Source organism: Streptomyces sp. NPDC006463 (assembly GCF_042870715.1).
GTDB lineage: Bacteria > Actinomycetota > Actinomycetes > Streptomycetales > Streptomycetaceae > Streptomyces.
Window position 1 is genome coordinate 175,435 of the sequence record NZ_JBIAHP010000013.1, and the last position, 43,350, is coordinate 218,784.

The 43,350-nt window shown below is 72.4% G+C and carries 45 protein-coding genes; 21 read left to right on the forward strand and 24 right to left on the reverse strand.

The annotated features are described in order from the left end of the window. Positions 1 to 395: 395 nt before the first annotated feature. Both ACFYOB_RS24580 and ACFYOB_RS24585 read right to left on the reverse strand, forming a co-directional pair. The gene (locus ACFYOB_RS24580) at positions 396 to 644 is read right to left on the reverse strand and encodes a hypothetical protein (RefSeq protein ID WP_388562782.1); all 249 of its coding nucleotides are present in this window, start codon (positions 642 to 644) and stop codon (positions 396 to 398) included. Positions 645 to 692: 48 nt separating this feature from the next. Next, on the reverse strand, positions 693 to 1,181 hold the full coding sequence (locus tag ACFYOB_RS24585) for a hypothetical protein (protein ID WP_388562784.1): 489 nt from the start codon (positions 1,179 to 1,181) through the stop codon (positions 693 to 695). 263 nt (positions 1,182 to 1,444) lie between these two features. Here ACFYOB_RS24585 and ACFYOB_RS24590 point away from each other — a divergent pair, with 263 nt between their 5' ends. Both ACFYOB_RS24590 and ACFYOB_RS24595 read left to right on the forward strand, forming a co-directional pair. Further along, positions 1,445 to 2,260, forward strand: a complete 816-nt coding sequence (locus ACFYOB_RS24590) for a serine protease (RefSeq protein WP_388562786.1) — start codon at positions 1,445 to 1,447, stop codon at positions 2,258 to 2,260. Between the two features lie 176 nt (positions 2,261 to 2,436). Further along, the gene (locus ACFYOB_RS24595) at positions 2,437 to 2,811 is read left to right on the forward strand and encodes a toxin Doc (protein WP_388562788.1); all 375 of its coding nucleotides are present in this window, start codon (positions 2,437 to 2,439) and stop codon (positions 2,809 to 2,811) included. Positions 2,812 to 2,836: 25 nt separating this feature from the next. Here the strand turns inward: ACFYOB_RS24595 and ACFYOB_RS24600 are convergent, their stop codons facing one another. From ACFYOB_RS24600 to ACFYOB_RS24645, 10 genes are all read right to left on the reverse strand, one after another. Then, positions 2,837 to 3,223, reverse strand: a complete 387-nt coding sequence (locus ACFYOB_RS24600) for a hypothetical protein (RefSeq protein ID WP_328930157.1) — start codon at positions 3,221 to 3,223, stop codon at positions 2,837 to 2,839. A 321-nt stretch (positions 3,224 to 3,544) separates the two neighbouring features. Next, positions 3,545 to 4,462: a MurR/RpiR family transcriptional regulator gene (locus ACFYOB_RS24605; protein WP_388562790.1), complete on the reverse strand. Its 918-nt coding sequence runs from the start codon at positions 4,460 to 4,462 to the stop codon at positions 3,545 to 3,547. Between the two features lie 64 nt (positions 4,463 to 4,526). Then, positions 4,527 to 5,159: an NADPH-dependent FMN reductase gene (locus tag ACFYOB_RS24610; RefSeq protein ID WP_388562881.1), complete on the reverse strand. Its 633-nt coding sequence runs from the start codon at positions 5,157 to 5,159 to the stop codon at positions 4,527 to 4,529. 189 nt (positions 5,160 to 5,348) lie between these two features. Further along, on the reverse strand, positions 5,349 to 5,681 hold the full coding sequence (locus ACFYOB_RS24615) for a TcmI family type II polyketide cyclase (protein WP_388562792.1): 333 nt from the start codon (positions 5,679 to 5,681) through the stop codon (positions 5,349 to 5,351). 32 nt (positions 5,682 to 5,713) lie between these two features. Continuing rightward, entirely contained in the window at positions 5,714 to 6,193 is a 480-nt protein-coding gene (locus ACFYOB_RS24620) for an SRPBCC family protein (RefSeq protein WP_388562794.1), read from the reverse strand. 1 nt (position 6,194) lies between these two features. After that, complete coding sequence (locus ACFYOB_RS24625) at positions 6,195 to 6,449, reverse strand: acyl carrier protein (RefSeq protein ID WP_388562796.1); 255 nt, start codon at positions 6,447 to 6,449, stop codon at positions 6,195 to 6,197. 42 nt (positions 6,450 to 6,491) lie between these two features. Then, a complete protein-coding gene (locus ACFYOB_RS24630) occupies positions 6,492 to 7,733 on the reverse strand; it encodes a beta-ketoacyl synthase N-terminal-like domain-containing protein (protein WP_388562798.1) in 1,242 nt (413 codons plus the stop codon). Further along, positions 7,730 to 9,001 (reverse strand): beta-ketoacyl-[acyl-carrier-protein] synthase family protein, encoded by a 1,272-nt coding sequence (locus ACFYOB_RS24635; protein WP_388562800.1) that lies wholly within the window; start codon positions 8,999 to 9,001, stop codon positions 7,730 to 7,732. Before ACFYOB_RS24635 ends, ACFYOB_RS24630 begins: the two co-directional genes overlap by 4 nt. Next, the gene (locus tag ACFYOB_RS24640) at positions 8,998 to 9,441 is read right to left on the reverse strand and encodes a cupin domain-containing protein (protein ID WP_388562802.1); all 444 of its coding nucleotides are present in this window, start codon (positions 9,439 to 9,441) and stop codon (positions 8,998 to 9,000) included. The genes ACFYOB_RS24635 and ACFYOB_RS24640 overlap by 4 nt, the downstream gene beginning before the upstream one ends. A 60-nt stretch (positions 9,442 to 9,501) precedes the next feature. Further along, positions 9,502 to 10,599: a SchA/CurD-like domain-containing protein gene (locus ACFYOB_RS24645; protein WP_388562804.1), complete on the reverse strand. Its 1,098-nt coding sequence runs from the start codon at positions 10,597 to 10,599 to the stop codon at positions 9,502 to 9,504. Between the two features lie 275 nt (positions 10,600 to 10,874). Here ACFYOB_RS24645 and ACFYOB_RS24650 point away from each other — a divergent pair, with 275 nt between their 5' ends. Beyond that, positions 10,875 to 12,506, forward strand: coding sequence for an FAD-dependent oxidoreductase (locus ACFYOB_RS24650; RefSeq protein ID WP_388562806.1), 1,632 nt, complete (start codon positions 10,875 to 10,877; stop codon positions 12,504 to 12,506). Positions 12,507 to 12,556: 50 nt separating this feature from the next. Here ACFYOB_RS24650 and ACFYOB_RS24655 read toward each other — a convergent pair whose 3' ends face one another. Then, positions 12,557 to 12,772, reverse strand: a complete 216-nt coding sequence (locus ACFYOB_RS24655; protein ID WP_388562808.1) for an acyl-CoA carboxylase epsilon subunit — start codon at positions 12,770 to 12,772, stop codon at positions 12,557 to 12,559. A 272-nt stretch (positions 12,773 to 13,044) separates the two neighbouring features. On the opposite strand from ACFYOB_RS24655, the gene ACFYOB_RS24660 reads away from it, so the two are divergent. From ACFYOB_RS24660 to ACFYOB_RS24675, 4 genes are all read left to right on the forward strand, one after another. Beyond that, positions 13,045 to 13,293, forward strand: coding sequence for a hypothetical protein (locus ACFYOB_RS24660; protein WP_388562810.1), 249 nt, complete (start codon positions 13,045 to 13,047; stop codon positions 13,291 to 13,293). A gap of 329 nt (positions 13,294 to 13,622) precedes the next feature. After that, a complete protein-coding gene (locus tag ACFYOB_RS24665) occupies positions 13,623 to 15,065 on the forward strand; it encodes a glycoside hydrolase family 16 protein (protein WP_388562812.1) in 1,443 nt (480 codons plus the stop codon). A gap of 23 nt (positions 15,066 to 15,088) precedes the next feature. Further along, a complete protein-coding gene (locus ACFYOB_RS24670; RefSeq protein ID WP_388562814.1) occupies positions 15,089 to 16,612 on the forward strand; it encodes a glycoside hydrolase family 64 protein in 1,524 nt (507 codons plus the stop codon). Between the two features lie 100 nt (positions 16,613 to 16,712). Then, the gene (locus ACFYOB_RS24675; protein ID WP_388562816.1) at positions 16,713 to 17,759 is read left to right on the forward strand and encodes a LacI family DNA-binding transcriptional regulator; all 1,047 of its coding nucleotides are present in this window, start codon (positions 16,713 to 16,715) and stop codon (positions 17,757 to 17,759) included. An 86-nt stretch (positions 17,760 to 17,845) separates the two neighbouring features. Here the strand turns inward: ACFYOB_RS24675 and ACFYOB_RS24680 are convergent, their stop codons facing one another. Next, positions 17,846 to 18,511: a DUF4360 domain-containing protein gene (locus ACFYOB_RS24680; RefSeq protein WP_388562818.1), complete on the reverse strand. Its 666-nt coding sequence runs from the start codon at positions 18,509 to 18,511 to the stop codon at positions 17,846 to 17,848. A gap of 176 nt (positions 18,512 to 18,687) precedes the next feature. On the opposite strand from ACFYOB_RS24680, the gene ACFYOB_RS24685 reads away from it, so the two are divergent. Next, a complete protein-coding gene (locus ACFYOB_RS24685) occupies positions 18,688 to 20,505 on the forward strand; it encodes a galactose oxidase-like domain-containing protein (protein ID WP_388562820.1) in 1,818 nt (605 codons plus the stop codon). Between the two features lie 21 nt (positions 20,506 to 20,526). On the opposite strand, the gene ACFYOB_RS24690 is transcribed toward ACFYOB_RS24685, so the two are convergent. Genes ACFYOB_RS24690 through ACFYOB_RS24700 form a run of 3 tightly spaced genes read right to left on the reverse strand, consistent with a single transcriptional unit; the run spans position 20,527 to position 21,998 of the window. Continuing rightward, positions 20,527 to 21,126 (reverse strand): HutD family protein, encoded by a 600-nt coding sequence (locus ACFYOB_RS24690; RefSeq protein WP_388562822.1) that lies wholly within the window; start codon positions 21,124 to 21,126, stop codon positions 20,527 to 20,529. Beyond that, positions 21,123 to 21,494 (reverse strand): DUF4180 domain-containing protein, encoded by a 372-nt coding sequence (locus tag ACFYOB_RS24695; RefSeq protein WP_388562824.1) that lies wholly within the window; start codon positions 21,492 to 21,494, stop codon positions 21,123 to 21,125. The genes ACFYOB_RS24690 and ACFYOB_RS24695 overlap by 4 nt, the downstream gene beginning before the upstream one ends. 60 nt (positions 21,495 to 21,554) lie before the next feature. Continuing rightward, complete coding sequence (locus ACFYOB_RS24700; protein ID WP_388562826.1) at positions 21,555 to 21,998, reverse strand: MarR family winged helix-turn-helix transcriptional regulator; 444 nt, start codon at positions 21,996 to 21,998, stop codon at positions 21,555 to 21,557. Positions 21,999 to 22,143: 145 nt separating this feature from the next. On the opposite strand from ACFYOB_RS24700, the gene ACFYOB_RS24705 reads away from it, so the two are divergent. Beyond that, the gene (locus tag ACFYOB_RS24705) at positions 22,144 to 23,664 is read left to right on the forward strand and encodes an MFS transporter (protein ID WP_388562828.1); all 1,521 of its coding nucleotides are present in this window, start codon (positions 22,144 to 22,146) and stop codon (positions 23,662 to 23,664) included. A 51-nt stretch (positions 23,665 to 23,715) separates the two neighbouring features. Further along, positions 23,716 to 24,240 carry a DUF664 domain-containing protein gene (locus tag ACFYOB_RS24710; RefSeq protein WP_388562830.1) on the forward strand — a complete coding sequence of 175 codons (525 nt, stop codon included), beginning with the start codon at positions 23,716 to 23,718 and terminating at the stop codon, positions 24,238 to 24,240. Between the two features lie 7 nt (positions 24,241 to 24,247). On the opposite strand, the gene ACFYOB_RS24715 is transcribed toward ACFYOB_RS24710, so the two are convergent. From ACFYOB_RS24715 to ACFYOB_RS24725, 3 genes are all read right to left on the reverse strand, one after another. Further along, entirely contained in the window at positions 24,248 to 24,721 is a 474-nt protein-coding gene (locus tag ACFYOB_RS24715) for a hypothetical protein (RefSeq protein ID WP_388562832.1), read from the reverse strand. 164 nt (positions 24,722 to 24,885) lie between these two features. Beyond that, the gene (locus tag ACFYOB_RS24720; protein ID WP_388562834.1) at positions 24,886 to 25,548 is read right to left on the reverse strand and encodes an NADPH-dependent F420 reductase; all 663 of its coding nucleotides are present in this window, start codon (positions 25,546 to 25,548) and stop codon (positions 24,886 to 24,888) included. Positions 25,549 to 25,853: 305 nt separating this feature from the next. Then, positions 25,854 to 27,215, reverse strand: coding sequence for an FAD-dependent oxidoreductase (locus ACFYOB_RS24725; protein WP_388562836.1), 1,362 nt, complete (start codon positions 27,213 to 27,215; stop codon positions 25,854 to 25,856). 750 nt (positions 27,216 to 27,965) lie between these two features. On the opposite strand from ACFYOB_RS24725, the gene ACFYOB_RS24730 reads away from it, so the two are divergent. From ACFYOB_RS24730 to ACFYOB_RS24740, 3 genes are all read left to right on the forward strand, one after another. Continuing rightward, positions 27,966 to 28,277 (forward strand): hypothetical protein, encoded by a 312-nt coding sequence (locus tag ACFYOB_RS24730; protein ID WP_388562838.1) that lies wholly within the window; start codon positions 27,966 to 27,968, stop codon positions 28,275 to 28,277. Between the two features lie 35 nt (positions 28,278 to 28,312). Then, positions 28,313 to 28,504 (forward strand): DUF5302 domain-containing protein, encoded by a 192-nt coding sequence (locus ACFYOB_RS24735; protein ID WP_266600505.1) that lies wholly within the window; start codon positions 28,313 to 28,315, stop codon positions 28,502 to 28,504. A gap of 172 nt (positions 28,505 to 28,676) precedes the next feature. Continuing rightward, the gene (locus ACFYOB_RS24740) at positions 28,677 to 29,090 is read left to right on the forward strand and encodes a rodlin (protein ID WP_388562841.1); all 414 of its coding nucleotides are present in this window, start codon (positions 28,677 to 28,679) and stop codon (positions 29,088 to 29,090) included. A gap of 49 nt (positions 29,091 to 29,139) precedes the next feature. Here the strand turns inward: ACFYOB_RS24740 and ACFYOB_RS24745 are convergent, their stop codons facing one another. From ACFYOB_RS24745 to ACFYOB_RS24755, 3 genes are all read right to left on the reverse strand, one after another. After that, positions 29,140 to 31,923: an AAA family ATPase gene (locus ACFYOB_RS24745; protein WP_388562843.1), complete on the reverse strand. Its 2,784-nt coding sequence runs from the start codon at positions 31,921 to 31,923 to the stop codon at positions 29,140 to 29,142. A 211-nt stretch (positions 31,924 to 32,134) separates the two neighbouring features. Next, on the reverse strand, positions 32,135 to 33,850 hold the full coding sequence (locus ACFYOB_RS24750; RefSeq protein WP_388562883.1) for a S8 family serine peptidase: 1,716 nt from the start codon (positions 33,848 to 33,850) through the stop codon (positions 32,135 to 32,137). Between the two features lie 443 nt (positions 33,851 to 34,293). Next, complete coding sequence (locus ACFYOB_RS24755; RefSeq protein WP_388562885.1) at positions 34,294 to 35,049, reverse strand: DUF1838 family protein; 756 nt, start codon at positions 35,047 to 35,049, stop codon at positions 34,294 to 34,296. Between the two features lie 242 nt (positions 35,050 to 35,291). On the opposite strand from ACFYOB_RS24755, the gene ACFYOB_RS24760 reads away from it, so the two are divergent. The 3 genes from ACFYOB_RS24760 (at position 35,292) to ACFYOB_RS24770 (ending at position 37,725) form a co-directional block, all read left to right on the forward strand. After that, positions 35,292 to 36,290 (forward strand): DUF1996 domain-containing protein, encoded by a 999-nt coding sequence (locus ACFYOB_RS24760; RefSeq protein ID WP_388562845.1) that lies wholly within the window; start codon positions 35,292 to 35,294, stop codon positions 36,288 to 36,290. 110 nt (positions 36,291 to 36,400) lie between these two features. Continuing rightward, entirely contained in the window at positions 36,401 to 37,006 is a 606-nt protein-coding gene (locus tag ACFYOB_RS24765) for a sigma-70 family RNA polymerase sigma factor (RefSeq protein ID WP_388562847.1), read from the forward strand. After that, positions 37,003 to 37,725: an anti-sigma factor family protein gene (locus ACFYOB_RS24770; RefSeq protein WP_388562849.1), complete on the forward strand. Its 723-nt coding sequence runs from the start codon at positions 37,003 to 37,005 to the stop codon at positions 37,723 to 37,725. The genes ACFYOB_RS24765 and ACFYOB_RS24770 overlap by 4 nt, the downstream gene beginning before the upstream one ends. A gap of 434 nt (positions 37,726 to 38,159) precedes the next feature. On the opposite strand, the gene ACFYOB_RS24775 is transcribed toward ACFYOB_RS24770, so the two are convergent. After that, positions 38,160 to 38,891: a hypothetical protein gene (locus tag ACFYOB_RS24775; protein WP_388562851.1), complete on the reverse strand. Its 732-nt coding sequence runs from the start codon at positions 38,889 to 38,891 to the stop codon at positions 38,160 to 38,162. Between the two features lie 181 nt (positions 38,892 to 39,072). Here ACFYOB_RS24775 and ACFYOB_RS24780 point away from each other — a divergent pair, with 181 nt between their 5' ends. From ACFYOB_RS24780 to ACFYOB_RS24800, 5 genes are all read left to right on the forward strand, one after another. Beyond that, complete coding sequence (locus ACFYOB_RS24780; protein ID WP_388562853.1) at positions 39,073 to 39,978, forward strand: RimK family alpha-L-glutamate ligase; 906 nt, start codon at positions 39,073 to 39,075, stop codon at positions 39,976 to 39,978. Continuing rightward, positions 39,975 to 40,787 (forward strand): RimK family alpha-L-glutamate ligase, encoded by an 813-nt coding sequence (locus ACFYOB_RS24785; RefSeq protein WP_388562855.1) that lies wholly within the window; start codon positions 39,975 to 39,977, stop codon positions 40,785 to 40,787. Before ACFYOB_RS24780 ends, ACFYOB_RS24785 begins: the two co-directional genes overlap by 4 nt. 54 nt (positions 40,788 to 40,841) lie before the next feature. After that, a complete protein-coding gene (locus tag ACFYOB_RS24790) occupies positions 40,842 to 41,696 on the forward strand; it encodes a DMT family transporter (protein WP_388562857.1) in 855 nt (284 codons plus the stop codon). Positions 41,697 to 41,727: 31 nt separating this feature from the next. Continuing rightward, positions 41,728 to 42,783, forward strand: a complete 1,056-nt coding sequence (locus tag ACFYOB_RS24795; RefSeq protein WP_388562859.1) for a zinc-dependent alcohol dehydrogenase family protein — start codon at positions 41,728 to 41,730, stop codon at positions 42,781 to 42,783. 84 nt (positions 42,784 to 42,867) lie between these two features. Continuing rightward, complete coding sequence (locus tag ACFYOB_RS24800) at positions 42,868 to 43,257, forward strand: hypothetical protein (protein ID WP_388562861.1); 390 nt, start codon at positions 42,868 to 42,870, stop codon at positions 43,255 to 43,257. Positions 43,258 to 43,350 lie beyond the last annotated feature (93 nt).

Consider the following 43,350-nt stretch of genomic DNA (forward strand, 5'->3'; position numbering starts at 1 on the left):
CCGGAACCGTGTCCGTAGCCGCCGGGCCGGGCGTACTCGCCGGGGTCACGGCCGCGTCGCCCGCGTCTCGCCGCCGAGGCCGCCGGGGGCCTGCCACCCTGCGCCCCGAAGGGGTCGACGCCGCAGCCAGGGCAGCAGTGGACCCCGTCCCTGCGCCGCCGCGGCAGCCCTGACCGTCGCGGCACCAGCCGGCGGGTGGGTCATGTCCCTCGGACGCCTCCGGGCCATGGCTGCGGGCCCCCGGCAGGGCAGCCCCGACCCCGCCGCCCCCGCGTCTGCGCGATCCGCGGGCATGCGCAAGCACCGGCCGGGCCGGCTCCGGCGGCCGGCGGATGGGCAGCCTCACGCGCATACGGGCACCGCACCGCGGCGGGCCGGCCGAGCCCGTGGCAGCGTCACGGCAGGTCGTCGGTCGGCGGGTCCGCCATGTATACGTGGGGCGTGTCGGAGTCCCACTCCAGCAGCTCCGCGCCGCCGAGGACCACCTCGTCGGGGTCGGGCATGCCGGCCCGCCGCAGGAACTCGATGACGTCCTCGTCCGAGCGGGCCACGCCGAGGGACTCCTCGCGGCTCGCGGTCCGCAACGTCACCTGCCGGCCTCCCGACGGGAAGATCCGGTGCACGACGACCGGTGCATGATGCATACCACCAGCCTCGCCCCGGCAGCGGATCCCGGCACCCCGGGAGACCCGCTAGGCGGTACCGCTCGTGGCCGGGCCCGGGATGCGGAACGTCGACGGGTCCGGGTAGGTCGCGGCCTCGGCGCGTACGACCCCCTCGATCTCCTCCTTGAAGGCGGGCTCGAAGAGTTCGACGGCCAGCAGCAGCTCAAGCCCGCGCAGGGTCGGGTCGAGCAGCGGGCGGGCCATGCGGGAGCCGCCGCCGGAGAGGCCCGTGAAGCCCGTCCGGGTCGTCGCCGCCCGCCCGCCCAGCCGGTCCTCCAGGCCCGCGGTCGCGTAACCGGCGAGCAGGGCGAGTTCGGTGAGGAACCTGCGGGTCCCGAGGACCATCTCCTCGGCTCCCTGCAGCGTCTGGACGGCGCCGCCCGCGACCTTGGGGTCGTCCGTCCTCTTCACGCCGCGCGCCTCGTACACCGCGAGCGCCTCCTCGAAGAGCCGTCCCGCCTCGTCGACCGCCTTCATCGCCGCCACCAGCTGGTCGATGCCGATCTCGCGCTCCACGCTGCCTCCTGGTCCGGAATTGTGCTGCACAGACCGTAGGAGGCAAAGCCTCGGCTGCGGAACACCCGTGCCGAAGGGTGATCACGCTGTCACCGGACCGTCACAACACCCGACACCCGGGTGCGTACCGCCGAAGACCCCGCCCCTCTCCCGGCCGGATCCCAACCTCCTACGCCCTCTTGCGGGTTGACCCTCAGATACCAACAATGCGCATGACAACCGGAGGATCTTCGGTTGCATCGTCCTCTGAGGGGAACCCCCACATGAACAAGCCTCTCGCCGGCGCCTTACTCTCCCTGCTCCTCGTGGGAGCGGCGGGCGCCCCCGCCATGGCCGCACCGGCCGTCGCGGTCACCTTCGCGGGAACGGTCGCGCTCAGCAACTGCTCCGGCTCCGTCGTCCGCGCACCCGGCTCCCAGCCGAACGACCCCGCCCTCGTCCTGTCCAACGGCCACTGCCTGGAGACCGGCTTCCCCGCGGCCGGCGAGGTCATCAAGGACCAGCCGTCCACCCGCTCTTTCTCCCTGCTCAACGCGTCGGGCTCCAAGGCCGGGACGCTGCGGGCCAGCAAGATCTCGTACGCGACCATGACCGACACCGACGTGTCCGTCTACCAGCTGACCAAGACCTACGCCCAGATCCAGAGCCAGTACGGCATCACGGCGCTGACCCTCAACGACGCCCGCCCCACGCAGGGCTCGGCCATCAAGGTCGTCTCCGGCTACTGGAAGCGGACCTACAGCTGCAACGTCGACGGCTTCGCCTACCGCCTCAAGGAGGGCGCCTGGACCTGGAAGGACTCCGTCCGCTACACCTCGTCCTGCAACACCATCGGCGGGACCTCCGGTTCACCGGTGATCGACACGACGACCGGCAAGGTCGTCGCCGTCAACAACACGGGCAACGAGGACGGCGGCCGCTGCACGGACAACAACCCGTGCGAGGTCGACGAGAACGGCAACGTGACGGTCCGCCAGGGCATCAACTACGCGCAGGAGACGTACATCATCGTCCCCTGCATAGCCCCCGGCAACAAGATCGACCTGAACCGCCCCGGCTGCACGCTCCCCAAGCCGTAGCCCCCGAGCCGTAGCCGCCGCGCCGTAACCCCCGGACCGCGGCCGCCGGACCGTCACACCGGTCCGTGGATCCCGCGCCGCCCGGCTCCCCCGAGCCGGGCGGCGTCGGGGCACGCGCGACCTCGCGCTTCGCGAACAGCCCCCCGCCCGGCGCCCGGACGGGGATACTCGGACGCGTGGAACTGCACATCGATCACCGCTGGCTGCTGGAGCGGCAGGAGTCACTGTTCAAGGACGTGGCGGTGGCCGACCACTCCGCGCTGGTCGCCGCCGTCGCCCGGCACCGGGTGAACACTCCCAGCCTGGACGTGGACGACCCCGACGCCTACTGGCGCGCGGCCGCCCTCCTCGACGCGATCGTCCTGCTCCGCCCGCTTCCCGACTCCAACGAGTACTTCGGCTACGGGGTCGCCGTCGCCTACATCGAGGCGTCCGGCAAGGCGGTGGATGCCTCGTACGAGCAGTGGCGCGACCTCATCACGGACATCCGCATGCTCCGCGTCACCGTATTCGACGTGGCCGCCCGCCTGCGCTCCTGGCAGCCCGCGTAGCACCCGCGGGACGCGTTCCGGCCGGTCAGCGCCGGCGCTGGGCGGGGGTGCCCACCAGGAGGGCGTCGGAGACGAGTCGCGCGCCGCGGGAGAGGCGACCGAGCTGCTCCAGCTCCACGGCGTACATCCTGATCGTGTTCTCGATGACCGACTCGGCTATGCCCAGCATGGGCAGTTCGGCGCGGCTGGTCTGCAGGGCCGCCCGCACCGCGCGCATCTCGTGCTGGAGCTGGAGCTGGACGTGCCGGCCCAGCAGCGCGTGGTGACGGGTCAGGGTGAGGTACCCGCCGTAACGGGCCGGAAGCAGATCCCGCAGCCAGCGCGTGGCCGAGCGTTCCCAGTCATGGGTCCCGGGGGCCTTGACCTGCATGGGCCAGTCCGGACTGCGCGTGATGGTGGCCGTCTGGGGCATTCTCGTCACTTCCGAGTGGTGTCGAACTCTGATCGAGATGGTGCTTGGGGGCGGCCTCGGCCCAGGGGTTGACCGAGGCCGCCATGGGCGCTCAGCGGGATCCAAAGCCTTGACTCGACGGGCGGTCGCGACGTGAGGAGGTTCGTCGTGCCGCGCGTCCGTTCAGGAGGGGGTCCTCCTCCTTGGCATCTGGTGGATCCGGAGCGCCGCCGTCAGTAAACATATATACCGTCGAGTAAGCAAGCGCATGAAAAATTTCATGCACCTCGTTGGCTGAATATCCCCCTGGTCAGCAGCGCGAAAATCCGCCCCGATCAGCCGTTAGAGGAAGAATCCGTGCTGGTCGGCGACCTGCTCGTAATCTTCCAGGCGCGCCTGCGTGCGCTCGGGGTCTGCGTCGGCCATGGCCTGAAGCAGTGCGGCGGACAGCATTCCGGGGGCCGCGTACGAGTCGAACACCAGCCGCGACCCGGTCCCCGACGTCAGGGCCACGTCCGCCTCGTCCACGAGCGGCCCCAGGGTGGGATCGGTGATCAGGACGACCCGCAGCCCCGTGCTGCGGGCGGCCCGGATGGCGGCCAAGGTCTCCTTGGCGTGCCGCGGCATGGCGAAGGCGAGGACCCAGGTCCCGCCGGCCGCCTTGGACTGGAGCAGCGCGTCGTAGGCGACGCTGCCGCCGCGGGTCACCAGGCGTACGTCGGGGTGGATGCGCCTGGCCGCGTAGGCGAAGTACTCGGCCAGGGAGACCGAGATGCGCAGTCCGAGGACGGTCAGGGGCACCGACTTCGCCAGTTCGCGGCCGATGTCGAGCACCTGGTTGGTGTCGGCGAGCAGCCGGCGCACGTTCTCCAGGTTCTCGATCTCCGCGTCCACGGCCGCCTGCAGTTCGTTGCGACGGATCTGCTCACGGGTGTCCGGGGACCCGGCCACCGCGCTCAGGGCGATCGGCTGGAGCACGTCGCGCAGGGCGGGGTAGCCGCTGAATCCGAGGGAGGAGGCGAAGCGGGTCACGGAGGGCTGGCTGACGCCGACCCGCTCGGCGAGTTCGGTGATCGACAGGAACGCGGCCTCGGTGAGGTGGTCGATCAGGTACTGGGCGATCCGGCGCTGGCCGGGGGACAGGCGACGGCCGTCGAAGAGCGCGAGGAGCCGGTCGGCCGGGGGGCGGACCTCCTCCGGCGACTGGCCGCTCGGCTTGATCGCGGCCGCCTGCGCGCGTGCGTGCTGCCCCGATGACACCGGAGGGCCTCCTTCTCATGTCACTCGCGTTCAAACATAGCTCACGCCCTGTGGTCGTTGATGATCAGTCCTGGGCGCGGGCGGTCACCGGCGCGTCCGTGCGGTCGCCGAGGAACTCGTACCAGCGGCGCTGCAGGCACAGGTAGCGGGTGTCCGCCTCGACCAGGTCGAGGAAAGAGCCGATCGTCGCGGTCAGCCGCTCGCCCAGGCCCGGGTCGGTGAGCGCGCCGTCCTCGCCGAAGGCCTGGTGGGCCATGGCCAGGCTGAACATGTCGGGGTAGACCCGCGCGCCGAGGTGCTCCAGCGGGACGCGCAGGGCCCACAGGCCCCGGTTGCCGCCGACCATCGACGGCGAGGCCGAGACCAGCAGCGCCTGCTTGTCCTTGAAGGGCTGCGGGCGGACGCGGGAAACCCAGTCGACCGCGTTCTTCACCACGCCCGGAACGGAGGCGTTGTACTCGGGAGAGGCGATCACCAGCGCCTGCGCCGCCTCGATCCGCTCGCGCAGTGCCAGCGCGCCCTTCGGCAGTCCTTCGTCGGCCTCCGTGTCGCCGTCGTACGGCGGCATGGGGAAGTCGCCGAGCGTCGCGAGGTCCGCCACGGCCCCTGCCCCGGCCACCAGACGGGCGACGAGGGAGGCCAGGCGGGCGTTGACCGAGCCGGTACGGGAGGACCCAGACAGCACGAGCACGCGCAGGGAGGTACGGGCGGGCCCGGCGCCCTCGTGCGGGCGGGCCGGATCCACCGGGAAGTGGTCCTGGTCGGTCGGGTTCATAGCCGTCTCCTGCTCTCGGGTCCCAGGACCCCGGACGGGCCCGGGACGGGTGGGCCGCGCACGGCGGGACCCGCACACGCCGGTGTGCGGGTCCCGTCCGGGCCGCTCGGGTCACTTCGCGGCGGGGTTCTCCCAGCGGTAGAACTCGTGGGCCATCGCGTCCTTCGGACTGCGCCACGTCTCCGGATTGTGCGGGCTGACGTAGGCGGTGAGCCGCTCGCTGAGCTCCCGGAACTCCGGGTGGTCGGTGACCTGCGCGATCGCGGGGCCCGGCGGCCGGTCCGCCTCGATCAGGTGCATGTACACGTCGCCGAACTGGAACAGGCTGCGGCGCGTGACGCCGACCAGGTGCGGCAGTTCACCCGCGTCCGAGTCGGCGAAGAGCTCGGCGATGTCGGGGGCCGATCCCGGCGCCATGCGGGCGACGATGAGGGCGCGGTGCATCCGGTGGTGCTCCTTTCGTTTCGGGGACGGCTTCAGATGCGGCTGACTGCGGGGGCGCGGTTCTCCCGCTCGCGCTGCTCGATCTTGTCCCGGATGAGCGCCATCTGGATGGGCGAGTTGCGGTTGATGTTGTCGGTCATCCACGCGTCGTCGACCGGCGCGTCCGGCTTCATCGCGAAGTCCTGCGTCCACTTCATCCGGGTGCCGCCCGGCACCGCGAAGTACTCCCAGTGGATGTCCATGTGCGCGAACGGGCCGGTCTCCACGCGCCGCGCCCGGACGGAGAGGTTCTTGCGGTCCACGGTCCGCTCCGAGACCCAGCTCCACACCTTGCCGTTCTCGTCGGGGTGCATGGTCAGGCGGAAGCGGGTGGTGTCCCCCTTCTGCTCCAGGACCTCCAGCGAGGCGTACTCGCTGAACAGGTGCGGCCAGTTGGGGAGGTCGTTGGTCATCTCCCATACGACGTCCACGGGCGCGTTGACGGTGATCTCGTTCTCGGTGTGTCCCGGCATGTCAGGCTCCTGTCATGAGGCTGTTGTTGACGAGGTCGAGGAATTCCGCGGGGGTCTTGCAGCGTTCGGCGTCGGTGGGCAGCGCCCGGCCGCGCCGGTTCTCCAGCTCGCCGACGATGCCCAGCAGGCCCAGCGAGTCCAGGCCGTAGTCGTCGAAGGCGGAGTCGGGACGACGCGCCATCTCGGCGGGGTCGACGGTGATGCCGGCGGTCTTCATCAGGGCCGCCAGCTCCTCCAGGGTCAGTCGGTCGGACATGTGGCTTCTCTCTCTTCCTACGGGGGGACGCGGGGTCCTTCTTCACGACCTGGGCACGGCCGGGCCCTTGCGCAGGACGAGCGCGGAGTTCGAGCCCATCCGGCCGCGGCTCAGCACGAGCGCGGTGCGCAGGTCCGCGGAGCGGGCGGTGCCCGTCACCACGTCGAGGTCGTGGCAGACGTCGAAGACGTTCGGAGTCGGCGGCACGATGCCGTGCTCCAGCGCCAGGGCCGCCGCGGCGGTGTCCAGGGCGGCCGCCGCGCAGTACGCCCTGCCCGTACCGGTCTTGGGCGCCGTGACCGGCACCTTGCGCCCGTGTCCGCCGAGGGCGGCGGCGATGGCCGCCACCTCGGCGGCGTCGGCCTCCGGCGTACCGAGGGCGTCGGCGAAGACCACGTCGATCTCCTCGGGCGCGCAGCCGGCCTCCCGGAGCGCGCCCCGGATCGCGTGGGCCAGTCCTTCGCCTGCCGCGTCCGGCCGCCGGGTCCCGCTGAAGGTGGCGGCGTGGCCGGCCAGCTCGGCGCGTACGGAGGCGCCCCTGCGCCGGGCCGCCGTCTCGTCCTCGACGAGGAACATCGCGCCGCCCTCGGCGGGGACGTACCCGCAGGCCTTGGCGGTGAACGGCCGGTAGGCCCGCTCGGGCTCGTCCTGGGTGCTGAGCCCCTCGTACTGAAGCTGGCAGACGATGGAGTACGGGGCGAGGGGTGCCTCCGTGGCCCCGACGAGCATCGCGCGGCTGCCCTGGCGGATCGCCCTGGCGGCGTGCGCGAAGGCGTCCAGACCACCCGCCTCGTCGCTGGCGACGACCCCGCACGGGCCCTTGAGGCCGCGGCGGATGGAGATCTGGCCGGTGCTCGCGGCGTAGAACCAGGCGATGGACTGGTACGGGCCCACGTAGCGGGGACCCTGGTCCCAGAGCCGTTGCAGCTCGCGCTGGCCGAACTCGCCCCCGCCGGACCCGGCCGCCGTGACCACGCCCACCGAGAAGGGGTCCGCCTCGTAGTCGGCCCGGCCGAGCCGGGCGTCCTCCAGGGCCAGGTCGGCCGCGGCGAGGGCGTGGTGGGTGAAGCGGTCGGTCTGGACGAGGAAGCGGTCCTCGACGATCGCGCCGGGGTCGAAGCCCCGTACCTCGCCCGCGACGCGCAGCGGGAGGTGCTCGCACCCCGCCCGGGTGACGCGGTCCAGCACGCTGAGCCCGGACTGGGTCGCCTTCCAGAAGGCGTCGGCGCCGACGCCGTTGGGCGCGACGACCCCGATGCCCGTGATGACCGTACGGGTGGTCACGAGACCTCCTCCTCCGACCGGGTCATGACGACGGCGGACTGGAATCCGCCGAAGCCGCTGCCGACCGAGAGCACGTTGCGCAGCTTGCGGCCGCGTGCCGTGCGGGGCACGTAGTCCAGGTCGCACTCGGGGTCCGGCGTCTCGTAGTTCGCCGTCGGCGGTACCACCTGGTGGGTCATGGCGAGCACACAGGCCGCCAGTTCGATCGCCCCGATGGCGCCGAGGGAGTGACCGACCATCGACTTGATGGAGGTCATCGGCGTCTTGTAGGCGTGGTCGCCCAGGACCCGCTTGACGGCCGCCGTCTCGTGGCGGTCGTTCTGCTTGGTGCCGGATCCGTGCGCGTTGACGTAGTCGACGTCGGACGGGGATATCCGTGCCTGGTCCAGGGCGGTCTGGATGGCCCGGGCCATCTCCAGCCCGTCGGCGGTCAGCCCGGTCATGTGGTGGGCGTTGCCGAAGGTGGCGTAGCCGCCGATCTCGCAGTAGACGGTCGCACCGCGGGCGCGGGCGTGTTCCAGCTCTTCGAGTACGAGGACGGCTCCGCCCTCGCCGAGGACGAATCCGTCCCGGTCGGCGTCGAACGGCCGGGACGCGTGGGCCGGGTCGTCGTTGTTCGGCGAGGTCGCCTTGATGGCGTCGAAGCAGGCCACGGTGATCGGCGATATGGGCGAGTCCGAGGCCCCGGCGATGCACACGTCCATCCGGCCCTCCGCTATGGAGTGGACGGCGTACCCGACGGCGTCCAGTCCCGAGGTGCAGCCGGTGGACACGGTCTGCACAGGGCCGCGCGCGCCCGTCTCCTCCGCGACGGCGGAGGCGAGCGTGGCGGGCGTGAACGCCCGGTGCAGGTGGGGCCCGGCGAGCTTCTCGTCCACGTCCCACCAGGCACCGTTCTGGCTCACGGCGACGTAGTCGTGCTCCAGGCGGGTGGTCCCGCCGACGGCGGTGCCGAGTGAGACGCCGGTGCGCCAGGCGTCGTCCGAGGTGAGGTCGAGTCCGGCGTCGAGCAGGGCCTCGCGGGCGGCGACGAGGGCGAACTGGATGTACCGGTCCGCCCGCGCCGCCTCGCTGTCGTCGAGGCCGTGCGCGGCGGGGTCGAAGTCGACCTCCGCGGCTATCCGCGAGCGGAAGCCGTCCGGGTCGAAAAGGGTGATGCCGCGGGTCGCCGTACGCCCGTTGGACAGCAGGTCCCAGAAGGCGGAGACGCCGATCCCGCCGGGCGCGACTACGCCGACTCCGGTGACCGCCACCCGGCGGCGGGTCACGAGACCGCTCCCGTGCGGTCCGGGGGCTGCTCCCAGGCAGTGCCCTCCGGGTGCGGGGCTTCCTCGGTGTCGACGTGGCCCAGTTCGGGGCGCGGGGCGAGCGGGCCGAGATGGAAGACCATGCGGGCCTCGGTGTCGCCGACGTTGCGGAACCGGTGGCGCATGTTGAGCGGGACCAGCAGTCCCTGGTCGACGCGCAGCGGGTGGGCCTCGCCGTCGAGGTCGACCTCCAGCCGGCCGGCGACCACGTACACGAACTCCTCGGAGTACGGGTGGTAGTGCTCGGCGATGGACTCCCCGGGGGCCATGATCGCCATGCCCATGAAGCCGCTGGTGGAACCCACCGAGGTCGGGGTGAGCACGGCCCTCAGGTCGCCCCCGCGCCGGCGGTTGGGCGGCGTCTCGCTGAGGTCGACGATGCGTGGACGCTGTCTGGTCATGGCGGGTTCCTCCTGGCGTATGCGGACCCTGGACGGGCTGGGATGGGGGCGGGACGAGGGTCAGGACTGCGCGGGTGCCCGGCGGTCGGTGATCAGGTTCATGGTGTGCCGAGCGGCGCGGGTCCGCTTGCCGGCGGGGACCGTCAAGCGGTCCAGCACGGCGGCCTTGCGTGCGCCGCGCACCCCGAGGACGGCCTCGGGATCGGCGTCGATCGGGCCGCGCACGTCGATGAGGCGGACCACGATGTCGTCGCGCTGGAAGATGCTGCTGCTCCGTACGGGGCTGTCCGCCAGGTTCGCGGCGGCCTCGTCCTGGAGGGCGAGGAAGCGGGCAAGTGCTTGTCCGCAGCCGGGCTTGGCGGGGTAGAACAGCGCGTGGCGCGTGACGTCGGCGGCGTCCGGTTCCCCGGCCTCGATGTGGTGGACGGCGGGGAGCGCGGCCCGCATGAAGAACATCCTGGCGGACTCGGGGTCGTTCAGGTTCCGGTCCTGCTCCAGGTAGGGGTTGATGGCCTCTTCGACGGCGCGCACCTCGGGCTGCTCGGAGACGTGCCGCAGGGCCGCCATCAGGTCGCCCTTGACCTCGACCGTACGGACGACGCGGTTGCCGTGCATGAAGAGGGACGTGCGGCAGAGCCGGGTGTGGTCGTCGACGCGGGCGGCCGGGGACGCGTAGCTGGACAGGATGGACGCGACCTGCTTCACGCTGCCCGGTTTGACGGTGAAGGTGAGGGCGTGGCGGACGATGCCGGCGCCGAGGCGGGGCACCGGCTGCAGCCGGGCGGTCGCCGGGCGGGAGGCCTGGTCGTAGCCTCGGCCGGTCTCGCGCAGGACGGTGAACTTGAGCGGGCGCATGGCGCGGGCGCAGGCACCGAGCGGCTTGACCTGCTCGGCGTGGTGCTCGCTGTTGACCCATGCGAGGTACTGCGTCGCGCTCTCCCACTCGCTGGTGATGAGCCACTGCGAGGGGTTCTCGAAGGACTGGCACAGCTGGTCGCTGATGTGGCCCGGGACCGACGCGATGTCGCTGCGGAGCTTTTCGTACGCCTCGAAGAACCGCTGCTGGGTCCCCTCGTGGAGGTCCATCAACAGGACGACCCGGATCATGGAGCCGTCGAAGGCTGACTGCGACACCCGATCGGACTGGGTGGTTGTCATCTACTCACTCCTTCATGAGGGGGTGGAGATCCATCGCGTACGGACCCCTCGTCCGTCACCGGTGGCGTCCGCCCGGGTCGGCGGCCGTCTCGGTCGGGGACGGCAGGCCGGCGCATCTCAGGGGGAGCCGCTGTCGCTCATCGTCATCCGGGTGGGGACGTACCGCTACATGTCCGGATCAAGCGGGTGACAAGGGGCGAATCAACCGGGCCTGATCGAGGATCGGGGGCATAAAGAGTGCACTCCCCCACACAGAAAACAGGAGCCCGCAGCTGATGGAAGACAACGCCGATGTTCGCGTACCGGTTCTCGTCGTGGGCGGCTCGCTCGTGGGCCTGTCCACCTCGCTTTTCCTGAGCCGCCACGGAGTGAGGCACCTTCTGGTCGAGAAGCACTCCGACACCTCCGCGCACCCGCGCGGCCGCGGCATCAACGCCCGGACCATGGAGCTCTTCCGTACGGCGGATGCGGAGCGCGCGATCCGCCGGGCGGCGTCGGCGCTGGAGGGCGTCCAGGGCATCCTGCAGGCCCGGTCACTGATCGGCGGTGACCACACGTGGCTGGTCAAGTCCGTCGACCCGTCGGGGGCACTGCGCAAGTTCAGCCCGACCGGCTGGTGCCTGTGCAGCCAGAACAACATCGAACCGGTGCTGGTGGCGCAGAGCCGCGCGCAGGGCGCCGAGATCCGGTTCTCCTCCGAGCTGATGACCTTCGACCAGGACGCGACGGGGGTGAGCGCCGTGGTGAAGGACCACCGGACGGGCGAGCACCACATCGTGCGCGCCGACTTCCTGATCGCCGCGGACGGACCGCGCAGCCCCGTGCGGGAGATGCTGCGGATTCCGCAGACGGGCAATGGCGAGCTGTTCCACAACGTGAGCGTCACCTTCCGCTCGGAGCGGCTCGCCGAGGTGCTGGGCGATCTGCGCTTCATCGTCTGCTACCTGATGCGCGAAGGCGCGGACGGGGCGCTGCTGCCGGTCGACAACGCGACGCAGTGGGTCTTCCACGCGCCCTGGCACCCCGACCGGGGCGAGACGCTGGAGGACTTCACCGACGAGCGGTGCGTGGAGCAGATCCGCAACGCGATCGGTGTCCCCGACCTGGATGTGGAGATCGGTGGCAAGGCCCCCTGGCACGCGGCCGAACGGGTGGCGACGCGGTATTCGTCCGGCCGGGTGTTCCTGGCCGGGGACGCGGCTCACGAGATGTCCCCCACCGGGGCCTTCGGTTCGAACACCGGCATCCAGGACGCGCACAACCTGGCGTGGAAGATCGCCGCGGTGCTGGACGGGTCGGCGGGCATCGGGCTCCTCGACACCTACGAGGCGGAACGGCTGCCGGTGGCCAAGGCCACGAGCGAACGGGCCTCGGCCCGTTCGGCGGAGCACAGCCACCCGGGGTACGCGCCGCCGCCCACCATGGGCGGCGGACCGGGCAGCGGGGTCCTCACCACGGCGATGGGTTACTGCTACCCGCGCGGCGCGCTCATCGGCGGCGATCCGCAGCGCCCGGTCATCCCCGAGGCGCTGCGCCTGATGGGCGACACCGGCACCCGGGCACCGCACATGTGGCTGGCCAAGGGCGGTGAGCGGATCTCGACACTGGACCTGTACGAGCGCTCCTTCGTGCTGCTCAGCGGCGTGGGGACACCGTGGCGGGAGGCGGCGCACGAGGTGGCCGAGCAGCTGCCGGCGCACCTGGACGCCTACACCATCGGCTCGGGGCCGGACGCCGACCTGATCCAGGAGACGGGCGCCGACTGGGCCGAGGTGCACGGGATGGAGGCCGGGGGCGCGGTTCTCGTGCGCCCGGACGGATTCGTGGCCTGGCGCTCGGAGGGCCCCGTGGCCGATCCCCGGGCGACACTGCTCGAGGTCCTCTCCACGGTGCTGCGGCGGAGGTGACCACTACACCCTCCCGTCCGCCGACCGTGCGCGCGGCCGGCGGACGGGGATCAGCGGCAGGCCCAGCAGCCCGCCCAGCAGCCGACGGGCGGCCGGGCGGGGTGCCGGCGACCGGTTTCCCGCCGGGCACGCTGCGCCGCGTCGCGGGCGCGGGCGCTGCGGCTCGCGCAGCAGGCGACCACGACCGTGATCGCGGCCAGTTCCTCTGGGGCGGCCAGGCCCTTCTCGACACTGAGCAGACTCGATATCGGGGCATCGTTCGGCATCGGCACGGCCTCTCGTACGGGGGCTGCGCGTGCGCCCTGCCGCGGCGCGGGGGGCGGGGCGTCCCGGCGCCGGCGCGGGCTGCGCTCGGACGGTCCGGCGCGCCCATGAGGCGTGTTCCGCGTACTCAGCGGTCGCGCACCGGCCGGCGGAGTCCTGTCGGGTCACCAGGACTCCTGACGCGAACGACGCTACAAGCGCACGGCGTACCCGGCACGTCGATCCGGCCCGGCCGGCGCCACCCCTCCGCGGCCACGGCCCCGCCGTGCGGGTCGTGGCCGTCACCGGTGGTCCGGCCGTGACCGGCCGCGAGGCACTGCTCTGCCGGGGTTGCGCCGGCCGCCTGTACGCCGTGTGCACCACCGACGGCCGCAAGGGCCGCGGGAGCGCCGTCGGTGAATGGGAGGTCGACCACGAGATGCCCGGGCTGTGCCCGCTCTCCGGGCTGCTGCCGCTCACCGGGAGGGCTGCCTCCGTGCACGACCTGCCCGGCGCGACGGAGGTCCTCGGTCCGCCGGACTGAGGGCGGGGCGTTGGGCCTTATGGGTGACTGCGGTCATCACGGCCGGTTCTGCCGGGACTTCGCGCACGCGTCGCCCGCGCGCCCGCACGCCCGCACGTCCGAGCGCCCGAGCGCCCGAGCACCCCGAGCGCCCCGAGCGTCCGAAGGCCCAGCGTTCACTGGTTGAACTCCCCCAGCCCTGCGGCCCTTTGCCGGTTCAATGTCTTGACGCCTGAACCGGCCGGGGAGCACAGTGTCCAGCGGCGCCGCTTGAGAGCGCTCTCAAGCCGGTGAGCTCCGTCGGCTCTTCCCCCCGCACCGCGCCTCACGGCGCCTCAGAGAGGGCACCCATGCGTCAGATATCCGACAGGAAACGGCCCACGGTCCGGCGGGCCGTCCTGGCCGCGCTCAGCACGATCGCAGTCGTCGCGGCCGCCTCGGCGGCGGTCGTCCTGCCCGCCGGCGCCGCCGCTCCCGCCGCTCCCCCCACCCCCGCCGGCTGGTCGCAGGTGTTCCTGGACGACTTCGACGGGGCCGCGGGCTCCGGCGTGAACACCGCCGACTGGCAGTACACGACCGGTACGAGCTACCCAGGCGGGCCCGGGGGCTTCGGCACCGGCGAGATCGAGACGATGACCGCCGACCCTGCGAACGTCTCCCTCGACGGAGCGGGCAACCTGCGCATCACCCCGCGGCGGGACGCGGCCGGCAACTGGACCTCCGGCCGCGTCGAGAGCAGGCGCTCGGACTTCCAGCCCCCGGCGGGCGGCAAGCTGCGCACCGAAGCCCGCATCCAGATGCCGAACGTCACCGGCCCTGCGGCCAAGGGCTATTGGCCGGCCTTCTGGATGCTCGGCGCGCCCTACCGGGGCAACTGGTGGAACTGGCCCGGCGTCGGTGAGCTCGACATCCTGGAGAACGTCCAGGGCATCAACAACGTCTGGGCCACCATGCACTGCGGCACCAGCCCGGGCGGCCCCTGCAACGAGAAGTCGGGCATCGGCGGCCAGCGCGTCTGCCCCGGCACCAGCTGCCAGGGCGGCTTCCACACGTACGCCGTGGAGTGGGACCGCTCGACCGCGGTCGAGCAGATGCGCTTCTACGTCGACGGGATCAACTTCCATACGGTGAGGGCCGATCAGGTGGACGCCACCACCTGGACCGATGCCACGAACCACGGCTACTTCATCATCCTGAACGTCGCCATGGGCGGCGAGTTCCCCGCGGCCTTCGGCGGCGGACCCGACGCGGGTACCGAGCCCGGCCATCCCATGGTCGTCGACTACGTGTCCGTCCTCAGCTCGGCCGGCGGCACCACCCCGCCCACCACACCTCCCACGACCCCTCCGACCACGCCTCCCACCACTCCGCCGGCCGGCGACCGCGACGCGTACTCCGCTATCCAGGCCGAGTCGTACGACTCCCAGGCAGGGGCGGCGAAGGAGACCACCGCGGACACCGGCGGCGGCCAGGACCTCACCACCCTCGGCAACGGCGACTGGGCCCTCTACAAGGGCATCAGCTTCGGCCCGACGGCCGCGCGGCAGTTCTACGGTCGCGTCGCCTCGGGCGCGGCCGGCGGGGTCAGCGGTCTCGTGGAGGTACGGCTCGACAGCCGTACGAGTGCTCCGATCGGCAGCTTCTCCGTCGCGAACACCGGTGGCTGGCAGAGCTGGCGCACGGTCCCGGCGAACATCAGCGGCGTCACGGGCACGCACGACGTCTACCTGACCTTCACCAGCGGCCAGGGCGCCGACTTCGTGAACGTCAACTGGTTCGACTTCGGCCACTGATGACCGAACCGAGGAGAGCACTCATGAAGACCAGGCACGCACTACCCCGCCGGGGCCGGATCCCGCTGATCCCGCTGATCCTGCTGGCCGCCCTGCTCACCCTGCCGGGGTTCCTCCTGTTCGCGCCGACGGCGACCCGCGCCGCCGCCCCCGACTACACGCAGGGCGTCACCGCTCAGGGCTCCGGGGCCGTGCGGATCTGGTTCACGCCGGCCACCCCGGCCGCCCTGGTGGACGTGCACTACCTGCCCGACGGGGGCCTGGGCCAGCAGAACTTCCGGATGGCCGCCGGCGCCGGCACCTGGCAGCAGACCATCAGCGGCCTGGCTCCCGGGTCCACCCTCGAGTACTGGTTCACCTACGAGAAGGGCGGCCCGCTCCACGACACTCCCCACTTCACCCACACGGTCGGCGGAACGGGCGGCGGAGGCGGCGGAGGCGGTACCGGCAGCTTCCCGATCACCTTCGTGAACAACACCCGTGGCACGTACGCCGATTCACAGATCTTCGTCACCGTCCTCGGCCAGGTGACCCCGGGCCAGTGGTCGTACATGAAGCCCGACGGCACCATGGCCCACATCAGCCACCTCGACGCCACGGCCCCCGGCCACCTGGTCAAACGAGGCGTGAACTATCCCGACATGTCCTTCACCCTCGCCCAGGTGGGCGGCACCGTCCCCTCCCCGCCCGCGATCCGCGGGGGCCGGATCTACCTCTCCCTCGGCTCCCCGGTGTACATCCCCGTCTCCCCCGACGACCAGGGCTGGGGCGGACCGGACCTGCGCAACCCGAACGACCCCAACAGCGACGTGTACTACGACTGGTACGAGTACACCTACGTGCACGGACAGGTCGCGTTCGGCGGGAACACCACCCAGGTCGACCAGTTCGGCTTCCCGGTCACCGCCCGGCTGCACCAGAGCTCCACCGGCTACGACACCACCCAGGGCATCACCCGCACCCGCGCCGAGGTGATGCAGCAGTACGCGGCCTCCGTCGGCCCCGCCTTCAAACCGCTGCAGACGCCCTACCGGATCGTGGCGCCCCGGTCCTCGGACCTCTTCCTCCCCGGCGGCGCCCAGCAGAACCACCTCACCGCCGCCATCGACCAGGCCTGGGCCTACTACACCACCCACCCCTTCACCCTGAACCGTCTCGGTGAGACGTTTTCCGGACGGGTCACGGGTTCCACCCTCACCTTCGGCAAGAACGGCGCGGGCTCCTTCACCCTGCACAAACCCACCTCGGCCGACGTCATGGCCTGCGCCGGCGCGATGGCCTCGGGCAACGACACCGAGAAGCAGCTCGGCGCGGAGTTCTGCGCCGCGTTCAACCGGGGCGTCGCACTCGACACCACCGCCTGGTACCGCCCGGCGGCGTACTACACAGGCCCGGCGAAGAACGACTACGCCGGCTTCTTCCACACCGTCGGCCTGGACCGGCGGGCCTACGGCTTCCCCTACGACGACATCAACGACCAGTCCTCCGTGCAGATCCTCGGCAACTCCGACCCGCCGACCGGGCTGACCCTCGGCATCGGCTGGTAATGGTCCCGTGCCGCCGGGTGCCCGCCCGGGCTCCCGGCGGCACGCGTTACCCTGCTTGCCCGGCGAGGTGACAGGCCCGCAGACACCAGGAGGAGCCCCCGTGCCCGAACAACGACCCGGGGACCGCCCCACCTTGGAGGCGGTGGCGGCGCGCGCCGGGGTGTCCCGGGCCACCGCGTCCCGCGTGGTCAACGGCGGCGACGGGGTCCGCGCCCACCTGGCGGACCGGGTCCGCGGGGCCATCCAGGAGCTGGGCTACGTGCCCAACCCCGCGGCACGCACCCTGGTCACCCGGCGCACCGGCGCCGTGGCGGTGATCATCCCCGAGCCGGAGATCCGGATCTTCTCCGATCCCTTCTTCTCCCGCCAGGTGCGCGGCATCAGCAGGGAACTGACCGCGCACGACACGCAGTTGGTACTGCTGCTGGTGGAGGACCGCGGCGACTACGACCGGATCGAGCGTTATCTGGCGGGCGGCCACGTCGACGGCGCGCTCGCCTTCTCGCTGCACACCGACGATCCGCTGCCCGCGATCATCCGCCGGATCGGCGTGCCCACGGTCTACGGCGGCAGGCCGGGCTGGGTCTGCGGGCCCGGGGAGCCCGGTGGCGGCGTGACGTACGTGGACGCGGACAACCGCGGGGGCGCCCGGGAGGCCGTACGGTACCTGCTGGCGCGGGGGCACGAGCGGATCGCGCACATCTCCGGCCCGCTCGACCAGACATCGGCGGCCGACCGGCTGAGCGGCTACCACGACGTGCTGCCGGACGCCGATCCGGCGCTGGTCGCCGAGGGAGACTTCACCGTGGCGGGCGGGGCCCGCGCGATGGCCGAACTGCTGGACCGCCGGGCCGGGATCGACGCCGTGTTCGCCGCGAACGACCTGATGGCGACGGGCGCGCTGCGGGTGCTGCGGGAACGCGGCCGCAGCGTTCCGGCGGATGTGGCGCTGATCGGGTTCGACGACGCCGAGCTGATAGCGGAGAGCGCCGATCCGCCGCTGACGACCGTGCGCCAGGACATCGAGGGCATGGGACGGCTGATGGCGCGCCTGCTGCTCGAAACGCTGGACGGGGGCCGGGGCGAGAAGATCGCGGTCGGCCCGGTGATCACCGACACGGTGCTGGTGCGGCGCGACTCGGCCTGAGCGGCCGGGGCCCGCGCAGGCGGGCCCCGGCCGGTGCGGCTGAGGTGAGTGCGGCCGCGAGCCCGGCCGCGGCTGCCGCTTCGGGGTCAGCGCCCGGGGCACTGCTTCCACGAGAAGTGGTAGACGCTGTTGATGCTGCCGTCGGTCGAGTCGAGCGCCATGAAGCTGGTCTGCGACGGGTCGGAGGTTCCGACCTCGGCGCGCAGCTCGGTGTTGATGTTGAAGTTGCGCTGCTCGCCGCAGGGCGCGAAGACCAGGGCCTGGACGCCCGTGGTGTCGGTGGCCTGCCAGTTGTCCTCGAAGGCGCCGTGGAACTTGTGGGTGCGCTGGGCGGTCTGGCTCATGCCCTGGAAGTAGTAGCTGGCCTTCTGCGTTCCGATCGCGCCCTCCTGCAGGCTGCCGAAGCCCCGGTAGTCGACCTGGGCCACGGCGTAGGTGTAGCCCTGGGGGACGTGGACGACGAGGGAGAGTTGACAGTTCTTGCGGCCTTCGACGACGGGGGCGCCGCCGCCGGCCTGGGCCAGGTACTCGCTGTAGGTGACGGTGAAGGCCGTGTTGTCCGGCGAGACGGCCACGGCGGCGCTGCCTGGACGGCAGCCCGATCCGTTGACGGAGGCGACGTCCACGGTCACCTGGTCGGAGGGAGCCTTGACGGCGGGAGCCGAGGCGGAGGCCCCGGCCGAGGGGGAGAGCGTGACGAGAGATGCGGTCACGACGGCTGCGGTGAATCCGGTACGGAGCGACTTGATCACGTGGAAATGGATAGCGGTCCGCGGGGGCTCCGGGCGGACGACGGGTACGGGGGCTCACCTCTATGGCCGCAACGGTTCACCGAAGAAACGTTAAATCGCATCAAAACGGACGGCTGATCGGCTCTACGCCGAGCCGCCTAGGTGCGATTCATCCGATTTCTCCTAATATCGGGGCAATGAGGAGCCCCATGTCCCGCGTCCACCGGTCCGCCCTCGTGTCCGCTTGGGTGATCGTCGCCGCCCTGACCGTCACAGCGGTGTCGCCCACCCCGGCCCCGAAGCCGGAACCCGGGCCGAGGCCGGACGAGGCCGCCGTGATCGGCGAGGACCACGCCCGGGCGCACGCACGGCTGCGCGAGGCGGCCAAGGGCCCCCAGGGCTACCCGCAGGCGAAGCGCACGGCGAGCCTTGCCGCGCTCCAGGAGTCCCAGCGCGCGACCAACGCGGGCTTCGCGGCGGCGGAGTTCGGCCGGTTCACGGAGTTCTTCCCCTCGCCCGACTTCGGCGTCCACGTGGCCCTGCTGCCCACGGGCAAGGTGCTGCTCTTCTCGTTCGAGCGCGTGGAGGCCGATCCCACCAAGGAGACCGGCCCCACGAACACGGTCGGCCGGACGAACGCGGGCCGCGCCTATCTCTGGGACCCGGCCAGGGGCACCGGGGCGCGGGCCTTCAAGAAGGTGGCGCCGCCCGTCGTGCTGATGCCCGACGGCACCTACGCCCCGCGCCCGGCGCCCTTCTTCTGCGCCGGGCACGCCTTCCTGCCCAACGGAATGGTCGGCGTCTTCGGCGGCAACGTCGGCGGAAAGGGCGGCAGCGGCGCCAAGCTGTCCTTCGTGTTCGACCCGTGGACCGAGACCTGGTTCCGCAACCGGGACATGTCCGTGGGCCGTTGGTACCCCTCGGTCGTCACCGGGGCGGACGGCCGCCAGATCATCATGTCCGGCCAGTCCGAGCGCGGAACGGGCACGCCCACCCCGGTGGTGGAGCGCTTCCCGGCACTGCGCCATCGCGTGCCCTGGCGCCCGTACGACATCCCGGTGAACCTCGACTCGCAGCGGCTGCGGTCGGACGCCCCTTTCCGCAACGACTATCCGCACCTCTTCTCGCTGCGGGACGGGATGATCTACGGACTGGGCCGTGACGCCGACCAGCAGTGGCTGTTCGACCCGGTCAAGGAGGTCCGTACGGACCTGCCGCGGCGGCCGGCCGACTTCCGGGGGTACGGCTCCGCCGTGCCGCTGCCGGCGGGTTTCCGCGGTCCGGACTCCGTCCTGGTGCTCGGCGGCGACCCGCGCGACCCGCACACGTACCGGCTCTCCGGCGGCCGCTGGAGCACCGAGGAGCCGCGGGCCTTCGGCCGCACGCAGGACGACACCCTGATCCTGCCGGACGGCACGCTGCTCACCGTCAACGGCGCCCTCGACACCCGGGACTACGGCAACGGCCCGTTCAACCCGAAGGCGGACCTGAAGTACCGGCAGATCGAGGTGCGCGACGCACGCGGCCGCTGGCGGCTCGGCCCGGCCCAGCGGCTGCCCCGCGGCTACCACTCCAACGCCCTGGTCATGCCGGACGGCCGCATGATGGTCACCGGGGACGAGCTCCAGCAGATCGCCAACGACCCCGACATCACGGACCGGATGGACGGCAGCATCGAGCTCTACGAGCCCGCCTACCTGCACCGGGGTCCCCGGCCGGCCCTGGACCGGGCACCGGCGGGCGAGCTCGGCCACGACAAGGACTTCGAGGTGGTGAGCTCGACGCCGAAGCAGGTCACGCGCGCCGTGCTGCTGGCACCGACGACCGTGACCCATTCGGTGAACACCAGCCAGCGCCACCTGGAGCTCCGGCTCACCGGCGTCCGCGACACCACGATCGGGCTCCGGACGCCGCCGACCGCGGCCGACGCGCCGCCCGGGTACTACATGCTGTTCCTGCTCGACGCCAAGGGCGTCCCCAGCACGGCGAAGTGGGTGAAGCTGGGCGTCCGCTGAGAGCCCGGCGCGGGGAGCGGCCTACCGGAAACGCACCACGGCCGCGCGCCCGGAGGTCCGTACGACGCCCGCGAAGGGGCCCTGCGCGAGGACCGCGTCGTACGGGTCCAGCGCGACGGCCCGGCGGTCCGCGTCGAACACCGCCGTCCCCTCCAGGGCCACCACCAGCAGGGTCTCGTCCGGCGGGGCGACGAGGGTGAGCCGGCCCCGTACGACGGCTGTCTCCACCGTCGCGGCGCCCCGGCGGTACATCACGTTGAAGTTCACGACCGGGCCGTCGAGGAGGCGGCAGTCGGTCGGCTCGTCCCCGGCGAAGTCCTGCGGCGCGTACCGCTCGTCCACGAGGCGGCGTACGCCCCCGACCGTGAGGTCCATGCCCGCGCCCTCGGCGAGGGTGAGGGTGCGGTCGATCCCGGGGAAGGCCGAGAAGGGGCCGTCGGAGCCGACCTCGGCCAGGCTCGCGCGCCACACGAAGTCGTCCATGCCCGCACCCTCGGGCCGGACCGCGATCTCGCGGGTGACTCCCCCGCCGTTCTTCCACACGGCGGCGCCACGGTCGGCGGCCCGCAGGATCCGGACCTCGGCGCCGCCGCCCGTACGGTCGCTCGTACGGCCGCTCATGCCGCCGGCCCGGCCAGCCGCTCCCGCAGCTCCCCGAGGTCGGCGAGGAACCAGGTCTGGCGTCCGCGATTGCACTCGCGGACGAAGTCCCGCAGCGCCGGGCTGGCCGCCGTATGGGGGGTGATGTCACCGAGGACGACGATCCCCACCCGGTACTGGACGAACTTCTGGATGATCTCGCCGGCGACGCGGGTGCTCAGCCGGAAGAACTTCTCGTCGAACCGTTCGGAGGGGATCACGACCCACTGGGCACCCTGGTAGCCGGCATCGCCGATGCAGTCCAGGGCGTCGCGTTCGCTAGCGATGGTCGCACCCTCGGCCTCGCACACCAGGACGGGCACGTCGTTGATCGTCTGCAGGGAACTCATGAAGGTCGACCCTAGTTCCGGACGCGCACGACGTCGACGCGATATGGACCCGGGCGCCGCTCAGGCGTTCTTCTCCATCCTGGGGCGCAGGCGTTCCAGGAGGGCGTAGAGCGTCGCGCTCTCGGACCCGTCGAGGGTGTCGAGCGCGCTGTGCGTCGCCTGCATCTCCTCCCGTACCCGGCGGATGATCTCCCGGCCGGCGTCGGTGGCCACCACGTTCTTGACGCGGCGGTCGGTGGGGGCGGGCTCGCGGCGCACCAGCTCACGGGCCTCCAGGCGGTCGACGATGCCGGTCACGTTCGACGCGTCGCACACCAGCAGCGTGGCGAGGCCGCGCATCGGCACGGGGCCGTCGAGCTGGGCGAGCACCCGGGCCTGGGTGGAGGTGAGGCCGTAACGGGAGGCGGCGGCGGCGAAATCGCGCCATTGGGCGGTGCCGATGGCGGCGAGCAGTTCCAGCAGCTGGAGCTTGGTGGGGGCGGCGTGGGCGGCGGTGTCGCTCATACCTGGAGCGTACTCAGGATCGTTGACATTATCAATTGTTTACTTGACCACCTGAACTATTGAGGTCTAACGTCGACGGAGTTACTTGATGACGTCAAACATCTGCACCCTGAAGCTCTGAAGCCCGAAGAAGGTCCTGCCAGCCATGAGCACCCCCTCCCCCGCCGCCGCCCCGGCCGCCGGGCGACGGAACGAGACGGTCATCGTCTTCGCCCTGAGCCTCGCCGCCATGGTCGTGTCGATGATGCAGACCCTGCCGGTCCCGATCCTCGGCCTCATCCGCAACGACCTCGGCACCTCGACGGCCAACGTGAGCTGGGTCACCACCGCCACTCTGCTGTCGGCGGCCGTCTTCACCCCGCTCCTCGGCCGCTTCGGCGACCAGCACGGCAAGAAGCCCACCCTGGTGGCCGTCCTCGGCGTCATGGTCGCCGGCTCCGTGATCGCCGCGCTGGCCACCTCGCTCCCGCTGCTCATCCTGGGCCGGGTGCTCCAGGGCGCCGCCACCGCGATCTTCCCGCTGGCCCTCTCCGTCCTGCGCGAGGAGGTCCGGCCGCAGAAGCTCCCCGGCGCCATGGCGCTGGTCAGCGGCACGCTCGCGTTCGGCAGCGGCCTGGCGCTCGTCGCCACCGGGCTGCTCACCTCCGGGTCCGGCGCGGACTACCGCAACGCCTTCTGGATGGCGACCGGCTTCGCGGCCCTCGCCCTGCTCGCGGTCGTCTTCCTGGTCCCCGCGACCCGCCACAAGACCGGCGGGCGCACCGACTTCCTGGGCGCTCTGACCCTCGGCATCGCGCTGCTGCTGCTCCTGCTGCCGATCTCCCAGGGGCACGAGTGGGGCTGGGCCTCCGCCCGTACGCTGGGCAGCTTCGCCGGCGCCGCCGTCATGACGGCCGTCTGGGTGCTCGTCGAGCGCAAGGTCCGCGAGCCCCTCGTCGACATGCAGATGTTCGTCCACCGCCCGGTGCTGATGGCCAACCTGGCCGGCATCCTCGTCGGCTTCGGCATGTTCGCGAACTTCCTGGGCGTCTCGTACCTCGTCCAGATGCCGAAGGCGCTCACCGGCTACGGCTTCGACGCGTCGATCCTGCGCGCCTCCGTGCAGTTCCTGCTGCCCGGTGCGATCGTCTCGCTGCTCGCCTCGCCCGTCGGCGGCCAGTTGGTCCGCCACCGCGGCCCGCGCGTGGCACTGGGCCTGGCCGCCGCGCTCGGCGCCGCCGGCTTCGGCTGGCTCGCCCTGGACCACCAGCACAGCGCCTCGGTGATCGGCGCGGGCCTGGTCGTCGGCGCGGCCGTCAGCTTCGGCTACGCGGCCATGCCCGCCGTGATCATGTCCAGCGTGCCGCACCACCAGAGCGGCATCGCCAACGGCATCAACTCGATCTCCCGCTCCACGGGCAGCGCGATCGGCAGCGCCATCGTGACCACCATCCTGGCGTCCAAGACCATCGAGCACCTGCCCGCGGGCGTCCCCGCGCTGCCCGCCGAGTCCGGGTTCACCCTCACCTTCGGGATCGGCGCCGCAGCGTTCGCCCTGGTCGCGGTCATCAGCCGGTTCGGCCTGCGGGGCGGGCACGCGACCGTGACCGCTGCCGCGACCCCGGCCGCAGCCCCGGCCGGTTCGAAGGAGCCGGTTGCGGCGGAGAAGGCCGACGCCGCCCGCTGACCCGCGTGTCGCACTCACCATGCGGGCCGCAGCGCCCCGCATGGTGAGTGCATGAAGGCTACGGACGTCATCACCGACGGATTCGGACGCATCCGGGAGATCGTGCACGAGGTCGTCGAAGGGCTCCCCGCGGAGCGGCTCAACGCGCGCGTCGACCCTGCGGCCAATTCGATCACCTGGCTCGTCTGGCACCTCACCCGGATCCAGGACGACCACGTGGCGGACGCCGCGGATCTCGGACAGATCTGGCAGACACAGGACTGGGCGGCCCGGTTCGCCCTCTCCCTGCCCACCGGGTCGACCGGCTACGGCCACACCGCCCGGCAGGCCGGCTCGGTCAAGGTCGACTCCGGCGAGCTGCTGCTGGGGTACCACGACGCGGTCCAGGAGCAGACGCTGCGGTTCGTCCGGCAGCTCGCGGCCACCGACCTGGACCGGGTGGTGGACGAGCGCTGGGACCCGCCGGTCACCCTGGGCGTGCGCCTGGTCAGTGTGCTGAGCGACGGTCTCCAGCACGCGGGCCAGGCCGCCTTCGTACGGGGCCTGCTGGAGCGGAGCCAGCAGAACAGCGGGTAGAGGGGGGTCAGGAGGTCCCGTCCGTGCCGCTGCGGTCGTCGGGCGGCGGCAACTGCCCTTCGGCGGCCTGGTGGTAGTGGAGGTTGCCGCCCTGCACGGCGAAGAGGGTGGAGTGGTCGCGGGCCGTGTTCGACTGCACCCAGACCTGGCGCTCGGCCTGCAGTCCGCTCTCCACGCGCGCGACCAGTTCGCGCAACTCGCTTTCGGATTCGGGGTGTTCCTCAAGCAGCAGGAGCAGCCTGCGGCGCCACACGGGCTGCAGTTCCTCCCGGATCTCGTCCGCGCCGCCCGGTTCGGCACGCAGGACGAGGACTGCGTCGTCGTCGAGCTGCCCCCCGATCGCGTTGCCGCGCGCCTCGCCGCCCCTGCCGAAGAGCCGGACGGCTCCGTCCCGGGCCCCCTGCCACATGTCGGTGGCCATGGCTCCGATCAGCGCGGTGGCCCCCGCCGTGGCGAGCGCCGTCACAGACTCGGCCAGCATCCGTCCTCCTGGGTTCGGCTCCGGGGGCGCGGCGTCGCCCGCGGTGGTCACCGCAACTCCCCGCGCCCGGAGCCAGGTTAACTCCATGCGGGCCGCCGGGGGCGCCGGCCGTGCGGGCCGCGGGAGCGGCGCCGCCGACCGGTTCCGCGCCCGGCGCGCGGCCGTCAGCCGCGGAAGGCCGCCTTGCGTTCCGCGGAGGCTTCGGCGAGGGCCTTGGTGACGCCCTCGACACCCTCCCGGAGCCCGTAGACGGGGGTGTCGGGCTGCTGGCGCCAGGAGTCGTCGAGGCCGCCGGCGTCGACGGTGTCGAAGCCGAGTTCATCGATGATGGCGCGGACGGCCTCCTTCCCCGCCTCGTCGTCGCCGGCGACCGGCAGCGCGATCCGGTCCGGGTCGCCCGCCGGACGGTGCCGGTCGAGGATGTCCTGGGCGTAGGTGCCGTTGAAGGCCTTGATCACCGGGTGGCCGAGCGCGCGCTCGGTCCAGCGGCTCTCGGTGAGGCCCTCGTCCTCGACGCCGGCGATCCGGCCGTCGCGCTGCTGCGGGTAGTAGTTGCCGGTGTCGATGACGGTGAAGCCGTCGGCAGCCTCGTCGAAGAGGCCGGAGGGCAGGTCCGGCACGTTCTTGAAGGGGATGGTGACCACGACGATCTCGGCGCCGCGGGCCGCTTCGGCGACGGTGACGGGGGTGGCGCCGGTCTCCTCGGCGAGGGCGGTCAGGGTTTCGGGTCCGCGCGAGTTCGCCACGGACACGTCGTGTCCGAGGGCCGTGAGGCGGCGGGTGAGGTTGCCGCCGATGTTGCCCGCGCCGATGATGCCGATCTTCATGAGCTCTCCAGTGCATACGGGATCAGGTCTCGCGTCGGTGCGAACTCCCCCGATCGGCACGGCATTCCACCGGGTGGCCCCTGCCCTGCGGACGAGCGACGTGATCGGGCCGTCGTACGAGGACGGGACGGAACGCGGCGGCCCGTGCGGCATGCCCGGCGCGCCCATCGACGTGACTTTTCGGCCATTTCTTGCATACCGAGAACCGAACGCCTTCATCCGCGCGTACGCGAGGGGGCCGGGACCCCGTCCGGGTCCCGGCCCCCTCGTCCGCGCTTCTGCCGCCTCTGCCGCCTCTGCCGCTTCTAGGCTCCGCTGGCCTTCAGCATGTCCTCGCGCTCGACGATCTTCACGCGCTCACGGCCCTGGGGCTCCCCCAGCGCCTTCTCGGCGGCGTCCAGCCGGTGCCAGCCTTCCCACGTCGTCCAGCGGACGCCTCGCTCGGCGAGGAAGGCCTCGACGGCCTCCGGCGCGGGCGCGGCGGGGGTGAGCAGTCGGCCGTCCGCGTGGTCGGCCAGCAGGTTCGCGACGGTCTCGTTCGCGTCGCCCTTGGTGTGGCCGATCAGGCCGATCGGACCGCGCCGGATCCACCCGGTCACGTACGTCGACGACAGGTGGCCGCCGGCCTCGATCACGCGGCCGCCCTCGTCCGGGACCGTGCCCGACTCGACGTCCCAGGGGAGCTTGGGCAGCTCGTCGGAGAGGTAGCCGACGGCCCGGTACACGGACTGGACGTCCCAGTCGGTGAACTCTCCCGTGCCCTTGACGTTGCCGGTGCCGTCGAGCTCGGTGCGCTCGGTGCGCAGCCCGACCACCTTGCCGTCCTCGCCGAGCACCTCGGTGGGCGACTCGAAGAAGTGCAGGAACAGCTTGTGCGGCCGGTCACCGATGTCCCGGATCGCCCAGTTCTCCAGGGTCTTGGCGACCATGTCGGCCTGCTTGTTGGAGCGGCGGGTCGTGATCGAGCCCTCGTCGTAGTCGATGTCCTCGGGGTTGACGATGACCTCGATGTTGGGCGAGTGGTCCAGCTCCCGCAGCTCCATGGGGCTGAACTTGGCCTGGGCCGGGCCGCGGCGCCCGAAGACGTGCACTTCGAGTGCCTTGTTGGCCTTGAGGCCGTCGTAGACGTTCGGCGGGATCTCCGTCGGCAGCAGCTCGTCGGCCGTCTTGGCGAGGATGCGCGCGACGTCGAGGGCGACGTTGCCGACGCCGAGCACGGCGACCTTCTCCGCCTCCAGCGGCCAGGTGCGCGGGACGTCCGGGTGGCCGTCGTACCAGGAGACGAAGTCGGCGGCGCCGTAGGAGCCGTCGAGCTCGACGCCCGGGATCGTGAGGGCGCGGTCCGCCGTGGCGCCGGTGGAGAAGATCACGGCGTCGTAGAAGGAGTGCAGCTCGTCGAGGCCTATGTCGTTCGGGTAGTCGACGTTCCCGAAGAGGCGGACCTGCGGCTTGTCGAGCACCTGGTGAAGGGCGGTGATGATGCCCTTGATCCGCGGGTGGTCGGGGGCCACGCCGTAGCGGATCAGGCCGAAGGGTGCGGGCATCCTCTCGAAGAGGTCTATGGACACACCGGGCTCGGCGGCGGCCTCGGACTTCAGCAGCGCGTCGGCGGCGTAGATTCCGGCGGGGCCGGCACCGACGATCGCTACTCGCAGAGGGCGAGGCATGGCAATGGTTCCCTTCGAGCGACAGCAAGGTGGATCACAGGTGGATCAAAGGGAACCATAAACTAAGGCAATCCTTACCCAGCATCCGGCATCGGCTTATGACCCCATAATCACAACTTATGACCTCTCCAAGAGATCCTTGGAGCCGGAGGCAGCGGTGCGAATCGAGCGCCACGAGGTGGGGGTCGGCCGCGGCCGCCACGAGGTGGGGCCGGGCGGGGCTGAAGGACCGGGCGCACGTCATCGTCGACCGGATCAGCGGCGCCCGGGAGGACCACGGCCTGCTGATCGACGCGGCCCCGAACCTCTGCGGCAAGGCCGGGCGGGCCGACACCGGGCTGGTCCACGCCCTCATGGCGTTCGCCTTCGGCCACGTCGACGGCCGGGACCCGGCCGCGGCGGCCCGGGGAACCTCGGCGGCCGAACGGCTGGCGCTGATCGACTCGGTGATCGGCGGTGCCGGCGCGGCCGGCACCGGAACCGGCCTGCCGGAGTACCGGGCGGCCCTCACCACCCTGCGGGCCCTGGCCGGGGGCGACCGCCCGGGCCACAACCGCGCTGGCGGCGCCGCTGGAGCACCCCCGCGCGCGCCATTCCTGCAAGGCCGACCCCGCGCCGCGCACGCTGCTGCCGCTCGACGCCATGACCCTCGCGTCGGCGGCGCTCCGGCGCGGCGAGTGATCGAACGAGATCACCTCCGACCACCTCCCCGAGGGACTGGTCCGCTGCTTCGACGGCGGGGAGCCGCGGGTGCGCACGCACGGCCGTGGGAAAGCGCGCCGCACCGGACTCCTGCTCGGACTGACGGGCCGCCAGCCGCGGCGCCTGCGCCTGCGGGCGGCCGTCGATCCGCAGGGACGCGGCGAGCGGCAGCAGGAAGCGCTGCTGAACGCTGCCGAGGCCGGGGCCGCGTACGGCGGGCGCTCGGAAGGAGGCCGAGGCCGTCCTCAGCCTGGACGTCCTGGCGCCGGTGGGGCGTGGCAGACCGGGCCGGTGGTCTCCCCGCACCTGCCCGAGGAGCTCGTCAAACGGAACTCGCTGGTCAGCAGGCACGCCAGCTGACAGACTGAAACCGCTTGATCACCCCAGGAGGACACATGGCAGACGAGACAGACACCCCGCAGGACGAATCCCCGGCCGAGGCGGCCAAGCGCAAGTTCCGGGAGGCGCTGGAGCGCAACGCCGCGAATGCCCAGTCCCAGCAGGCACATCAGAGTCGCGCGAAGGTCCAGGGTGCGAGCAGCGGTCCCGGCGGCAAGAACAAGAAGGTCCGCCGCAAGACCGGCTGACCCTCGGACACGAGGAGCTCAGTCTCGCCGTCACGGGCGGCGGGACCGGGCCGCTCCGTCACATTGGGCCACTCGGGTGAGTGGGGATAACCAGGAGCGCCGACAGCAGTTGATCAGCTCGCCCGCCGAGGGCGGCTATCTCATGCGACAGTGCGACAGAAGGATCCCCCACATGTTCAAGAAGTTCATGGCCACCGCCGCGGTCACCGCCTCCGTGCTGGGAGCGGGCGCCGCAGTGGCCACCCCGGCGATGGCCATCGGCAACGACAACGGCGTCAACACCGTCAACGGCAACGGCGCCGCGCAGATCTACGGCAACCAGGAGACCCAGGGCAAGATGAGCCCGCAGCTCAGCGCTGTCCAGGGCTCCCTGAACAAGCTCTGCATCGGCCTGCCGGCCAAGGTCAACGCCCAGTCCCTGTTCGCGGTGATCGCCAACGTCGGCGTCCAGGACATCAACGTGCTGTCCAACCCGCAGAACCAGCAGTGCGCCGAGAACTCCACGCAGGCCAAGGGCGACGAGTCGGCCTCGCACATCCTCAGCAACATCCCGGTGCTCTCCGGCAACCTCTCCGCGGGCAGCTGATCTGCCGGCCGGGCGCCGGCGTGGCCTGCCACGCCGGCGCCGCGTCGTTTCAGCGGGAGGAACGCAGAGCGGTGGCCAGGGCGGTGGCGAGCTGGGCCCGGGAGCGAACGTCGAGCTTCTGGTAGATACGGGTCAGCCGTGCCTCCACGGTCTTCACGCTGAGGAACAGCTTCGCGGCGGCCTCCTGGTTGCTGGCCCCCTGGCTGACGAGCAGCGCGAGGCGGGTCTCGGCCTCCGTCAGGACCGCGACCGCCGCCGTCTGCGCACCGCCCCCCTCGCCCGGAGCCGGCTCCCTGGAGAGTTCCGTCCACGGGGCCGCCCCGGCCTGCTGGAACACCTGGGCCGCGGTCTGGAGTGCGGCGCGCGCGGGTGCGCGGCGCCGGCGACGGCGTTCCACTCGGGCGAGCGCGAGCAGCGTACGGCCCCGCTCCAACGGCAGCCGCAGGGTCTCGAACCGCTGCCCCGTCGCCTCCAGCAACTGCACGGCGCCGTCGGCCTCGCCCTGTGCGGACAGGCACAGGCCCCGGGCCCGGTCCATCGCGGCGACGACCCCGGTGCGGCCGAGGCCGCGGGCGACGGTACGGACCGAGTCGATCAGCCGGGTGGCCTCCTCGGTCGCGTCGGCGGCGACCAGGGCCTCGGCGAGGTCCCCGTGCCAGCGCAGGATCGAGGGGTCCACCACCTTCTGCGCGGCTTCCAGTTCGGCGACCTGGCGCAGGGTGGCGACGGCTTTCGCCGCCTCGCCGGTGGCCAGTTCGACGAGGCCGAGCGCGTGCAGGTTCCGGGAGAGGAAGACCTGGTCGTGCTCCTCCTGCGAGGCCTGGATGCCTCGCCGGGCGTATCCCGCGGCGCGTGCGAAGCTGCCGCCCATGGCCTCGGCCATCGCGGAGACGTACCAGGCGGGGCCGGGCGAGAGGCCCGCCTCGATCGTCAGCTCCAGCGCCTGGCGGGCGCGGGCGGAGGCGGCCGCACACCGGCCGCTGCGCAGTTCGACCTCGGTGAGGCTGCGCAGGACCTCGAAGACGTCCTCGGCGGATCCGGTGCGCTGGACGGCGGGCAGCAGGGCCATCAGCTGTCGGCGGGCGTCGTCGAGGCGGTCGTCGAACAGGGCGTGCCGTACGGCGAGGTACTGGGGCGCGTTGCGCATGCCGAGCGGCACTTCGGGGGCGGGCAGGGCGAGCGCCTCCGCGAGGATCGCCTCGGCGCCCGGGTCGCCGAGGATACGGCCCATGCGGGCCCGTACGGTCAGCGCCATGGCCTCGGCGACCTGGTCGCCGCCGAGTGCGGCGAGGGCCCCGGCCCGGGCCGCGGCGTCGCGGGAGCGGACGGGGTCGCCGTCGCTGAGATTGTGCTTCGTGGCGATCCTCAGCTGGACGGCGGCCTGGAGCGAGGGGTCCCCGGCGGCGTCGTCCATGGCGCACGCGAAGGTCTCGTCGAGGGCTCCGAGTGCCTGGCCGGCGGCGTCGATGACGGCGAGCCGGGCACGGACCCGGTCGGCGGGTGAGGCGTCGCGGGCCAGGACGGCGCGGGTGGCGCGGCGCGCGAGGTCGGCGCGGCCGGCCCAGCCGGCGTCCTCGGCGGCGGTGACGAGGCGGGCGAGCTGTTCCCCGGCCAGGTGGGAGGGCGTACGTTCGGCGGCGAGCAGGCCGAGTTCGGCGGCGAGGGCCCGCTGGCCGAGGCGCCTGCAGACCTCGGCGGCCTCGGTGATCTCCGAGGCGAGCCACTGGTCGGGTGTGTCCACGGCCAGTGCGCGGTGGCGTACGGCCTGGACGGGGTCGTCGACGGCGGCGGCCAGCGCGGCGTGCCCGGCGGCGCGTTCGGGCCAGCCCGCGTCCGCGGCGAGCGCGGTGGGCAGGGCGCCGGCGGTGAACTCGACGGTCCCGTCCTCCCCGACCCTGACCAGCGCGGCCCGTTCCGCCTCGGCCAACTCGGCCTCGGCGTCCGGGCGCCCGGCCCGGCGCAGCAGGGCGGTGGTCGGGCGGGCGGCGAGGGCGGCGAGCAGCAGGGTGCGGCGGGCCTGGGCGGGGGCCTCGGCGAGCAGTCGCCGGGCCACTTCGCGGGCCTGGCCCGAGACGGGCAGGGTGTCGGCGTGGTGGGCGCCGGTGTCGCGGGCTCCGGCGGCCTCGGCGAGGGAGTGCCCGAGGGCGAGGGCGAGGCGGGGGTTGCCGCCGCTGGCCTGGTGGATGCGTCCGGCGAGGCGGGCCGGGAGGCCGTGGCGGACGAGGAGTTCGGCGACCTCGTCGGCGCCGAGCGGTGGTACCCGGATCGCTGGTGTACCGGCGCCGCAGAGGGGTTCGCCGACGGACGTGCCGCCCTGGACGCATTCGGCGACGAGGACCCGGACGCGCGGCGGGGTGAGGCGCAGGGCGAAGCGGAGCAGGTCGGTGCTCTCGGCGTCGAGCCACTGGGCGTTGTCGAGGACGAGCAGGACGGGGTGGCGGGCGGCGAGCGTCCGGAGCACCTCGACGACGGCGAGGCGCAGGGCGACGTGGTCGCGGCCGTCGCGGGGGGCGTCCGCCTCGCGGCGCAAGAGGGCGATCGCGGTGCGCTGGGGGCCGGAGAGCCGTTCCAGGGCGGCGGCGGGGACGGTGGCCAGCAGGGCTGCGGCGGAGGCTTCGGGGATCCACTGGTCGGCGGCCTCGGGTGCGAGGCGCAGCACGGTCTCGCGGCGCGATTCGGCCGCCGCCGCGACGGCGCGGACGACCTCGGTCTTGCCCGCGCCGGCCGGACCGGTGAGCAGCGCCCGGCCGTGCGTGGTCAGCGCGCGATCGACCGCTTTGACCAGTTCGCCCTGTCCGACACTTGTGTCAGCGTGCCCCGTCGCCGCCACCACGCACAGCCACCAGCCTCTCGGTCCCCAGTCCCTGTGCCTTCCCTGTGACGCGACAATACGAGGTCGGATGACGGGTGAACACGGATTGTGACGCAGAAATCAGTCACGCGGCCGGAAAAGCCGGCGGGCCTGCCGATACGAGGTGTATCGGCAGGCCCACTGGTTCACTTGGTCCGTACTTTCGGCCCGTCAGGCCGGGTGGAGAACCGGATCAGAAGCCGAGGCCCCAGGAGTCGATGTAGCCGGTGTCGGCGGAGTACACGTCCTGGACGCGCAGCTGCCAGGTGCCGTTGGCGGGCAGCGCGGAGGCGTTGACCGTGTAGGTCTCGGAGACGTTCGCGGCGCTGTCGCTCGACGAGGAGTTCTTCAGGCGCTGGACGACCGCACCGCCGGGACCGACCAGGTCGATCACGACGTCACCGCGGTAGCTGTGCTTGACGTCGACGTACACCTTGAGCGCGGCCGGGGCGTTGCCGGCGCGGCCCGAGACGGTGATGGAGGAGGAGACGGCTCCGCCGTTGTCCGGGATCGCCACGTCGGTGGTGTTCTCGTACGTGGGGGCGGGCCCGGAGGTCACCGCGGTGACGGTCGCGGCCGCGTCGGCGAGGCCGGCGCCGCAGCCACCGGTGCAGGTACCGGCCAGCGGGCGGGCGTTGGTCTTGATGGCCGACTCGACCTGCGCCGGGGTCAGCGAGGGCTTGGCGGCGACGAGGAGCGCGGCGAGGCCCGCGACGTGCGGGGCGGCCATGCTGGTGCCCTGGTAGGGCTTGTAGATCTCGGCGCCGGGGGTGGTGGTGCCGGCGTTGAGGGAGGAGAGGATGCCGTTCTCGGGGGTGGTGACGGTGCCGGGGGTGTCCGTGCCGCGTCGGGTCTCACCGCCCGGGGCGGCGACGTCGATGATCGCGCCGTAGTTGGAGTAGAAGGAGCGGTCGCCGGTGCGGTTGCTGGCAGCCACGTTGATCACGTTGTTGCAGCTCGCGGGCGAGAAGCCGGCCGCGTCCGCGTTGCTGTTGCCGGCGGCCACGACGACGGTCGTGCCGCGGCCGACGGCGGCGTTGATGGCGTTCTGGTAGGTGGCGGTGCAGGCACCCGAGCCACCGAGGCTCATGTTGATGACCTTGGCGGGGGTGGCGTTCGCCGGGACGCCCGCGACGGTGCCGCCGGACGCCCAGGTGATGGCGTCGACGATGTCCGAGGTGGCGCCACCGCACTTGCCGAGCACGCGGACGGGCTGGATCTTCGCGTTGTACGCGATGCCCGCGACGCCCTTGGCGTTGTTGGTGGCCGCGGCGATGGTGCCCGCGACGTGGGTGCCGTGCCAGGAGGAGTTGCTGGCGGTGGAGCCGGTGCCGCACTCGCCGGCGGCGCTCCAGTCACCCTGGTCGGCGGGGTTGTTGTCGCGGCCGTTGCCGTCACGGGCGGCGGTGGCGTTGCTGATGAAGTCGTAGCCCGCGACGATGTTCGGGGCGACGTCCGAGTGGGCGACGTAGCCGGTGTCGATCACGGCGACGGTGACGCCGGAGCCGGTGGTCTTGTCCCAGGCGGCGGGGACGTTCATGCCGGCGGTGGGCTCGAAGAGGTCCCACTGCTTGGCGTACTCGGTGTCGTTCGGGGTGGCCAGCGCGTAGGCGCGGGAGTCCGGCTCGACGTAGGCGACGTCCGGGTCGGCGCGGAACTGGGCCATCACCTTGGCGGCGTCGGCGGGAGAGCCGAGGCTGACCAGGGCGGCGCCGGTGCCCAGGCGGCGGTCGAACTTGGCCTTCTTGCCGGCCTTCTTGCCCTTGGCGGCGGCGTCGTCCGCGGCGGCGGTGTTGGAACTGGCCTCGGAGGCGGAGGCCTTGTATCCGACGATGAGGTTCTCGACCGGAGCGGCGGACGCGGTGGCGGCCGGAGCGGCAGCGGCGGGGTCCGAGGTGGCCAGCGCCATGGAGGTGGTGGCGGAGCCGGCGAGCAGCGTGACGGAGATCGCCGCCACGGATATGAGCCTACGTCTGGATGCGTGCACGGTGTTCCCTTTCGCGGGCCGATTCCGGGCAGGCCGGAGCGGCCGGTCGGTGCAGTGTGGGAGGTGACTGGCGGCTGCGGGGCCGGGAGCGAGCTGGTCAAACTCGTCCCGGCCGCCGCGCGCCACGTTGCCCCGGCCTCGACGGCGGGGCAGGGCAACGGCGGTACCGGCGATTCCCCCTGGTTGGACGGCATCATGCCATGTGGGGTTGGCGTGTCGACCGCTGGGTCAGGAAGATCGCCGGTGGGCAGACAGTAGGCAACACGGGGATGAACTGGATACGGGGAAAACCCTTGTCCGCGCCCTGCCCCTCCCCCTCCGGTCCCTCGGCGGGCGCCGGGCTCCCCTCGGCGGCCGCTCCGGCGTCATTCCCCGGCCGCCTCCCGGCGGGGCGGGAAGAGCTTGCGGAAGTACGTCCAGCTCGTTTCGTTCGGCTCGGTCCACTTGTCCGGGGCGTGGGCGAACTCGGGGTGCCGGGCGGCGATGTAGTCGCGGGTGCGCTCGGGGACCTCCGCGTAGGAGCCGAGTTTGCGGCCGCGGCAGTGGAAGGTGAGGCCGCCTGGGCGTGCGCCCTGTTCCATCCAGGGCAGCCAGGGGGACATCCGGGTCCAGGACATCGTCGAGGGGACGCTCGGCGCTTCGGTGGTGAGGACGGTGGCGGGCGCGAAGAACTGGAAGAGCTCCAGCGCCCGATAGGTGTCGTCGGCCGAATTGTCCGGGTATTCCTCGACCGGCAGCGGCGAGGGATAGGCCAGCGGGATCTCCAGGCTGAAGCAGATCTGGTCACCCAGCTCCGTCATGGGGACCGGGAAGGGCCGCCACTTCTGGTTCGCCGGATCGTTCCAGACGTGCACCACCGGCTTGTCGCCCCAGTTCTCCAGGATCTCCCGGGTCCGGGGGTCGAGGTAGAAGGCGGCCTCCCTGGACAGCAGCTGGTAGCCGCCGCTCTCCTCGTCCGTGACGAGTCGGGCGACATTGAGCCCTTCGAAGCCGAAGAGGCGCTGGTAGGGCTCGCCGGGGGCCCATGAGTGGACGTCGCCGGACCACCAGAAGGTCACCTCCTCGCCGTCGAGCGAGGCGCGGGTGCGGGCGAGGGCGTGCAGCAGCTCGACGGGCGTCATGGCGGATGTCATACGCCGTACTGTGCGCGGCCGCCGCGGAGACCGGCAAGCGGCCGCACGGACAAATCCCCCGCCGGTTCGGCCGGTTCGCGCGGGACGGTCCGCCGGCCGAAGCCGCCCGGTCTCCCGAGAAGGCAGATCTTGTACCCATAAATCGCGATCCGGGGCGAATGGTTGCGCTTGGCGCCCGCCATGCGGATGCCAGGTTGACGACGCTGTCGCCACGGGCGACGGTGACCGCCATGGGGAACGAACGCCGCCTGCTCACTCTCGTCATCTGCCTGGTCCTGGGCAGCGGGCTCACCGCCGCCGTGCTCGGGGCCTCGCGAGCGGCCGGACCCCACGCGGGGATGACGGCGGCCGGTCCGGCCCCTTCCGACTACGTGGACATATCGGAGGTGCCGCGCGCCCCGGGCCCGGCGGCCGCCGCGGGCCCCGACGCCTCGGGCGGCTCGGTGGTCGTGGAATGCGGCCGTAACGAGCAGGGCCATTACAACGAGGACAACCTGGTGGTCTCGCCCGGGCTGCGGGCGGGCGCCCACCACACGCACGCGTACGTGGGGAACCTCTCCACGGACGCGATGTCGACCGACGCCTCCCTGGACGCGGCCGCCACCAGCTGCACGGGCGGCGACCGGTCGGCGTACTACTGGCCGGTCCTGCGCCGTCCGGACCGGCCGGGCACACGTCCGCACGAGAACTCGGCGGGCCACGGCAACACCGGCGAGATCCTGCCGGAGGCCTCGGTGCTGGTGGAGTTCCGCGGCAGTCCGGTGAGCAAGGTGGTGGCGATGCCCCGGTTCCTGCGGGCGATGACCGGCGACGCCGTCGCGTACACGGCGGACAGCGACGCGGACGTCCGGGCCCGCTGGGGCTGTTCCGGCTCCCCCGACCGGCCCACCACCCGTTATCCGCGCTGCCCCGCGGGAGAGCGCGTCACCCGCACCCTCACCTTCCCGAGCTGCTGGAACGGCCTCGACACCGTCAGCGCCGGGCACCGCTCGCACCTGCGGTTCCCCTCACCGAAGGGCGTCTGCCCGCAGGACACCTTCCCCGTGCCCGAGCTCCGGATCTCCCTGGCCTACGACGTCCCCTCCGGGGTGCCCGTCGCGATCGACTCCTTCCCCGAGCAGCGGCACAGCCCGAGGACGGACCACGCGATGTTCGTGAACGTGATGACCGCGCCGCAGATGGACGCCGTGGTCGACTGCCTCAACTCGGGCCGCGCCTGCCGGATGTGAGCGGCGCACCGGACCTCGCCCACCCGAGTGACGCACGCCACATGAACCGGACGGGGCCGGGTGGCGTGTTCCGACAGCACCACGTACGCGAGGAAGACGGAGAGGGTGAGATGGCCGGACCACTGTGGCCCCGCACTCGGCGGGGCTCGACCGATGAGGCACTGATCAAGTCGGTGTACGAGGAGCACGGCCATGCCCTGCTCGCGTACGCCACGCGGTTGACCGGGGACCGGGCCGCCGCCGAGGACGTCGTCCAGGAGACGCTCATCCGGGCCTGGCGGCACTCCGAGGTCCTCGTCAATGGAAAGGGCTCGGTGCGCGGCTGGCTGCTCACGGTGGCCCGCAACATCATCACGGACCGGTACCGGGCCAAGGCGGCCCGGCCGCCGGAGGTCTCCGGGGCTTCGGCCACTCCCCCGGTGGAGGCGGACCACGCCGACTCCGTGGTGGACACGATGACGGTCCTCGGGGCCCTCGACCAGCTGTCGCCGGAACACCGGGACGTCCTGAAGGAGTTGTACTACCGGCAGCTCAGCGTCGCGGAGGCCGCGGACAGCCTCGGCATCCCGGCGGGGACGGTCAAATCGCGTTCGCACTACGCGCTCAAGGCGCTGCGCGACGTCTTCCGGGACAGCGGCATCAAGGACAACAGCGATGGCAGACGACCGGGCAGGCCGCCCCAGCAGCCCGCCGGACTGCGTGAGGTGGTGGCATGAACCGGCAGCGGCACGAGGAGGAACTGCTCGGTCCGTACGTGCTCGGCGTCCTGGACGCGGAGGAGTTCCGCCGGGTCGAGGAACACATGAGCGGATGCGTGCAGTGCCGGGAGGAGGTGGCCGCCTTGCGCGAGATGGAAGCGGCGCTGGGTGAGGTGCCCGAAGAGGCGTTCTTCGACGGACCGCCGCAGGGCGGGGACCTGTTGCTCCAGCGCACGCTGCGGGAGATGCGCGGCGAGCGCGAACGCGCGCGCCGACGCGGCCTGGGAATCGCCGGGCTGGCCGCGGCGGCCTCACTGGCCGCCGTGTTCTGGGCCGGTACGCAGCTGGGGGCGGGAGATCCGGATGTGGTGGCCCTGCCTCCGCAGCCCTCCGCGACGGCGCCGGCGGACCCCTCCCAGCCCGCCGGGACCAAGAACCTCGCGGCGACCGATCCGGCCACGGGCACGCGGATGACCGTACGGATGACACCCGCCACGAAGTGGGTCCGGGTGCACGCCGCGGTCACCGGGCTTCCGCCGGGCGAGCGGTGCCGGCTGGTCGTGGTCGCCAAGGACGGTACGCGCTCCACCGCCGGCGGCTGGGTCGTGGGCAGCACGGAGAACGGCGAGGGCAAGGGCGCGTCCCTGGACGGCTCGGCGGCCGTGGACGCGTCGATGATCAAGGCGATCACGGTCGAGAACGAGGCGGGCAGGACGTTCGTGTCCGTACCGGTCTGACCGGAACACGGCGGACCTGAGCGGACCGCAACGCGCCGGACAGCGTGACGGAGCCCGGGAGCATATCCAGCTCCCGGGCTCCTGTTTGCCACCCAATTGCGCACACCGGCGGCGTTTAAGAGTCGCGGATCATTCTTAGATCGACGTGTTCTGCCTTTGAACTACCGCGCCATGAGGAGAGGCGCAGAGGGGACTTGAACCCCCATCCATCGATGATCGTCCACACTCGGTCGATCCGGTGTTCGGCGGCGAATACTGAGACTGGAGCGAGAATCTGAGATTAAGGGGCCGCCTCTACCAGCTTGGGCCACCCCGGCACGCAAGGCCGGGGGAGGGATTCGAACCCCCAACTGACACCCCTGTTCAGCTTCAACATCAGTTTCAGCTTGCGCTCTCGCGCACCCCCTGCAGACATGCAGAGGGAGATTTCGGGGCTACCTGAACAGGTAGCCGAACACCGCGTCCCCGACCCGCTGGTCGGTGACCTCGGCGCTGTTGGCCTCCTCGCGGGCGAACTTGACGGCCTGCTGGAGCTTCTCCACGCGGTCGAGCAGTTCGTTCACCCGCCGGGCCGGGAGTGCGCCGGAGAACTTCACCGTCGTCCAGTAACCGACCGGGACGTCCTCGTAGTAGACCTCGACCTGCGCCGGGTGCTTCTCGGTCGCCTCGGCCTTGACGTGGTTGCGCGGCACCTTCTTGGTGCGGATCGTGCGCACCGGGTCCGTCTTCCACGAGTCCGTGGAGGGGTCCAGGTTCCAGGACTCGGACGCGTCCAGGACCGGCAGCTTCCGCACGAAGGTGTGCATGTCCGTGAGCTGCTTCTCCAGGAAGAGCAGGTAGGGCACGGGTACCTGCGCCAGCAGGACGCTGCCGTCCACGACGACGTCGGCGGCCGCGGTGCGGTTCGCCCAGTCCTTGGTCGCCGTCACGTCGAACAGCCGCGTCAGCGTGCCGGCCGTGGCCCGCAGCACGTCCTCCGCCTTGACCTGGACCCGGGTGGACTCGGGCGGCAGCTGCTCGCCCTCCTCGTCCTTGGGCTGGTAGGTCCGGGAGATGCCGGCCAGCAGGGCGGGCTTCTGGACGTCGTGGTGAGCCTGCGAAAGCTCCTGGAGGGACTTGGACTTGACGCCCTTTTCCACTGCGATGATCTGATTCAGCTTCGGCACGCGCTGAACCTAACAGGAGACGGCGCCGCCCGTACATTCGAATAGCGCCCGCGCGTCCGGGCGGACCGGGGCGGCCGGCCACCGACGCGGGACGATCATCACATTGCGGTCCATGACATCCTGTGACGTCACAACTCGCCGGACGGGATCGGCGGACGTCCGGGGAATATGGGGAAGGTCCATGAGGCTCTGCTTCCTGGTGGAGGAGCACTACCGCCACGACGGCATGCCGAACGAGGTGATCGGGCAGCTCAGCGCGTGGGGGCACCAGGTCGACGTGGTGCGGCCGGGGGGCTCGCTGCTGCGCATGACGGAGGCGGTTCGGGCGGGCACGCACGACGCCTGGGTGCTCAAGACGGTCTCCGGCGGCCCGGGGCTGACCCTGCTCGAAGCCGCGGCGGCGACCGGGACGACCACCGTCAACGACGCCCGGTCGATCCGGGGCGTACGGGACAAGGCGCTGGCCGCCGCCATCGGCCGCGCCCGGGGCCTTCCGCTGCCGCCGACGTACGCGGCGGCCCGCCCCGAGCTGCTGAGGGAGATACCGGAGGCGGAGTACCCCCTCGTCGTCAAGCCGGCCGACGGGAGTTCCGGGCGGGCCGTGCACCTGGTGTCCTCGCCGGAGCGGCTGGAGTCGCTGCTCCCCGTCCTCGCGGGAGAGGGCCTGCTCATCGCCCAGCCGTACGTGCCCAACTCGGGCACCGACATCAAGGTGTACGGGGTCGGCGGGGAACTGTTCGCCACCGAGCGCTGCTCCCCGCTGAACCCGGACCCGTCGGTGCGCGAGCGCCGCGTGCCGCTGTCGGCGGAGGTCGCGGCGATCGCCGAACAGGTGGGAGCTGTCTACGGGCTCGACCTGTACGGGGTGGACGTGCTGCTGGGTCCCGACGGGCCCGTGGTCGTCGACGTGAACGACTTCCCGAGCTTCCGTCAGGTGCCCGACGCGGCGGCGCGGGTGGCCCGGGCGGTGCTGGAACTGGCGCGCACGGGCGGCTCCGCGCCTCCGCCCGCGGCGCCGGCGCCCCCGTACGTGCTGCCGGTCTCGATCCCGGCGCAGATGTCCGCCCGGGCGGGGGACGGCGCGTGAGGATCGGACTGATCACGCCGGAGCCGGGGCATCCGCTGCTCGCGGCGACGTCCGCGCTGCTGGCGAAGGAGCACGTCGTCGATGCGCTCGACCCGGCCGGAACGGACCCCGCCGCGCCCATGGCCGTCGCGCCGTTGGCCGACGTGTACCTGCTGAAGTCGCGTACCGAGCGGGCGCTGGACCTCGCGCGGGACCTGGAGCGGCGGGGCGTCCCCGTCGTCAACACCGCGGCGGCGACCGCACTGTGCCAGGACCGTACGGCGATGGCGGAGCTCGCCCTGCGGGCCGGACTGCCGTTCGCCGCCACCCGCACCGTCGGCGCCCTCTCCGCGTGGGCCTCGCACACCGCGCTCTCCTCCCCCGTGGTGGTCAAGAGCCGGTACAGCCGCCGGGGTGACCTGGTGGCCCGGGTGGACGACCCGGCGCGGCTGCGGGAGTTGGCGGCGGCCTGGCCGCAGGAACCGGTGGTGGTACAGGAGTTCGCGCCCAACAGCGGCTGGGACCACAAACTGTGGGCGATCGGGGACCAGGTCTTCGCGGCCCTGCGCCGTTCCGAGCTCTCGCCCGGCGGGCGGGGACCCGGCCTGCCGCTGGACGCCCACGAACTGCCCGCCGGGTGGGCCGGTCTGGTCCGGGCCGTCGGCGCGGCGTTCGCGCTGGACGTCTACGGCGTGGACATCATCGACGCGGGCGGCGGCACGCCGCTGATCGTGGACGTGAACGCCTTCCCCGGTATCCGCGGCCAGTCGGGCGCCCCCGAGGCCCTGGCGGCCCTGACCCTGCGGCGGGCCGTCGGCGGGCCCGGCTAGCGCGACTGGGGTGTCGCGCCGCCCACGGCCCGGTGGATCGGTGAGGATCGGGGCATGGGCTTCGTCCTGCCGGTCCTCTTCGCGCTGTTCGCGGCTCTCAGCAACGCGCTCGCCACCGTGCTGCAGCGGCGGGCCGCGCTCACCGTGCCGCAGAGCCACGGCTTCCGGTTCGGGCTGGTCCTCGACCTGCTGCGGCGGCCGCTGTGGCTCGCCGGGATCCTGGCCGTGATCGCGGCCGGAGTCGGGCAGGCCGCGGCGCTGGCCACCGGCGCGCTGGCCCTCGTACAGCCCCTGTTCGTCCTGGAGCTGCCGCTCGCGCTGCTGATCGCCTCGCTGGTGGCGCGCGACCGGCTGCCGGGGGCGTCGTGGCTCGCCGTCGCGGGAGTGGTGGCCGGGCTCGGGATCGTGCTGGTGGCCGCCTCGCCCCGGGGCAACCGGACACACGTACCGCTCGACCGGTGGGTCCTCGCCCTGGCGGCGTGCGCCGCGGCGGTCGCCGTACTGGCCGTGGCCGGGCTGCGCAGGCCGCCCGGCCGGATGCGGGCCGGCTGCCTGGGCGCGGCCACCGCGGTCTGCTACGCGCTCACCGCCGCCCTGATGAAGTCCGCCATGCACATCCTCGACGAGGGCGGCCTCGGCGCGTTCCTGACCACCTGGGAGACGTACGCCTTCGCCGCGAGCGGGATCTGCGCCCTGCTGCTGCTCGAACACGCCATGCAGGGCGGCCCGCTGGTCGCCTCGCAGCCCGCGCTGACCCTCGGCGACGCGGGCGTCAGCGTCGCGCTGGGCGTGCTGCTGTACGAGGAGCACCTGCGGACCCACTGGTGGCTGCTCCCCCAGTTGCTGGGCCTGGCCCTGATCTGCGCGGGCGTACTCGCCCTGGCCCGGGCGGGGGCCGAGGCCGGGTAGCGTGCGGGGAATTCGAGCGGAGGGCGGTTCCATGCGCGCGGTGGTGTTCGAACGGTACGGGGAGCCGGCCGAGGTCCGGGACGTGCCGGATCCTCGTCCGCCCGCGGGCGGGGTGGTGGTGCGCGTCGAGGCCACCGGCCTGTGCCGCAGCGACTGGCACGGGTGGATGGGGCACGACCCGGACATCGTGCTGCCCCATGTCCCCGGGCACGAACTGGCCGGGGTCGTGGAGGCGGTGGGGACCGGTGTCGCCCATTGGCGGGTCGGCGACCGGGTCACGGCCCCGTTCGTCTGCGCCTGCGGACGCTGCGCCGACTGTGCGGCGGGCGACCACCAGGTGTGCGCGCGGCAGACGCAGCCCGGGTTCACGCACTGGGGCTCCTTCGCCGAGTACGTTGCCCTCGACCATGCCGACGTGAACCTGGTGGCCGTGCCCGGGGAGTTGTCGTACGCGACGGCGGCGGGGCTCGGCTGCCGGTTCGCGACGGCCTTCCGCGCGGTGGTCGCGCGCGGACGGGTGGCGGCGGGCGAGTGGGTCGCCGTGCACGGCTGCGGCGGGGTGGGGCTCTCGGCGGTGATGATCGCGGCGGCGGCCGGCGGGCGGGTGGTGGCCGTGGACTCGGCGCCCGGGGCGCTGGAGCTGGCGCGGCGGTTCGGCGCCGCGCACTGCGTGGCCGCGGCCCCGGGCGTGGACACGGCGCAGGCCGTGCGGGAGCTGACCGGCGGGGGCGCGCATCTTTCCCTCGACGCCCTGGGCTCGCCCGCGACGGCCGTGGCCTCGGTGGGCGGGTTGCGCCGGCGGGGTCGGCACGTGCAGGTCGGGCTGCTGCCGGGGGCGGCCGGGGCGGCGGCCCTGCCGATGGAGCGGGTGATCGGCTGGGAGCTGGAGATCCTCGGCAGTCACGGGATGGCGGCGCACGCCTACCCCCCGATGCTGGAGCTGGTCCGGGCCGGAGTGCTCCGCCCGGACCTGCTGGTCACCTCGACGATCCCGCTCGACGCGGCCCCGGCGGCGCTCGCCGCGATGGGTACGGCCCCGGGGCGCGGGGTGACGGTCATCCTGCCGCGATCGGGGGCGGCGGGCTGAGCTGGCATCGCCCGCGTCGAACACAGGAACGTGGCGGGGACGGTCGGATGCGGGCGTGAGGTCCTCGGCAGAGCGCTGGGGGCGGTGACCGTGGTACTGGTGGGAGGCCTGCTGCTGAGCGGCTGCTCCGGCGGCAAGAGCGGCGCGACCCCGCCGGGCACGACGGCTCCGGGCACGGTCCCGCCGGCGACGCTCCCGCCGTCCCCCACCCCCTCGCAGCCGGCGGCCGCGGAGCCGTCCGCCTCCCCCGCGGCCGCGTCGCCGTCGCGGAAGGCCGCGGCCACCGGCGCTGCCCGGCCGAGCGGAAAGGCGACGACCGCGCCGCGCGCCTCGGAGATCCCGCAGAACCCCAACCGGGGCCCCAACCCGCCGCCGGCACCGACCCACGTCCCGACGATGGACTGGAAGCCGACGCCGTTCGACCCGAAGGACCCGTCGATCCCGAAGGTCACCCTGCCGCCGCTGCGGCCTTAGGGGGTGTCTGGCGGATCAGGGCCGGATTGCCCGGGTGGGCTGGTGCCGTGGATTGCAAGGCGGAGGAGGGAGTCGACGCGGTGGGGGCACCTC

Excerpts from the sequence above, each read along its gene's own strand:
- ACFYOB_RS24580 (WP_388562782.1), bottom strand. The coding sequence starts at position 644 with ATGCATCATGCACCGGTCGTCGTGCACCGGATCTTCCCGTCGGGAGGC.
- ACFYOB_RS24590 (WP_388562786.1), top strand. The coding sequence starts at position 1,445 with ATGAACAAGCCTCTCGCCGGCGCCTTACTCTCCCTGCTCCTCGTGGGA.
- ACFYOB_RS24600 (WP_328930157.1), bottom strand. The coding sequence starts at position 3,223 with ATGCCCCAGACGGCCACCATCACGCGCAGTCCGGACTGGCCCATGCAG.
- ACFYOB_RS24615 (WP_388562792.1), bottom strand. The coding sequence starts at position 5,681 with ATGCACCGCGCCCTCATCGTCGCCCGCATGGCGCCGGGATCGGCCCCC.
- ACFYOB_RS24620 (WP_388562794.1), bottom strand. The coding sequence starts at position 6,193 with ATGCCGGGACACACCGAGAACGAGATCACCGTCAACGCGCCCGTGGAC.
- ACFYOB_RS24625 (WP_388562796.1), bottom strand. The coding sequence starts at position 6,449 with ATGTCCGACCGACTGACCCTGGAGGAGCTGGCGGCCCTGATGAAGACC.
- ACFYOB_RS24640 (WP_388562802.1), bottom strand. The coding sequence starts at position 9,441 with ATGACCAGACAGCGTCCACGCATCGTCGACCTCAGCGAGACGCCGCCC.
- ACFYOB_RS24645 (WP_388562804.1), bottom strand. The coding sequence starts at position 10,599 with ATGACAACCACCCAGTCCGATCGGGTGTCGCAGTCAGCCTTCGACGGC.
- ACFYOB_RS24650 (WP_388562806.1), top strand. The coding sequence starts at position 10,875 with ATGGAAGACAACGCCGATGTTCGCGTACCGGTTCTCGTCGTGGGCGGC.
- ACFYOB_RS24655 (WP_388562808.1), bottom strand. The coding sequence starts at position 12,772 with ATGCCGAACGATGCCCCGATATCGAGTCTGCTCAGTGTCGAGAAGGGC.
- ACFYOB_RS24665 (WP_388562812.1), top strand. The coding sequence starts at position 13,623 with ATGCGTCAGATATCCGACAGGAAACGGCCCACGGTCCGGCGGGCCGTC.
- ACFYOB_RS24670 (WP_388562814.1), top strand. The coding sequence starts at position 15,089 with ATGAAGACCAGGCACGCACTACCCCGCCGGGGCCGGATCCCGCTGATC.
- ACFYOB_RS24685 (WP_388562820.1), top strand. The coding sequence starts at position 18,688 with ATGAGGAGCCCCATGTCCCGCGTCCACCGGTCCGCCCTCGTGTCCGCT.
- ACFYOB_RS24690 (WP_388562822.1), bottom strand. The coding sequence starts at position 21,126 with ATGAGCGGCCGTACGAGCGACCGTACGGGCGGCGGCGCCGAGGTCCGG.
- ACFYOB_RS24695 (WP_388562824.1), bottom strand. The coding sequence starts at position 21,494 with ATGAGTTCCCTGCAGACGATCAACGACGTGCCCGTCCTGGTGTGCGAG.
- ACFYOB_RS24700 (WP_388562826.1), bottom strand. The coding sequence starts at position 21,998 with ATGAGCGACACCGCCGCCCACGCCGCCCCCACCAAGCTCCAGCTGCTG.
- ACFYOB_RS24705 (WP_388562828.1), top strand. The coding sequence starts at position 22,144 with ATGAGCACCCCCTCCCCCGCCGCCGCCCCGGCCGCCGGGCGACGGAAC.
- ACFYOB_RS24710 (WP_388562830.1), top strand. The coding sequence starts at position 23,716 with ATGAAGGCTACGGACGTCATCACCGACGGATTCGGACGCATCCGGGAG.
- ACFYOB_RS24715 (WP_388562832.1), bottom strand. The coding sequence starts at position 24,721 with ATGCTGGCCGAGTCTGTGACGGCGCTCGCCACGGCGGGGGCCACCGCG.
- ACFYOB_RS24720 (WP_388562834.1), bottom strand. The coding sequence starts at position 25,548 with ATGAAGATCGGCATCATCGGCGCGGGCAACATCGGCGGCAACCTCACC.
- ACFYOB_RS24725 (WP_388562836.1), bottom strand. The coding sequence starts at position 27,215 with ATGCCTCGCCCTCTGCGAGTAGCGATCGTCGGTGCCGGCCCCGCCGGA.
- ACFYOB_RS24735 (WP_266600505.1), top strand. The coding sequence starts at position 28,313 with ATGGCAGACGAGACAGACACCCCGCAGGACGAATCCCCGGCCGAGGCG.
- ACFYOB_RS24740 (WP_388562841.1), top strand. The coding sequence starts at position 28,677 with ATGTTCAAGAAGTTCATGGCCACCGCCGCGGTCACCGCCTCCGTGCTG.
- ACFYOB_RS24750 (WP_388562883.1), bottom strand. The coding sequence starts at position 33,850 with ATGGCGCTGGCCACCTCGGACCCCGCCGCTGCCGCTCCGGCCGCCACC.
- ACFYOB_RS24755 (WP_388562885.1), bottom strand. The coding sequence starts at position 35,049 with ATGACGCCCGTCGAGCTGCTGCACGCCCTCGCCCGCACCCGCGCCTCG.
- ACFYOB_RS24760 (WP_388562845.1), top strand. The coding sequence starts at position 35,292 with ATGGGGAACGAACGCCGCCTGCTCACTCTCGTCATCTGCCTGGTCCTG.
- ACFYOB_RS24765 (WP_388562847.1), top strand. The coding sequence starts at position 36,401 with ATGGCCGGACCACTGTGGCCCCGCACTCGGCGGGGCTCGACCGATGAG.
- ACFYOB_RS24770 (WP_388562849.1), top strand. The coding sequence starts at position 37,003 with ATGAACCGGCAGCGGCACGAGGAGGAACTGCTCGGTCCGTACGTGCTC.
- ACFYOB_RS24780 (WP_388562853.1), top strand. The coding sequence starts at position 39,073 with ATGAGGCTCTGCTTCCTGGTGGAGGAGCACTACCGCCACGACGGCATG.
- ACFYOB_RS24790 (WP_388562857.1), top strand. The coding sequence starts at position 40,842 with ATGGGCTTCGTCCTGCCGGTCCTCTTCGCGCTGTTCGCGGCTCTCAGC.
- ACFYOB_RS24795 (WP_388562859.1), top strand. The coding sequence starts at position 41,728 with ATGCGCGCGGTGGTGTTCGAACGGTACGGGGAGCCGGCCGAGGTCCGG.